The organism is Pseudonocardia adelaidensis (genome assembly GCF_039543345.1).
In the GTDB taxonomy this organism is placed as follows: Bacteria; Actinomycetota; Actinomycetes; order Mycobacteriales; family Pseudonocardiaceae; genus Pseudonocardia; species Pseudonocardia adelaidensis.
Window position 1 is genome coordinate 56769 of the sequence record NZ_BAABJO010000023.1, and the last position, 55335, is coordinate 112103.

A 55335-nucleotide genomic window follows, 5' to 3' on the forward strand; every position below is an offset into this window, starting at 1 on the left:
CAGCCCCGCGTCCGCACGCCCATGCCGGTGTGGAACCCGGACGTGCCCACCGACCAGGACTTCCGGGCGCAGTGGGAGCAGATCCCGGACAACCGGGAGTTCGGCAACGGCTTCCGCGCCCAGTGGGAGCAGTACCTGCTCGACGTCGACGCCGGCCGGCAGCACCCGTACGACTTCGCCAGCGGCGTGCGCGGCCTGCGGCTGGTGGACGCGGCGCTGAGGTCGTCCAGGGAAGGCACCCGAGTGGAGCTGGAGGCGACCAGATGACCCGCCGCCCCGGGGCCCCGTATGCCAGCATGGTGGCTTTGCTGCCGTGTTGTGCCAGTAAGGCCACCATGCTGTCACTCGGGGCCGGGGGTGTGGCATGACCGTCGTCGACTCCCGCATCGAGCTTCCCGTCGCCGGCGGGGGGTGGCGCACCGTCTCGCTGGCCGCGCCGCGGGAGTGGGTGCCGCACCCGCAGCCGTACCGGAGCCGGGTCGCCTTCGCGGCCGCGCACGTCGTGGGCGACCCGTGGGGCGAGAACGTGCCGGGCGCGCCCGCCGTCGTCGACTGGGACTCGACGCTGGCGTTCCGCCGCCACCTCTTCTCGTACGGCCTCGGCGTCGCGGAGGCCATGGACACGGCGCAGCGCAACATGGGTCTGGACTGGCCGGCCGTGCAGGAGCTGGTGCGCCGCAGCGCCGAGCAGGCCCGCGAGCACGGTGCCCGCATCGCGGCGGGCGCGGGCACCGACCACCGCACCGACCTGCGCACCGTCGACGACGTGCTGGCCGCCTACACCGAGCAGGTCGAGTACGTCGAGGGCACCGGCGCCCAGGTGATCCTCATGGCGTCGCGGCAGCTCGCCGCGGTGGCCGTCGGGCCGGACGACTACCTGCGCGTCTACGAGGCGCTGCTGCGCCAGGTGCGGGAGCCGGTGATCCTGCACTGGCTCGGCGAGGCGTTCGACCCGCAGCTGGCCGGCTACTGGGGTTCGGCCGACGTCGCGTCCGCGACGGCCACGTTCGTGCAGCTCGTCGAGGCCCACGCGAACAAGGTCGACGGCGTCAAGGTCTCGCTGCTCTCGGCCGAGCACGAGGTGGGGCTGCGCGCCGAGCTGCCCGACGGGGTGCGCCTCTACACCGGCGACGACTTCCACTACCCGGAGCTGATCCGCGGCGCCGGCACCCACCACTCCGACGCGCTGCTCGGCGCGTTCGCCGCGATCGCGCCTGCCGCAGCGGCCGCGCTCGCCGCGCTCGACGAGGGCGACCTGGACCGCTACAACGCGGAGTTCGCGCCGACGCTCCCGCTGTCGCGGAAGGTGTTCGAGGCGCCGACCTTCTACTACAAGACCGGCATCGCGTTCCTGTCATGGCTCTCCGGGCACCAGCCGGGCTTCACGATGGTCGGCGGGCTGCAGTCGGCGCGATCGGTGGTGCACCTGTCCGAGGTGTTCGCGCTGGCCAACGAGGCGCGGCTGTTCCCGGACCCGGAGGCGGCGGCGACGAAGCTGCGTGGCCTGCTCGGCGTGGCCGGGGCGGTGCGGTGACCGTTCTCGACGTCCCCAGCGGGAGCCCGGCGCACGTGGACACCCCGGCGCCCGGCGACCCCCGGCTGGCCCGGCTCTCGCTCAACCAGCGCACCACCGCGAACTGGAACCTCCGGGAGGCGGTCGAGGGCGCCGTCGCCGCGGGGCTGCCGGCGATCGGCCTGTGGCGCGAGCCGGTGGCCGAGGTCGGCGCCGGGACGGCCCGCCGGATCGTCGACGACGCCGGGCTGCGGGTCTCCTCGCTGTGCCGCGGCGGGTTCTTCACCGCGTCCGACCCGGCCGGGCGCGCCGCGGCGCACGAGGACAACCTCCGCGCGCTCGACGAGGCCGCCGCGCTCGGCACGACCGCGCTCGTGCTCGTCCCCGGCGGGCTGCCGCCGGGCGACAAGGACCTCACCGGAGCCCGCAGCCGGGCGGCCGAGGCGATCGCCGCGCTCGTCCCGGCCGCCGTGGAGCGGGGGGTGACGCTCGGCATCGAGCCGATGAACCCGATCTACGCCGCGGACCGCGGCGTGATCTCCACGCTGGCGCAGGCCCTCGACATCGCCGAGGCGTTCGCACCGCGCGAGGTCGGCGTTGTGGTCGACACCTTCCACCTGTGGTGGGAGCCGGGCGTGCACGCCCAGATCGCGCGGGCGGGGGAGCGGATCGTGTCGTACCAGGTGTGCGACTGGATCACCCCGCTCCCGGCCGACTCCCTGCTCGCCCGGGGGATGATGGGCGACGGCCACATCGACTTCCCCGCCTTCACCCGCGCCGTCGCCGCGGCCGGGTACACCGGCGACGTCGAGGTGGAGATCTTCCACGCCGACGTCTGGGCGGCCCCCGGTGCCGAGGTGGTCGCCACGATGGCCCGCCGCTACGTCGAGCTGGTGCAGCCCCACCTCTGATGGGACCGACTTCAGCAGTGGAAGCCGCTGTAGGTCGAACTCGACCCGAACGTCGCCGTGTTCGAGCGGGACCGTTCGCGGGGCTCGTAGTCCTCTGCGAACAGGTCCCACCAGAGCCGCCACAACCCGGTGTAGCGGGCGAGACCCGGCAGGTCCGCGAAGCGGGCCCTGATGTGCTCGTCGATGGACTCGTCGAACCTCACCGGGCCGGTGGCCCGGTGCTCCATGATCGACTCCCGCAGCGTGCGCACGTCGACGTCCTCCACCAGCGGGGCAGCGTCGTGCGGGACCGCGTGCGGCGCAACACCCACGCACACCACGTGCAGCGTGCGGCTCGGGGAATCCGATACCCGGATGCTCCAGCGGAGCTCGCCGGCGAGATCACCGAGCCGCTGCTTCGCGATCGCCTCGCTGCGCTGCTCCGCCAGCTCCGCCGCCTTCCGCTCGGCGAGGAAGCGCTGCCGATCCAGCTCCTCCTGTCGCCGCATCGCATCCGAGATCTCGAGGCCCACCGGTGAATAGCGGTCGACCGCCGCCTGGAAGCGGGACCGGTAGCGGCGCTGCGCGTCGTCCCAGTCGCGTCGCATCCGCTCCGCGCGTGCGCGCCGTCGCGGGAGCGGCTGCGCCGCGCGCAGGTGGGCCTCGTGCAGATCCCGTGCCGCGCTGTCGATCTCGGCGACGCACGCCACCGCCGCCTCGGTCCAGCGCGCGTTCTCCTCGGGCGTACACGGAACCACCGAGCCGACGACCCGTTGGGTCACCGTGCTCGGATCGACGGTCCGGTAGATCACGGGCCGGGTTCGGAACTCCAGCGCGTGGTCGAGCGTGAAGAAGCGGATCGCGACGCGCCCATCGACCCGCCGCCCCGGTGCCAGCTCGATCTCGCGGCCCATCATCGGCCTGGGTTCGGCCGGCATCGACACGAGAAACCGCCTGCGCCGCCACATCACGGACCACCCCCCGCACCCATGATGCGCGGCACGTCCGATCTCGTCCATCGAGCCCCGCGGGACGTTGCGCTACGTCAGGCCCGCGTGAGCGGGAGGACGACCGTGTCCACGACCTCGACGAGGAACGAGTCCCGGAGCGATCTGTCGCCCAGGAGGAACTGCTCCCGCAGGACGGCGATGGCGGCGCCCGCCACGACCGGGGTGAGCGCCGCAGGGCGGACCTCGCCGCGCACGACGCCGCGCCGAAGCGCCTCGAGCATGCACCGGGTGGCCGGCTCGACGAACCGGGCCCGGACGACGGCCCGGAGCTCCGGATCGCCCATCGCCTCGATCATCAGCCCGCGCACCGCCTCGCCGGCGGGGCCGTTCAGGACCTCGGCGACCCGCCGCATGAAGCCGAGCACATCGCCCCGGACGGTGCCGGTGTCGGGAACCTCCAGCACCACCGGGGCCCGGGTCCGCATCGCGTCGACCACGAGCTCGGCCCGGCTGGACCAACGGCGGTACAGGGACGCCGTGCTCGCCCGGGCCCGGCGCGCGACGCTCTTCATGCTCAGCTCGGCGTAGCCGGCGTCGGCGAGCTCGGCGAGGGTCGCCTCGTAGATGGCGGCGTGCAACGTGTCGCCCCGCCGCCGGGGTCCCTTGCGGTGATCGCCCCCCGCCTGCTTCGCGTCCGCCACCGTCATCGGCAGGACTCTACCGCCGACCCGTGCGGCCCGATTTCAAGAGAATCTGAATTTCCTACTAGAGAACCAATGGTTCTCTATGTCACGATGACGCCCATGACGCGGACGACCTCCACGGCCCGCACGAGCGAGCCGCAGGCGGCGGCCCCTCCCCCCGTTCCCGGTCCGGGCGGGGAGCAGGCCCCGGCCGCGTCGTGGGTGGTGTCCCTGCTGGTCCTGATCGTCGGGATGTTCATGTCCGTGCTGGACGTGACGATCGTGAACGTGGCCATCCCGGCCATCCAGGACGATCTCGGCACCACCACGGAGGACGTGCTCTGGATCGCCACCGCCTACACGCTCACGCTGGGCGTGGTGGTTCCCCTGAGCAGCTGGCTCGGTGACCGCTTCGGGCTGACCCGGACCTACCTGGCCACCCTGCTCGGTTTCTCGGCCGGCTCCGCGCTGTGCGGTCTGGCCTGGAGCCTGGGCAGCCTCATCGCGTTCCGGGTGCTGCAGGCGGTGCCGGGCGGCATCCTGCCGGTGGTCACGTTGACGATGGTGTACCAGATCGTGCCGCGCGAGAAGATCGGCATCGCGATGGGCATGTACGGGCTGGGCATCGTGTTCGCCCCGGCGATCGGCCCGGTGCTCGGCGGCTACCTGGTCGAGCACACCGAGTGGCGGCTGATCTTCTACATCAACGTGCCGGTCGGCATCCTCGGCGCGGTCGCCGCGTACCTGGTGCTGCCGGACTCCGGTCGGGGGCCGCGGCGCCCGTTCGACCTGCTCGGGTTCCTCACGATCGGGTTCGGCCTCTTCGCCGTCCTGCTCGCCTTCCAGCAGGGCGAGGACTGGGGTTGGACGTCCTACCCGGTGCTGATGCTGATGATCTTCGGGCTGCTCAGCCTGGCGACGTTCGTGGTGATCGAGCTGGAGGTGGCGCACCCGCTGCTGGACGTGCGGGTGTTCCGGCACCGGGCGTTCACGAACTCGCTGCTGTTGCTGTCCATCCTGACCACCGGGCTCTTCTCGGTGCTGTTCTACGTACCGGTGTTCCTGCAGCAGGGGCAGGGGCTCACGGCGTTCGAGGCGGGGCTGCGGATCCTGCCGCAGGCGCTCGTCGTGGCCGTGCTGATGCCGATCGCGGGCCGGCTCTACGACCGGATCGGCCCGCGTCCGCTCGCGGTGGCCGGGTTCGCGATCTCCGCCTACGGCACCTACCTGCTCTGCGGCATCAACCCCGACATGACGCACGGCGACGTGGTGCTGTGGACCTGTGTGCGGGCGGCGGGCATGGGTCTGGCGATGATGCCGGTGATGACCGCGGGGATCGCGAGCCTCCCGACGGAGAAGGTGAACGAGGGCAGCGCGCTCAACAACGTCGCCCGCCAGGTGGCGGGCGCGATGGGCCTGGCCGTCCTGACCGCGCTGGCCTCGGCGCAACAGACGCAGGCCATCGCGGACCGCGCCGCGCTGCTGCCGGCCGGCACCACCACCCTGCCCGTGCTCGGGCCCCCGGGTGCCGACGGCGTCGACATCCTCGGCATGTACGCCGTCGTGCAACGCACCCAGCTGGACGCGCTGGCCTCGTCCTACAGCGACGTCTTCCTGGTCACAGCGCTGATCACGGTGCTGGGCGCGCTGCTCGCGATACCGCTGCGGAGCGGCCCCGCCCACGGCTCCGCACCCGCGGCACCCGAGCTGTGATCAGAGATCGAGGGCGACGGGTGGCGGGGCTGGTAGATCGGTAACGGGGTGCCGCTCGGCAGCCGGATCGACGCGAGGAGGCCCCAACCCTGGTCGCTCACCGGCGTCACGACCTCGCCGCCTTCGGCCGGGCAACCGGCCAGCACCTGCTCGATGTCGTCGCACTTCAGGTACAGCTCGTGCGCGGGTTCCGCCTCGGCCGGGTGCACGGCGACCTCGGCAGGCGGGAAGCAAGAACTACGACGATTTCGGCCCGCCCGCTCCCGGCGCGCGGCGACCGGACCGTTCGGGACGGCCGGCCAACGGTGTGCGGCGCGGCGCGGCAGAGGCAGGCGCGTCAGGCGGAGCCGCATCCGGACGCGGCCGAGCCGGGCCCCGCGGTCGCCGGCCCTCCGGCCGCTGCGAAGGGGCGGGTCGAGTCCCGGGTTCGCGGCGGTCACCCCGGTCCTCGCCGGCGTCCTCGACCTCCTGCTGCTCGACACCGCGGTACCTGGCGGCGAGTTCCTGCAGGCGGCGTGCCAGATGCTCGAGCGCGTCGAGCAGCCGGAGTGCCAGTTGGCGCAGGAACCGGAGGAACAGCATGATCTTGCGGACGACGAGAGCGAACCCGACTCCGACCCCATTCAGCAGCGGCTTCGCCACCTTGTCCGTGACCGTTGTGACGGCGCCCTTCGCAATGCCGGCGGTTGCCGTGACGGCGCCCTTCGCGGTGCCCGTTGCCGTGCCCGCGGTCGTCGTGCCGGCGTCCTTCGCGGCGGCCGCTGCGGTGCCCGCCGTCGTGGCCAGGCCGCCCGCGGCGCTCCCACCGGACGCGGTGGTGCTGCTCGCGACCCGGCCGAGCCTGTTCGCGCCGCCGCGAACACCCGAGCGGGTCTTGCCGACCGCCCCACCAGCAACAGCACCCCCTGAGCGCTGAATCGCGGCCCGCGCGGGATGGGCTGGTCCGGTGCGGCCGGTGGACCCCGTGGTCTCTTCCGGCTCTCGGCTCTGTTCGTCGGACATGCCCAGCCCTCCACGTCGTGAGGTACGGATGCGGGCGCAGCGTCGCTGTGCGGACGGCGTACCACCAGCGAAGATCGGGTAATCCCGCTAGCCCGTATCCGCGTTCCACGCATTTCTCCCGCTCGTGGAGGCGTCACTTCGGAGTAGCGGTATTGGACTGTCCGGTCGAGCTCACCCGCGTTCCGCCGGTCTTCCGTGGCGGGGCCGTCGGCGTTCTCGCTCAGCCAGGGCGAACGGGGCGGCGGGCCTCGTGGACGATCGCGGGCGGGACGTTGCGCCACACCGTGCGGCTGGTCGTCACCTCGGCGAAGTGGGCGCGCAGGTCGGCGAGCTGGCGGCGGGCCGGCGGGGCCCAGCGCGTCCAGGTGTAGCCGAACTGCGTGAACACACCCGTCGGGGCGAGCACCTCGGTGATCACCGCATGCAGGCCGCGGCCGTCCGGGCCGGGGGAGTAGGCCACCCACGGCAGGCCGCTGACGACGGCGTCGACGGCCGTGATGCCGCGTTCGCCGAGCACGCGGGGCAGCTCGCGGGCGTCGGCCCGTACCACGTCGACCTCGGGGTGGCGGTCCGCGAGCAGCCGCGCCCACCCCGGGTTCAGCTCCACGGCGACGTGCCGGGCCCGCCCGCCGGTGTGCTCCTGGATCGCCCGCGTGAACGCCCCGGTGCCGGGGCCGAGCTCGACGACGACCGGTAGGCCGGTCGTCGGGATCGCCCGCACCACCGCCGCCGCGAGGGCCCGTGAGCTCGGCGTCACCGATGCCGTGTGCAGGGGGTCGCGCACGAACTCGCGAACGAAGCGGCCGGTGTCCACCCACGCCGTCACGACCCGAACCGTAGCGGTGGGGCCTTCCCCACCGGAGTGTCCGCATCTACCGTCTCCGGTGATGCCCGTCACGTGAGGGGGGACCGCCATGCATCCACACCGGCTGCAGCAGCTCGTGGCGTCCGTGCCGGACACCGTCGGTGCCGACCAGCGGGCCAGACTGCTCGCCCACGTCCAGGCGTCGGACCGGTGCCGCGTGCGGATCGAGCGGGTCGGCTCCGAGCTCGCCACGGCGCTCGACGGCGTCGGCAACTCGGACCGGGCCGTGGACCTCGCCTGCGAGCTGGACGGCCTCGAACGCGTCCAGCAGCGCATGGACCGCAAGCTCACCGCCCTGGTCGAGGAGCTCACCACCACGCCGCGCGCCGTGACCTACGACGACGGCGTGCCCGCCTGATCGCACCCGCGTGGTTCGGGCGACCGGAAGGTCCGATCACGGCCGCGGCCCGTCGAGCAGGGCGAGCAGCGGACGGAGACCGTCGGGGCGGCGCTCCACGGGCAGGTGGTCCACGAAGTGGACCGCACAGCCGATCGCGGCGGCGCCGCCGTCGGCGCCCCGGTCGTCCCCGACCATCAGGACGTCGGGCGGGTCGGCGCCGAGCGCCTCGCAGGCGAGCCGGAACAGCGCCGGGTCCGGCTTCTGGATGCCGTGCTCGTACGACAGGACGAACGCGTCGACGGCGGTGTCCAGCCCGTGTGCCCGGAACACCGGCCGGAGGTCCCAGCCGATGTTGCTGACCACGCCGATGCGGACGGCCTGCCTCCGCAGCGCCTCCAGCACCTCCGTGGCGTCGGGATAGGGGCGCCAGGCCTCGGGGGACCTGTGGCGGTCGTAGAGGGCGTCGTACAGGGACGGGTCCGGAAGGTCGACCTGCCGGGCGAGCCCGGTGTACAGGGCGCGGTGCCGCTCCGGGGTCTCGTCGCGGGTGGCCCAGAGCTCTGCCAGGTGTGCGGGCACGGCGTGCGGGGGCGCACCACCCGGGAGGGCGCCGGCCCGCTCGAGCCGTCGGGCGAGCTCCGCGACCTCCGCGGGCGCCGGCGCGGTGCCGGTCTCCTCGAGCACGGCGGTGAGCCAGCGCTGCGTGCTCTCGATGCGGAAGAGGGTCCCGGAGAAGTCGAACAGCACGCCCTTGATCGCCACGCGCCCATGGTCCCCGACCGGCGTCAGCCGGCCGTCCGGTGGGCCCGCGCCGCCCACACGCAGTAGAGGGCGACGACCGCGGCCACCAGGCCGAGCACCGGCTGCACGACGAGCAGCACCGCGCTGAGGAGACAGGACGAGACCGTGAGCAGGCGCCACGTCGACGCCTGCCGTGGCCCGGCCCCGCCGTGCCGTCGGTGCGGCGGCCGGAACCGGGAGCCGAGGAGGCCCTGTGCGAGTGCGGCGAGGGCGAACACGCCGGCCCACACCCAAGAGCCCTCGGCGGCGCGCATCCCGGCGAGGACGAGGAAGCAGCATCCCGCGAGCGCGTGTCCGGGGCTCACTGCAGGACCCCGACGTACTGGCCGAGCGCGACGAGCCCGGCGCCGAGCAGCACGACCGACGAGAGGGCGACGAGCACCCGCGCGGCCGGTCTCGTGCGCAGCGCCGCCGGGAGGACGCGCCGTTCCAGCACGAGCAGGCCGAGGCCGTAGATCCCGCAGGCCAGGGTGCCGCCCACGATGTTCGCCGGCGTGATCAGAGCGACCAGGTCGGCGCCGGTGAGGATCAGTGCGGCGCCGCCGAGCAGGATGTAGGCGTAGACGACGGTGCGGGTGGTGCCGATCCCGGCCGTCCGGACCTTCCCCGACACGGCCGACAGCGACTCGTACGTGGTGCGGGAGTAGACCTCCCAGATCGCGTACATGGTGCCGAAGAACACCATGATGATCGCGAGGACGTAGAAGTACCGGAACACGGGGTGGATCACCCCGAGCACGTCGCCCTGGTAGGTGAGGACGTTCTGGCCGTTCGGCACGTTGTGGGCCGCGCCGAGGATCTCCGTGCCGGTGATCACGAAGGCGATCGCGGTGAGCGCCATCGCCGTGAAGCTGAGCACGACGTCACCGAGCGGCGCCCGCGACCAGCCGCGCACCCGTTCCCGCTCCTGCGGCGTGTCGTCCAGCGCGAGCGGCTCCACGGCCCGCTCGCGCCCGGGCAGGCCGAGCGCGCCCCAGCGCTTCTCGCGCATGAGGCCGGCGTAGCCGATGTAGTCGTACATGCCGCCGCCGAGCCCACCCATGAACACGACCGCCTCGATCCACACCGATCGGTCGGCGATGTCCGGGTACTCGGTGAAGACGAAGGGCTCGTAGCCGAACCCCTGCGGCACGAAGCCCGCGACCACGTCGAGCCACTGCGGCTGCGCGGCGAACACGGCGACGACCACGAGGGCGACCTTGAGCGAGACGATCGCCACCTGGGCGCGTTCCAGGAGCGCGTACCAGCCGAACCAGGCCAGCGCCGCGGCGAGGACCAGCAGCACCAGCCCCCACGCGACGGCCGGCCCGCCGAACACGATCTCGAGGTAGCTGCCGATACCGGTGGCGAGGGCGCTCGCCACGAACGGGAACGACAGCACGGCGAGGGCGCCGATCAGGGCGGGGAACCAGCCGCGCGGCCCGGGGATCGCCTTGGCCAGGCCGCTCATGGGGTGCTCGCCCGTGAGGACGATGTAGCGGTTGGACGCGTAGATGATCGCGGCCTTCGTGACCGCACCCACCAGGACCAGCCAGAGGATCGCGTACCCGAACACCGCCCCGAGCCGCGACGCGAGGACGGTCTCGCCACTGCCGACGGTCAGGGAGGCGATGATCGCGCCCGGCCCGAAGAACAGCACGATCGTCCGCAGGCTCAGCCGCCGCCGGGCCAGCTCCCGCGGCACCTCGGGCAGGAACGCGCTCCCGGGCGGCATCCCGGTCTCCGGATTCTCTGGACGCGCCATTGCTGTCCTTCCACTCGCCGGTCCTCAGGGCTGCCCGAGCAGCCGCTCCGTCTCCCGCCTGAGCTCGAGCACCTGGCCGAGCCCCTCGCCGAGCTCCACGTCGTCCCAGGTGACGACCGAGCCCTTCGGGACGTCGTGCCTCAGCTCGACGTGGTGCGCGAGCGCGATCGGCAGCGCCCGCCGCTCGACTGAGGCCCGGGCGGAGATCAGCTTCCCCCACACCGTGTAGCCGCCCTCGCCGTCGAGCACGTCGCCCGCCACCAGGTCCTTCTTGGCCGTGGCGACGACGTCGCCGTAGAAGCCCTTCGCCGCCCCGGTGGCGATGCCGCGGAGGGCGGCGTTCGCGATGGAGATCCCGAGCTCGAGGCCGATGTAGTGGTACGGGCGGAACAGCGCCGCGTACCGCCTCGTGGGGTCGGCGTGCCACGCGTACTCGGAGAAGCAGCCGGAGACGTAGTCGTTGGTGGCCTTGACGACGACGAACACGCCCTCCTGCGTGTTGTGCGGGATCCAGTCGCCGTTGCGGGTGACGCTCGACATGACGTCCACCGAGCCCTCGTGGGCGAGCACCCCGCCGGCCTCGCGGGGCCGGCAGACCGTGGCGATCTGCTCGACGTCGCCGGGGGTGAAGGTCAGCCCGTCGTCCGAGGGCACGAGCTGGGCGGCGTTCGCGACCGCGGCCATCTCGATCGCGGCCTTGGTGCCGTCGCGGAACGCGGTGTGCATGTACGGGTTGAGCTGGCCGGAGTCGGTGAGCTCCTTCGAGAACTCCCAGTGCTCCCACACGTTGTCGGGGTTCATCCCGTGGTAGTGCTCGAGGTACTTGGTGCCCTTGCCCGCGCACACCACGTGGAACCCGGAGGTGCGCGCCCAGTCGACGAGCTCCATGATCAGCGCGGGCTGGTCGCCGTAGGCGAGGGAGTACACCACGCCCCGGTCCGCGGCCCGGCGGGCGAGTGCCGGCCCGACCACCGCGTCCGCCTCGACCGTCACCATGATCACGTGCTGGCCCGCGTCGAAGGCGGCGAGCACGTGCGACGTGGCGGCGATCGGGTTGCCGGTGGCCTCCACCACGACGTCCACACCGGAGCCGAACAGCGGCCCGGCCTCGGGCAGCACCGCCGTGGAGCCGTCGGCGAGCGCGGTGGCGAGGTCGGCGGTGACGGCGTCCTGCGGCCAGTCCACCAGCTTCAGCGCCTGGCGCGCGCGGTCGACGTCGATGTCCGCGATCGCCGCGACGTGGATCCCCGGGATCGTGCGAGCCTGCGCGAGGAACATCGTGCCGAACCGCCCGGCCCCGATGAGCCCGACCCGTACCGGGTTGCCGTCGCGCTGGCGGGCCTGCAACAGATCGTGCAAGTTCACCGGGGCCTCCGCCCTGATAACGTCGGTGGTAACGGTTCCATTTTGGTACCACAGCCTTTTCGGCAAGGTCAACGGTCCGCGGGAGGCGCGGCATGAAGAAGGCGGCAACGATCCGGGACGTCGCCGCCCGCGCGGGCGTGTCCGTCTCGGTGGTGTCGCGCGTGCTCAACGGCACGGGGCCGGTCGCACCGGTGAAGCGCGGCCAGGTCCTCGAGGCGATCGAGGCGCTCGCGTACCGGCCGCGCGCCGCCGCCCGGGAGCTCTCCCACGGCCGCAGCGAGACGGTCGGCCTGCTGCTGGCGGACCTCACCAACCCGTTCTTCGCCCGCCTCGCCGACCGCGTCGTCGCCGAGGCCCGCTCGCGCGACCTGCAGATCCTGCTGATGACCACCCAGGAGGACCCACACCTGGAGGGCCAGGCCCTCGACACGCTGCTCGACCGCTCGGTCGGCGGGATGATCGGCACCCCGACCGGCCACAACGTCGAGCGGTGGGAGAAGCTCGCCGCCCTCGACATCCCGGTGGTCTTCGTCGACCGCTCCATCACCGAGCTCGACCGGGTCGACGTCGTGAGCATCGAGAACGTCGGCTCCGCCGCCACGGCCACAGGACACCTGCTCGACCGCGGCCACACCCGGATCGGGATCGTCTCGGGCCCGCTCGACACGACCACCGGCGTCGAGCGCGTGCGGGGCTACGAACGGGCGCTGCGGGAGCACGGCATCGAGCGCGACGACCGGCTGGTGCGCCCCGCGCCGTTCCGCGGCGACCGCGGGGCGGATGTCGTGGCCGGGATGCTCGCGCTCGACGACCCGCCCACCGGCCTCGTCGTCGCCAACACCGCTCAGGTGCGGGTCGTGCTGAGGATGCTCTCCCAGGCCCGCATCGCGATCCCGGACGACCTGTCGGTCGTGGTCTTCGACGACAACCCGTGGACCGAGCTCATCCGGCCCCCGCTCACCGCCGTCAGCCAGCCGATCGACATGCTCGCCCTGCACTCGGTCGAGCTGGTGCACGCCCGGATGCGGCAGAAGCTCCCGCCTGCGCCCCGGCGGATCCGGGTTCCCGCCGAGTTCCTGGAACGATCGAGCACCGCACGGATCTGAAGGAGGACACATGTCGCATGCACCGGTCGTCACTCCGGTTGTCGTAACCGCCGTCTTCCGCCCGCTGCCCGGGCGCCGCGAGGACGCCCGGGCGGCCATCGAGGGCGCGCTCCCCGGCGTCCACGCGGAGGAGGGCTGCCTGCTCTACGCGCTGCACGACGCCGCGGACGGCACGCTGGTGCTCCTGGAGAAGTGGGAGTCGCAGGAGCTGCTCGACGCGCATTCCGCGGGCGAGGCGGTCGAGCGGCTCGGCCGGGCGATCGACGGACTCCTCGCAGAGCCCCCTGCCGTCGTGACGATGACCGCCCTGCCCGCGGGCGACCCGGACAAGGGACGCCTCTGACGTAGTGTCCCGGCAACGGACGGTCGAGAAAGGGGTCTCGCGGTGCGCGCGGTGCAGGTGGTGCGGTTGGACGGGCCGGCGGCGGTCGAGGTGCGCGACGTGCCGGAGCCGCGGCGGCAGGCCGACCAGGTGCTCGTCGACGTGAGGGCGATCGGGGTCAACTTCCCCGACGTCCTGCAGACGAAGGGCATGTACCAGTCCAAGCCGGAGCTGCCGTTCACGCTCGGGTCCGAGGTGGCGGGCGTCGTGCGGGAGGCGCCGGACGGCTCCACCCTGCGGGCGGGCGACCGCGTGGCCGCCTTCACGACCACGGGGGCGTTCGCCGAGGTGGTCGCCGTAGCCGCGGACGACGTGCTGCCGCTGCCGGACGGGATCGGCTTCCCGGCGGCCGCGGGCCTGCCGATGAACTACCTCACCGCCCACTTCGCCCTGCTCGTGCGCGGGCACCTGCGCGCGGGCCAGACGGTGCTCGTGCAGGGGGCTGCGGGCGGGGTGGGCACGGCGGTGATCCAGCTCGCCGTTGCGCTCGGCGCGCGGGTGATCGCGGTGGCGTCCACCGAGGACAAGGCGGAGGTCGCCCGGGCCGCCGGCGCGCACGATGCCGTGCTCGCCGACGGATTCAAGGACGCCGTGAAAGGGCTGACCGGCGGCGCGGGCGTCGACCTCGTGGTGGACCCGGTGGGCGGCGACCGCTTCACGGACTCGCTGCGCTGCCTCGCGCCGGAGGGGCGCCTGCTCGTGGTCGGCTTCACGGCGGGCGAGATCCCCACCGTGAAGGTGAACCGCCTCCTGCTCAACAACATCGACGTCGTGGGCGTCGGGTGGGGCGCGTACGCCTTCGCGCGCCGCGGCTACCTGCAGCAGCAGTGGGCCGAGCTGGAGCCCCACCTGCGCTCCGGCGCGCTCGACCCCCTGATCAGCACCACCTTCCCGCTCGAGCGCGCCGCCGAGGCACTCGCGACCATCGACGAGCGCCGCGTGACCGGGAAGGTGGTGCTGGAGACGGCCTCCTAGCCGGGCAATTCCGAACTCGGTGGGGATCACCGGGGGTGGCGACCCGTGTCGGAGCGCGCCTGGGCCCGGTCCCCGCAGCCGTCTCACCGGACAAATCGTGGATGCGCTGCGCGGGTCGATACGACGCGTGTGCGTGTGGTTGTCGACACCCTGCGTGATCATGTCGACGTGATGGGTCTGGGCCGCGGCTGCGAGACCCGTGGTGTCGACCTGACCATGAATGGCGACGGATCGCCGCTGACGCTGAGCGGTCACGCTGTGACCGGTTCGCTGCGGTGGGCGCGCCGTGCCCCGCCGGTCGCGGCCTGCCCGGCGCCTCGTCCTGGCCTGCCGCGGGTCCACCCCGGTTGGTCCCGGGCCTGCGGTTGGGCGGGTGGCTGGGTTGGTAGTGCACCCAAGCCGGCCACCGCGCCCACCAGCGAGGTCGATGCCGACCCAGGTGTCTGCACGCGGGGCAACGGGCGGGTGTCGATGGCGTCCGTCCCGGGGTGAGCGGGCGCGCCCACGCGAGCCGGGCTGCAGGACCCGGGCCCTCGGCCGACGCGCCGACGCGCTACCGCGGCCGGTGCGGCGGCCACGATCGCCGGGATGGGGGCCGAAGGGCGTATGGACGGTGTCGCCGCACTTGGCCGGCGGCGCCGCGGCGCGGGTGATCGGCGGAATCGGGACGTGAGCTGCACCGGTGCAGCTGACGTCCCGTTCCAGCCGATCACGGGCCGGATGTTCACGATCCGGGTGTCACGACCCCGGTCATCGCAGAACACGTAGAGCGCGGCCGGGAGAGTGTCGAGATCCCCGCGCAGACGAAGATCCAGTAGGAACCAACCGTCTAGGCCTCGTCGGCTCCGTCCTTGCCGGGCTTGGTCGCACCGGCCACCGAGTCCGGATGGGGCTTGACGGCCACGACGAACTCGTCGCCGTAGGTCTTCGTGCCGTGCTCGACGGCCTGCTCGACGGCCGCGACGGCGCGCCGGTCGCGCCGCATCAGCGGGTCGTGGTGCAGGTCCTTCGCCAGCGCGATGCACAGCGCGACCATGACGATGGCGAACGGGGCCGCCGAGATGATCGTGATGTTCTGGATCCCGGTGAGCGCCTCGTCCTGGCCGGCACCGATGGTGAGCATGATGGCGGCGATGGCCCCCATCACCACACCCCAGAAGATCACGACCCAGCGGTGGGGCTCGATCGAGCCGCGCTGGGACAGCGTGCCGGTGACCACGGACGCCGCGTCGGCGCCGGACACGAAGAAGATCGCGACCAGGATCATGGCGATCACGCTGAGCACGCCGCCGAGGGGCATCGCGTGCAGCAGCCCGAACAGCTGCCCCTCGAGGCTCGCCGACGCGAGGTCGGTGCCGTTCTGCTGGAGGTTGATCGCGGCGCCCCCGAAGATCGCGAACCAGACCAGGCTCACGACGCTGGGGATGAGCAGCACGCCGACGACGAACTGCTTGATGGTGCGGCCCCGGCTGATCCGGGCGATGAACATCCCGACGAACGGCGTCCAGGAGATCCACCAGGCCCAGTAGAAGACGGTCCAGCTGGCCAGCCACTGCGCGGTGGCGTCGCCGCCCGTGGCGGCCGTGCGGGCGGCCATCTGGGCCATGTCACCGAAGTAGTCGCCGATGGCCGTCGGGAGGAGGTTGAGGATGAAGATGGTCGGGCCGCCGACGAACACGACGAGCGCCAGGATCCCGGCCAGCACCATGTTGATGTTCGACAGCCACTGGATGCCCTTGGCGACCCCGGACACCGCTGAGGCGACGAAGGCGATCGTCAGCACCGCGATGATGCCGAGGAGCAGGGCGAGCGGCGCCTCCGGGAGCCCGTTGGCCTGCAGGCCGGCACCGATCTGCAGCGTGCCCAGCCCGAGTGAGGCGGCGGACCCGAACAGCGTGGCGAAGATCGCGAGGATGTCGACGACCTTGCCGAACAGGCCCTCCGTGTGACGCTCGCCCAGGAGCGGCGCGAACGCCGAGCTGATGAGCGACCGGCGGCCGCGGCGGAACGTGCTGTACGCGATCGCGAGGCCGACGACGGCGTAGATCGCCCACGGGTGCAGCGTCCAGTGGAACAGCGTGGTGGCCATCGCGACGTCGATGGCCTCGGGGGAGCCTGCCGGCACGGTGCCGGGTGGCGGGCTGGCGAAGTGCGAGAGCGGTTCACCGACCCCGTAGAACATCAGCCCGATGCCCATGCCGGCGCTGAACATCATCGCGACCCAGGAGACCGTGCGGAACTCCGGCCCCTCGTCGTCGCCACCGAGCGGGATCTTGCCGTAGCTGCTGAACGCGACCCACAGCGTGAACACGACGAACCCGCTGGCGACGAGCACGAACGCCCACCCGCCGACGTTCATCAGGCCGGACAGCACCGCCGAGGACACCGCGCTGAGCGAGTCGACCGACGCGAAGCCCCAGACGAGGAACGCGACGACGAGGCCCGCGGCGATCCCGAAGACCCAGCGGTCGACCGGTTGCTGCTCCTCGGCCGTGATCTGCGGTTCCGCCGGGTCCGGCAGGTGCGTGCCTGTTGGTGTCTTGCCTTCTTTGTGAACGGTCATGCCTGACTGGCCCGGGCCTGGACCCGGGCCTGCCCCCTTCCCACGAGTCACATTGCGGCCACCCTCGATCCACCAGGCCTCAGCCGCAACTCGTAGAGCCGAAATGACAATCGCGTTGTTACCCGCCCGATCTGCGGGGATCGTTCCGCGCGTGATCACGGACGCGGGCCCAGCACGGGCTGGCCGCCCCGCCGACCGCGGAAGCCGCGCTCCCACGGCCACCGGTCGCGGTCGTCGGCCCACACGACCTGCAGCCCGCGGACCGGGGGGCCGTACAGCGCGAGCGCGGTGAGCAGGTGCACGTCCGGGTTCTCGACGTCGACGAACTCCACCAGCGGCCCGTCGACGAGGCGCAGCCGCTCGCCCGCCGCCGGGGGCTCGTCGTGCAGCAGGTGCGGGGCCACCGCGTCGAGCAGCTCGCTGCAGCGGTGCAGCGGCATGCCGGTGACGAGCAGCTCGGGCCGGCCCCGTGGCGTGAGCCCGACCGTGTAGGCCCAAGGCGGGCGGAACCGCTCGCGCTCGACGCCCTGCACCGCCCAGCCGTACTCGTCGGCGAGCCGGGCCATCCGCGCCAGGTACTCGGGGTAGGTGAGCGCCGGGTCGTCGCAGAACACGCACATGGTGGTCTCCTCGGTCGTGGATCCGACCGGGACACCGTCACCGGGAGCACCGACACGGGCGCACCGGCGGGAGCGGGTTGTCCACAACCCGCCGGCACCGACTCAGGAGTCGCCGTCCTCCCCGCGCAGGAAGCGCTCCACCTCGGCGGCGAGCTCATCGGCGCTCGGCAGCTCGCCCGACAGCCCCGTGCTGGACCGCTCGGCCCGGCCGGACGCCACCATGTCGTACTGCCGTTCGAGCGCCTCGACCACCTGCCGCACCTCCTCCGATCCCGCCACCTGCTCGGCGATCTCCGCCTCGGTGCGCTCCGCGGCCTTCGTGACGGTCTCGGTGGGCAGGTACAGACCCGCCGCGAGGCCGACGTGGTCCAGCAGCACGCGTGCCGCCTGCGGGTACTCGGCGCGGGCGAGGTAGTGCGGCACGTGCACCGCGAAGCCCATCGCGTCCAGCCCGGCCTCGCCGAGCCGGTACTCCATCAGCCCGATCGCGCTCCCCGGCACCTGCGCCGTGGCGAACCATGCCTCGTGACCCTCGGTCAGGTCCGGACGGGTGCCGTGCACCGTGACGCCGATCGGCCGGGTGTGCGGCACCGCCATCGGGATCGCGGTGAGGTTGATCACCAGCCGCACGCCGAGCCGCCGCACGAGCTGCTCGACGGCCGCGCAGAACCGCTCCCACTGCGTGTCCGGCTCCGGCCCGGCGAGCAGCAGGTAGCCGGTGTCGCCGGTGTCGGTGAGCGCCACGACGTCCAGCTCCGGACGGCTGTAGGCGGCCCAGTGGTCGGTCTCGAAGCGCAGCGGTGGGCGCCGCGAGCGGTAGTCGAGGAGCTGGTCGACGTCGAAGCGCGCCACCACGCGCGGCTCCCGGCCCTCCACCAGGGCCTCCGTGGCCAGCCGGGCCGCGTTGCCTGCGTCCACGAACCCGTCGAGCGCCACCAGCAGCACGGGTTCGTCCAGCTGCGGCGCATCGGGCGCCACCTCGTACAGTCCGGCCGGATCCAGCACGCCACACCTCCGCCTCTCGACGGGGCCCACGGCCCCGCCCGTCGCACATCTGTCCTGGTGCAACGTGAGTCTGCCCGCACAGCATCCCGTTTCCGCGGTGTCGGGGGCACCATGGAGCCGAGATGAAACCCAGGACGAATCTGCATCATCGCCTCTGGGTCGTCTGGTCGATCGGTCTGGCCGCCTACCTGGTGGGGGTGATGCACCGCACCTCCTTCGGCGTCGCCGGCCTCGACGCAGCGGCGCGGTTCCAGGCCGCACCGGCGGCGCTCGCCGGGTTCGTGGTGCTGCAGCTGCTGGTCTACGCGAGCCTGCAGGTCCCCGTGGGCGTGCTGCTCGACCGGTTCGGCGCCAGGCTGCTCATCGTCGTCGGCTCCCTCACGATGGCCGCGGGCCAGCTCGTGCTCGCCGTCGCCGCGTCGCTGCCGCTCGCGATCCTGGCGCGCGTGCTGGTCGGGGCCGGGGACGCGCTGACGTTCATCAGCGTCCTCTCGGTGGTCACGAGCTGGTTCCCGGCCCGGCGGGTACCGCTGATGACGCAGCTCACCGGCCTGATCGGGCAGAGCGGCCAGGTGCTGTCGGCCGTGCCGCTCGCCGCGGTGCTGCACGGCCCGGGGTGGACGCCCGCGTTCGTCTCGGCGGCGGCGCTCGGCGTGGCGGTGGGGCTCGCCGCGTTGGCCGTCGTGCGCGACCGGCCGCCCGGGGCGCCGGCCCCGCCGCCCGCGCCGGCCCCGCGCGAGGTGCTGCACGGGCTCGTCTGCTCGTGGCGCGAGCCGGGCACCCGGCTCGGCTTCTTCACGCACATGGCCACCCAGTTCTCGGGGATGGTGTTCGCGCTGCTGTGGGGCGTGCCGTACCTCGTGGCGGGCCAGGGGTTCTCGACCGGTGAGGCGAGCGCGATGCTGACGCTGCTCGTGGTGGCCGGGATCGTCGCCGGACCGCTGTTCGGCGAGTTCACCGCCCGGCACCCGCTGCGCCGGTCGTGGCTCGTGCTCACCGTGCTCGGCACGACGGTCTCGGTCTGGACGGCCGTGCTCGCCGTGCCGCCGCCCGCCCCGCGCTGGTTGCTGGTGCTGCTCGTCGTCGTGCTGGCGTTGGGCGGCCCGACCTCGATGATCGGCTTCGACTACGCCCGGACGTTCAACCCCGGCCACCGGCAGGGCGCCGCGGTCGGGATCGTCAACATGGCGGGCTTCGTGGCGTCGCTCACCGTCTCGCTCGGGGTCGGGGTGGTGCTCGGGCTCGTCGGGCCCGGCGACTACACGCCGGAGGCGTTCCGGGTGGCCTGGACGGTGCAGTACGCGGTGTGGGCACTCGCGCTCGGCGGCGTGCTGGTCGCGCGCAGGCGGGCGCGCCGGAAGCTGGAGAGCGAGGGCGTCGTCGTGCCGTCGCTGCGGTCGGTGCTCGCGGCGCGGCGCACCAACCCGGCCCGGGCCCGCTGAGGGGCCGCCGCCGTCACCCGTACGTGGCAATGATTATCATCTGCCCGTCCAGGAGCGGCGACGGGAGGAGGCGGCGTGCGCATCGCGTTCGTCGGCAAGGGCGGCAGCGGGAAGACGACATCGGCGGCGGTGTTCAGCCGCTACCTCGCCGAGCTCGGCAAACCGGTTCTCGCCATCGACGCGGACATCAACCAGCACCTCGGCCAGGCGCTGGGACACGACGGCCCGCCGCCGCTCGCCCTCGGCTCCGACCTGCCGTGGCTCAAGGAGCACCTGCGCGGCACGAACCCGCGGATCGCGAGCGCCGACGCGATGATCAAGACCACGCCCCCGGGTCGCGGCTCGCGCCTGCTCGACCTCGATCCCGACGGTGAGCTGCTGGCCCGGTACTCGGCCGTGGCCGGCGGGGTGCGCCACCTCGTGACCGGCGAGTTCGACGAGGCCGACATCGGCGTCTCCTGCTACCACTCGAAGACCGGCGCGGTGGAGCTCTACCTCAACCACCTCGTCGACGGCCCCGGTGAGTACGTGGTGGTCGACATGACGGCCGGGGCCGACGCGTTCGCATCGGGCCTGTTCACCCGCTTCGATCTCACCGTGCTCGTCAGCGAGCCCACCCGCCGCGGGATCGGCGTGTACCACCAGTACGCCGAGCACGCCCGCGGCCACGGCGTGGAGCTGCGGGTGCTGGGCAACAAGGTGACCGACGACGAAGACGCCGCCTACCTGCGGGAGCAGGTGGGCGGCGCGTTGATCGGATGGTTCGGCCAGTCGGCATGGGTGCGGGCCGCGGAGCGGGGTGCCGTGGCGCCGGTGGGCGCCCTCGAACCCGAGAACCTCGCCGTGCTCGACGCGGTGCTCACCGCCCTCGACGCGCGCGAGCGCGACTGGGTCGCCTACCACCGCGGCACCGTGGAGTTCCACCTGCGCAACGCGGCAGCATGGGGCAACCGGGCAGTCGGGGCCGACCTGGCTGCCCAGATCGACCCCGACTTCTCCCCCGGGATGCCCGCGATGCGGGCATAGGAGCGCGGTGTGAAGAACCCCGACCTACTGCGCGACGCCCAGGCAGCCACCTCGCTGCGTTGTCGTCGTCGCAGACACGACCCGGTATCGGTCTCCTCCTCCGCCTTGCGATGCGGCCGCCTGGCTGCCGCTCGCTACGGCCGGGGTCCTTCAGCGCACTCCTATCCGGTTACTCGGCCAGCAGGCGGTAGATCGCCTTGCGGGCCTCGGTGATCGTGGCGGTCGCCGAGGCGATCTGCTCCGGCGTGCCGGCCGACATCACCTGCGCCGCGGCCGCGTGCAGCTGGCCCAGCTGCTCCCACAGCTCCGCGGCGCCCTCGTCGTCGGAGTCGCGCCCGACCGACGCCCAGACGGCGTCCAGCTCCTCGCGGTGCTCGTCGACGTACCGGGTGCCCTCCTCGGTGAGGTGGACGACCCGGCGGCCGTCGGCCTGCTCGACGCGGACCAGGCCCTCGTCCTCGAGCTGCGAGAGCGTGGGGTAGACCGAACCGGGGCTCGGCCGCCACGCGCCGCTGGTGCGCTCGGCGATCTCCTGGATGATCTCGTAGCCGTGCCGCGGCTGCTCCGCGACCAGTGCGAGCACCGCCGTGCGGATGTCGCCGCGCGACGTCCGGCGGCCGCGCCTGCCACGCGGACCGGGGAAGCCGCGCATCCCGGGGCCGAAGGGCGGCCCGAAGCCGGGGCCGAAGGGGTGCCTGCGGCGCCGGTGCCCTCGGAGGGCCTCCTCGCCCTCGTCGTGGCCCGCGAACGGCGGCACCACCGGCGGGCCGTCGGGGCGGAACGCGCCCCGGTGGGGGCCACGCCGGCCGCGGAACCCGAACTGGGGTCCGGGCCAGGGAGTGTTCTGCTCGTTCATGTCATCTCCTGTGGGTTGATCGAGCCATCGAAGTAGCTCGTGTGCCATCACGATATATCGCGATAGTCGGGTTGGCAAGCCCCGTCGCTGTCGGGAACTCCGCAGGCGCCCCGTTCGTCGGACGGTGGGGGCGAGGAGGCGGGGCCGATGGTGCTGAAGGTTCTCGGTGGCGTGCTGCTCGTGTGGCTCGCGTTCACCCTGCTCGGGGCGCTCTTCAAGTTCCTCACGTGGGCGCTGGTGATCGGCGCCGTCGTGTTCGTCGGTGCTGCCGTCTACACCGCCGTGAAGGGGCGCAACCGCCGCGCGCTGGGGCGTTAGCCCCAGCAGTCGTCAGCCCGCGCCGTCAGCGGCGGGTGCTCGTGCCGGGCGTGCCCGTCGTGCAGTTGCGCTCGACGTAGGCGCGGACGCGCTCGCCCGCACCCGCGAACTCCGGGGAGTTGAGCCGGTTCACGAGGTCGGTGTCGCGCGAGAGCGCCGTCTGGTCGCCACCGCTCTCCACGAGCACGTCCAGCTGCATCTCGAGCGCCTGCACCGTGCGCTCCACGTCGTTGCGGATGTCGTCGGGAGCCGCGAACACCATGTCCTGCCCGGCGCGGCGCACCGCCGCCACCGTGCTCGCCAGCTCGTCGCGTGGCACCTGGCCCTGCGCCACGAGCCCGTTGAGCGGGCGGATCGCCTCGAGGTTCGCCTGGGCGGCGGCGCAGAAGGGGCTGGGCGGTGCGGGGGCCCTCCGGGTCGGGTCGGGGGCGTCGGCGTCGGCCACCGAACCTCCGCACCCCAGCAGCACTCCACCGAAGGTGACGACGAGGGCGGCCGACGCGCCCGCGCGCGAGATGAGGCCCATCGGATGTTCCCCCGAGACGCAGTCGTGGTGCAGAAACGACAGTAGCCCTTGCCCGCGCAGGCGCCGGTGAGGTGGGTGGCCCATGCCCCGATCCGGGCATGCCGTACGGAACTACCCGGGCGCCGGATGCGTTGTGGTGGACGTGGCGACCATCAAGCCGCGGCGGATCGCGGCGTTCACCGCCCTGTGGCGTGCCGTGACGCGGTCGCGGCGCCCGGGGTCACCCACGATGGGGGAGCGGCTCAGCGCCATCCCGCGGATGCTGAGCGGCGCCCTCACGGGCCGGTACCCCGCGCTGTCCCGCGGGCGGCTCGGGTTGATCCTGCTCGGGCTGGCCTACCTGGTCTCGCCCCTCGACCTGCTGCCGGAGGCCTTCATCCCGCTGCTCGGCCTCGCCGACGACGGCGTGGTCGCGCTCTGGCTCGGCGGGGCCTTCATCGCGGAGACCGAACGCTTCCTCGCCTGGGAGAAGCAGCAGGCCGTCGTCGTGAACGCGCCGTCCGACTGATCCTCGACCGCGCGGATCTTGTTCGGCCCCCGGCCGCTCCCTACGGTGTGCGCATGCCGGTCCTGGAAGTCCACCTCGTCGAGGGGCTGCACACCTCCGCCCAGCACGCGGAGCTGCTCGTCGCGATGAGCACCCGCTACGCCGAGGTCGCCGACGTGCCACTGGACCGCGTGCGCGCCCACGTCACGCTGCACCGCCCCGAGCTGTGGGCCAACGGCGGCATCCCCGCAGACGGGCGGTCGGCCCCGTACTTCACCGCTGTGATGTTCGCCGACCGCCCTGCCGACCTGCGCCGCAGGCTGCTGGGCGCGCTCACCGACCTCCTGGTCGACGTGCTCGGCGTCGATCGCCGGTTGGTGCACGGGGAGGTCGTCCCCGTGCAGCCCGCGGACTGGGCCACGGGCGGGGTGTCCGCGGCCGGCGCCCGGCGCGCCTCCGCGTGACCCGGTCAGGTGCGGGCGAGGGTGCCGGTCGTACCCGGTGACCGGGTGAACCGCAGCCACACCCAGAGCGCGGCGGCGCCGACGAGGTAGACGCCGAGCAGGACGGCGAGCGCGCCCGCCCGGTCGGCGAGGACCTCGACCGCGGGCCGCACCGCCAGGTGCACGAACGCGAAGCCGCCAGTGCAGGCGAAGAGCGCCCACAGCGCCGGCGACCAGCGCAGCAGCGCCGCCCCTGGCAGGAACGACAGCGGCACGAGCGCGAAGAGCAGGTTGGCCGCTGCGCTCACCGAGGTGGCCGTGAGCGCGGTGGCGACGGTGTCGGCGAGGAACGTCCCCGGCGCACCCGCCGCGGCGACGAGCGGCTCACGCACGATCCACGCGATGCCGCCCAGCGCGGTCAGGGCGGTGGCCGCGAGCGCGACCGCGGGGCCCTCCTCGTCGGCGCGCAACGCACGGGCGGTCCGGAAGGTCACCAGGGTGCCCAGTACGAGCCCGGGTTCGAGCCCCACGGCGCGGGAGAGCACCACCCCGACCGCGCCGAGCAACAAGAACCCGGGCACCGGCCCCACGTGGCAGCGCACCCCCCACCAGCGCGCCACGTACAGCAGCTGCGTGCCCTGCTGCGCCGCCGTCACCAGCACGAACGCGGTGGCGAGCCCGACCAGCAGTGCCGGCGCCGACGTGTCGAACGGGAACTCCGGAGTCAGGAAGCCGAGCATCACGGCGCCGGCCGCCGCCGTGATCGCAACGGCCGTGAGGAACGCGCCCGGAGCGGGCCGCCCGGTGCCCGGCGGCACGCGCAGGCGCCCCAGCACGGCCTCGATCCGGTCGGGGTGCTCCGCCGCGGCACGGTTGAGCAGGCCGACGGGGAGGGCGAGCGCGGCGAGCACCAGCAGCGTCAGGACCAGGCTCGGCAGGACCGCGCCGAGACCCCACCGGGCCTCGATCGGCGAGGGGAACGACGTGGCGAACGCGACGGCGGCCAGATCGGCGGCGTGCTCGGGCGCGGCAGGCGGGCCCGCCGGTGGGGACGGCACGGGGGCAGCACGTGGGGCGGGCTCGGCATCGGATGCGGGTGCGGGCTCGGCGGACGGAGCGTCCCGGGTGAGGGCGCCGGTCCAGTCGAGGCCGGGGGAGCGCCCACCGTCGACCGCATCGCCGACGCCGGGGAGCACGGCCGCGCCGACGGCGGCGCCGGCCCCGGAGTCCGCTGCGGGAGCCTTCCTCGCGGGCCGCTCCTCGGAGGAGGCGACGGCGGGTGCGGCGTCCTCGTCGGCCGTGCCGCCGGAGTCGTCCGACCGGTCGTCGGCCGCGGCGGCGTCCTCGTCGGAGCCGGCGTCCTCCGACTCGTCCGAGTCGGCGTCCTCGTCGGGGGCCTCGTGCGCGTCGTCGTCGGACTCCTCGTCGTCGTCGGAGTCGTCCGCGTCGTCCGCGTCGTCCGCGTCGTCGTCGGGATCGTCGTCCTCGTCGTCGAGACCCGGGAAATCGGGGAAGTCGGGGTACTGCGGGTCGAGCAGGCTTCCCGGCGCGAGCACCCGGTCGGGTCGCTCGTCGGTGCAGGCCCGGCCGTGCAGGAGGGCCGCGACCGGGCCCGCGTCCGGGCAGGTGTCGTCGTCGCCATCGCCGGACCCGGCCAGTGCCGGCGCCGTGACCCCGACGGCGATCAGGAATACGACTGCACCGGCCAGAGCAGCACGGATCACCGTGGCACTGCGCACCGTCATCTCCACCCGATCGACGTTCCCTCGCCCGGTTGGCCGAGCCACCGGCTCCCGCACGGGGTGCAACGAGCGGGACCAGGAGGAGTCACGATTCACCCGAAAGAGATGTTCTCTCGTCGGCGCGTCGGGACGTTCCCGCTGGAGAACGGGTGTCGCCGAGGGCGTCCCGGAGGGGTGCGCGGGGTGGCCACCCACGCGCGTGGGCACGCGTATCCAGCTACGGGGCGCGGCGGGTGGGGCGGGAGACGCTCACCGGGTCGAAGCGTCGTTCGAGGCGCGCAGCAGGTCCTCCCGTCCGATACCGCGGCCGCACGCGCTTCGGGGAGCTCGAGGCCGAGCTCGAGCGGCGAGGAGAGCCGCTCGCGGAGCCCGACCTGAGGATCGCCGCGATCGTGGTCTCGCGTGGGCACACCCTCGTCACCCGAACGTCGAGCACTTCCGACGGGTGCCCGGGCTCGCGGTCGAGAACTGGATCGACGAGGTGACTACCCAGCCGCCCCCAGGTAGCGGGTCAGGGCTTCCCGGTGGTGGGCGAGCTTCTCCATGCGGGACTCGATGTTCTGCAGCACTTCACCCAGCAGGACGGACAGGCTGGGGCACGGCACGAACCGCGGGGGCTGGCCCTCCGCGCAGGGGAGCACCTCGCGGATGACCTCGGTGGGCAGCCCGGCGTCGAGCAGGGCCCGGATCTGGCCGACGATCAACGGCGCGTCGTCGGCGTAGTCGCGGTAGCCGTTGGGCAGCCGGGAGGACGTGAGCAGTCCCTGCTGCTCGTAGTACCGCAGCAACCGCGGGCTCACCGACGTCAGCCGCGCGAGTTCCCCGATGAGCACGTATCCCAGGTTACGGGGATCACCGCAGTCACATCACCGCAGTCACATCACCGCAGCGGTGGGTGCCGGTGCAGCGCGCTGCGCGCCACCGCCAGCTCGTGCGCGACCTCGGCCGCGATGAGCTCGGCGTGCAGCGCGGACTCCTGCGCGGAGTTCTCCGCGGCGTGCGACCCGAGGGCCCGGTGGCGGCGCACCAGGTCCTCGAGGGAGGTCAGCAGGCGGTCGGCGATGGAGTGGCGGATGGAATCACGGGCGGGGCTGGACACGGGTGCCTCCTGGGCGGGTGGGGACGGGCGGGGCGGAGCGGGCCGCGCGACAGCGGTCGCTCGCGTCCCGGCCGTGGTCCCGGTCCCGGCGCCGGGTGAGCACCGTTCCTCCTCAGTCCTTCGCGGTGACGGTGGCCCGCTCCGACTCGGCGGACTCGGCGGACTCGGCGGACTCGGCGGGCTCGGTGGCCGCGGCCTGCCTCAGCTTCGCGACGGCGATCGCCACAGCGGCGACCCAGACGCCGACGATCGCCAGGTAGATCGGGGTGCGGGCGCCGTCGGCGACGTCGAGCGCGCGCAGGATCGTGCGGGCGTTGGTCAGGACGATGAGGCCGCCGACCGCGGTGCCGAGCACGGGTGCGGGGATCTTCGTGACGAGCCACGCCGCCACCGGGGCGGCGAGCACGCCGCCGAGCAGGAGACCACCGACCGTCCACGGGTCGAGCACCTCCGACCCGAGCCCGATCAGGAACCCGATGCTCGCGGCGACCGCGACGAGGAACTCCGACGTGTCGACCGAGCCGACCACGGTGCGCGGGGCGGTCTTGCCCGCGGTGAGCAGCGCCGGGGTGGCCACCGGGCCCCAGCCGCCGCCCCCCGAGGCGTCGACGAACCCGGCGACCAGCCCGAGCGGGGAGAGGAACTTCGAGCGGTGCGGCGAGACCCGCACCGTCGACGTCCGCGGCGGTCGCACCGAGAACCGCACCAGGATGTAGACGCCGAGCGCGAGCAACACGCCCGACATGTACGGCGCGGCGTCCTCGGTGGACAGCGCCGAGAGCGCGGTGGCGCCGAGGAAGGCGCCGACCGCGCCGGGCACGCCGAGGCGCAGCACGAGCTTCCAGTCGACGTTGCCGAAGCGCCAGTGCGACGCTCCCGCGGCGAGGGTGGTGCCGACCTCGGCGAGGTGCACCGACGCGCTGGCCGTGGCGGGGTTCGTGCCGGCGAGCAGCAGCAGTGACGTGGACGTGACGCCGTACGCCATGCCGAGGGCGCCGTCGACGAGCTGGGCGCCGAAGCCCACGAGGGCGAAGACGATGAGGGTGCGCATGCGGAGGGGCTCCCGAAAGGGGTGGGGCGGTGAGCTCGGGGGAGGGCACGGACGCGCGCGGCCGCACGGCGGCCGCGCGCCGGGTGGGGCGGGGAGGAGCTCAGCCGCGACAGAACTCGTCGAACGCGTGGCAGCGTCGCGATGGCCAGAACCGTTCGAGGTCCGGCAGGAGGTTCGCGGTCATCGACCTTTCACCCGCGGAGCGGGCAAGAGGTGCATCCAGCACGGTCGACGACACCTCACCATCGTGCGTTGTCGTCTGATCGACTACAAGCAGGTGTCCGTGCTGCGGGATTGCCGGACAAATGTCCGGACTTCTGGGAAAGCCCAGGTCAGCACGATGCCGTGGGAATTGGGAACCCGGGGGTGAGGCAGCTCTCGCCTTTCGTCCTGCAGCAAGGTGGCTTTGCTCCGGTAATACCGCAGCAAAGCCACCTTACTGCGGTTCGGGAGCCGCGCTGTCAGGCCGTCAGGTCGTGGGCGAATGCCGGGACCGCCCGCGAGTCGTACCGCGCCAGGATCGCCCGCGCGACGTCCGGATCGGGCCCGAGGGGGCCGGCGACGGGAGCGGCCGCGGCGGTGGCGTCCCGCACGATCCGGTCGGGCAGCAGCCCCGGCGCGAGGATCCATTGCCCGACGACCACCCGCTCGGCGCCGCGGGCGCGGAGCGCGGCCACCGCCTCGGGCACGCTGGGCGTGGTCGTCGCGAAGGCGGCGCTGCCGCCGTGCCACCCGAAACGGCGGGTCCACCCCGCGACCACGTCGCCGACGGCGGCGTTCGCCGGTGGGTGCGAGGACCCGATCGCCGCGAGCACGACCCCGAGGCCGCGATCGTTCAGCGGTCCGGCGACGGCGGCGAGGCGGCGCAGCGCGGCCGTCGCCAGGCCGGTGTGCCCGCCGAGCACGGGGCTGATCGTGATGTCGAGGCCGGGCAGCCGGGCGGCGGCCTGCGTGACCGCGCCCGGGACGTCGACGCTCGCGTGGAAGGCGTGCCCGAGCAGCAGCGGCACGACCACCGCGGACCGGTGGCCGTCGGCCGCCACCGCGTCGAGGACTTCGGGTAGCCGCGGCGCGGACAGGTCGAGGAAGGACAGGCGCACGTCCAGCCCCGGCCGCTCCCGGCGGACCTCGTCCACGAGCGCGGCCACCGTGGCGGCCGAGCGCGGGTCGCGGCTGCCGTGTGCGACGGCGACGAGCGCCGGGTTGCCGAACATGCCCTACCGAGCCACCGCGAGCGGCGTGCCCACCAGCCCCGCCGCGAGTGTGTTGCCGGTGGGCGGGTCGATCAGCAGGAAGCTGCCGGTGGCGCGGATGTCGGCGTACTCGTCGACGGGCAGCGGGTCCGCCGTGCGCAGCGACGCGTGCGCGATGTCGTTGATCCCCAGCTCCTCGGGCGCGGGCTCCCAGGTGGGGATCTCGGAGTCGAGCGACAGCCGCTCGCCCACGGCGCCGACGATCACCGGTGTGGTGCGGGTGCCGTGCTTGAGCAGCAGCCGGGCTCCGGGGCGCAGCGGCTTCTCGGCGAGCCAGCAGAGGGTGGCCTCCAGCTCGTCGGTGAGGCGCGGCGGCGCGGCGGCCGACGCGAGCACGTCGCCGCGCGAGATGTCGATGTCGTCGGCGAGCAGCACGGTGACGCTGCGGCCCGCGGTGCCGGCCTCGAGGGGCCCGTCGGCGGTCTCGACGGCGGCCACCGTGGTGCGGGCGCCGCCGGGCAGCACGACGACCTCGTCGCCGCGCTCGACCGTGCCGGCCGCGATCTGGCCTGCGTAGCCGCGGTAGTCGTGCAGGTCGCCGCGCGCAGCGCCAGCGGAGCGCGCATCGGCACCGTTGCGGGGACGGATCACGTACTGCACCGGCATGCGGAACGGCGCGTTCACCTCGGGGCCGGTGACCGGCACCGACTCCAGGTGACCGAGCAGCGTGGGCCCGTCGTACCAGGGGGTGCGCTCGGAGCGCTCCACGACGTTGTCGCCGACGAGCGCCGAGACCGGGATCGTGACGACCGCGTCGTCGGCGAAACCGAGCGAGCGGGCCAGGCCGGCGAATTCCTTCGCGATCGCCGCGAGCACCGCCTCGTCGTAGTCGACGAGGTCGATCTTGTTGATGGCGAGCACGAGCCGCGGGACGCGCAGCAGCGCGAGCACGGCGGCGTGCCGGCGGGTCTGCTCCACCACCCCGTTGCGGGCGTCGACGAGCAGCACGGCGAGCTCTGCCGTGGACGCGCCGGTGACCGTGTTGCGGGTGTACTGCACGTGGCCGGGGGTGTCGGCGAGCACGAACTCGCGCTTCGGCGTGCCGAAGTAGCGGTACGCGACGTCGATCGTGATGCCCTGCTCGCGCTCGGCGCGCAGCCCGTCGACCAGCAGGGACAGGTCGGGCGTTGCCAGGCCCTTGTCGACCGACGCGCGCTGCACGGCCTCGATCTGGTCGGCCAGCACCGACTTGGTGTCGTAGAGCAATCGCCCGACCAGCGTGGACTTGCCGTCGTCCACGCTGCCCGCCGTGGCGAAGCGGAGGAGGTCCTTGCTCATCTCAGAAGTAGCCCTCGCGCTTCCGGTCTTCCATCGCGGCCTCCGACAGCCGGTCGTCGGCGCGAGTGGCGCCGCGCTCGGTGAGCCGGGAGGCCATGACCTCGGCGATGACCTCGTCGAGGGTGGTGGCGGTGGACTCGACCGCGCCGGTGCACGAGCCGTCGCCGACGGTGCGGTAGCGCACCGACTTCTTCTCGAGCGTCTCGGTGCCGCGGGGCCCGCCCCACGGGCCTTCGGCGAGCCACATCCCGTCGCGCCGGAACACCTCGCGCTGGTGCGCGAAGTAGATCGGGGGCAGCTCGATGCTCTCGCGCTGGATGTAGCGCCAGACGTCCAGCTCGGTCCAGTTGGAGATCGGGAACACGCGCACGTGCTCACCGGGGGCGTGCCGGCCGTTGTAGAGGTTCCACAGCTCGGGGCGCTGCTTGCGCGGGTCCCAGCGGCCGAACGCGTCGCGCAGCGACATGATCCGTTCCTTGGCCCGCGCCCGCTCCTCGTCGCGGCGCCCGCCGCCGAAGACGGCGTCGAAGCGGTGCTCGTTGATCGAGTCCAGCAGCGGGACGGTCTGCAGCGGGTTGCGGGTGCCGTCCGGGCGCTCGGTGAGGCGGCCGTCGTCGATCCAGTCCTGGACGTGCGCGACCTCGAGACGCAGCCCCAGCCGCTCGACGAGCCGGTCCCGGAAGTCGATGACCTCCGGGTAGTTGTGCCCGGTGTCGACGTGCAGCAGGGGGAACGGCACCGGCGCGGGCGCGAATGCCTTGACGGCGAGGTGCACCAGCAGCGTGGAGTCCTTGCCGCCGGAGAAGAGGATCACGGGGCGGTCGAACTCACCCGCGACCTCGCGGAAGATGTGGATGGCCTCGCTCTCGAGGGCGTCCAGCGCGTCCAGCGCCGGTGCCACAGCGGGCGTCATCGGAAGGGTCGCGGTCATTCTGCCTCCAATGGTGATCGCGCAAGCTCGATCACGTGTGCAGCCCGCACTCGATCTTGCCCGTGCCCGCCCATCGCCCGGAGCGCTTGTCGGCGCCCGGGGCCGGCTTCGCCGTGCACGGCGCGCAGCCGATCGACGGGTAGCCCTCGGCGACCAGCGGGTTCACCAGCACGTTGTGCTCGGCGATGTAGGCATCCATCTCCTCGTCGGTCCACGCGGCGATCGGGTTGATCTTCACGAGGCCGAACTTCTCGTCGTAGGTGACGAGGGGCGTGTTCGCCCTGGTCGGCGCCTCGACCCGGCGCACGCCCGTGACCCAGGCGTCGTAGCGCGCCAGGGTGTTCTGCAGTGGCGCGACCTTGCGCAGCGCGCAGCACTGGTTCGGGTCGCGGGCGAACAGGTCCTTGCCCAGCAGGGAGTCCTGCTCGGCGACCGTGTGCTCCGGCGTCGCGTTGACGATCCGCACGTCGTACACGGTCTCGACGGCGTCGCGGGTGCCGATCGTCTCGGCGAAGTGGTAGCCGGTGTCGAGGAACAGCACGTCGACGCCGGGGCGGGCCTTGGCCGCCAGCTCGACGAGCACCGCGTCCTGCATGTTCGACGCGACGATCATCCGGTTGCCGAACGTCTCGGCCGCCCAGGCGAGCACCTGCTGCGCCGTGGCGTCCGGGCCGAGCTCTTCCGAGCCGCGCTCGGCGAGCGCGCGCAAATCGACTTCCGTGGCCACGCTCATCGAGAGACCTCCGGGACTCCGATACCGATCATCTTCAGCGAGAAGGTGCGCAGGCAGGCCGCGCAGTACCAGGCGCCGTGCGAGGCCTCCGACGGGCGCAGGTCCTCGTCGCCGCAGTACGGGCAGTAGAAGGGGACGGCGCGCTCACTCATTTGAGATCCGCCTCCTCGGCCCGCAGCACCCACTGGGCGAACCGCTCGCCGTCGGTGCGCTGCTCCACGAACCGGCGCACCACGCGCTCGACGTACTCGCCCAGCTCGGCGCTGGTGACCTTCAGGCCGCGCAGCTTGCGGCCGAACCCGGCGTCGAGGCCGAGGCCGCCGCCCAGGTGCACCTGGAAACCCTCGACCTGGTTGCCGTCGGCGTCGGTGACGATCTGGCCCTTGAGCCCGATGTCGGCCACCTGGGTGCGGGCGCAGGCGTTGGGGCAGCCGTTGAGGTGGATCGAGATCGGCACGTCCGGGCTGACGTCGGCGAGGCGCTGCTCGAGGTCCTCCACCAGCCGGATCGCCCGCTCCTTCGTCTCGACGATCGCGAGCTTGCAGAACTCGATCCCGGTGCACGCCATCGTCGACCGGCGCCACGGCGACGGGTCGACCTGCAGCCCCAGCCCCGCGAGCTCGGCGGACAGCGACTCGACGTTCTCGTCGGGGACGTCCAGGACGAGCACCTTCTGGTACGGCGTGAGCCGCACCCGCTGCGACCCCGCCGTTTCGGCGGCTTTGGCGAGCGCCACGAGCGTGGAGCCGGAGACGCGGCCGGACGCGGGCGCCGCGCCCACGTAGTTGAGGCCGTCCTTCTGCTTGTGCACGCCGACGTGGTCGATCGTGAGCTCGGGGATCGCGGGCGCGGGACCGTCGGCCAGTTTCCGGCCGAGGTACTCCTCCTCCAGCACCCGGCGGAACTCCTCGGCGCCCCAGTCCGCGACCAGGAACTTCAAGCGGGCGCGGTGGCGCAGGCGCCGGTAGCCGTAGTCCCGGAAGATCGAGACGACGCCGGCCCACACCTCGGGCACGTCCGCGAGCGGCACCCAGGCGCCCAGCCGCTGCGCGAGCTTCGGGTTGGTGGACAGGCCGCCACCGACCCACAGGTCGAAGCCGGGGCCGTGCTCGGGGTGCTCGACGCCGACGAACGAGACGTCGTTCACCTCGTGGGCGATGTCCTGCAGGCCGGAGATCGCGGTCTTGAACTTGCGCGGCAGGTTGGAGAACTCCGGGCTGCCGATGTAGCGGTCGAGGATCTCCCGGACCGCCGGGTCGCCGTCGAGGACCTCGTCGGCCGCGATGCCCGCCACCGGCGAGCCGAGGATGACGCGCGGCGTGTCCCCGCAGGCCTCGGTGGTGCGCAGCCCGACGGCCTCCAGCTTCTGCCAGATCGCCGGGACGTCCTCGATCTCGACCCAGTGGTACTGGATGTTCTGCCGGTCGGTGATGTCCGCGGTGTCGCGGGCGTGGTCCTGGCTGATCTCGCCGACCACCCGGAGCTGGTCGGTGGACAGGGCCCCGCCGTCGATCCGGACGCGGAGCATGAAGTAGCGGTCCTCGAGCTCCTCGGGCTCGAGCGCCGCGGTGCGGCCGCCGTCGATGCCCGCCTTGCGCTGGGTGTAGAGGCCCCACCAGCGGAAGCGGCCGCGCAGGTCGGCCGGGTCGATTGAGTCGAAGCCGCGCTTCGCGTAGATGTTCTCGATCCGCGCGCGGACGTTGAGGCCGTCGTCGTCGCGCTTGCTGCGTTCGTTGGGGTTGAGCGGCTCGCGGTAGCCCAGCTTCCACTGGCCTTCGCCGCGCTTGCGCTTCACGGGCTGCTTCACGGGCAGGGTGGGGGGCAAGGCTGTGCCTCCGGATCGCAGCACGGCCGCGCCGCGCAGCAGTGGCGGCATGGCTCGGAGCTGAGGTGGTGGGGTCGGGGGGCGCGAGATCAGCGAGACCGACAGAGCGCGCTGCTCACCCGGCGCAGATCCACGTGGCGACGAGCCACGAGTCGCAGGGCCAGCGCATGCATACCGGTAAGGGTGCCACTTGTCCGGTCCACGATCCATCGGCGTCCGCATGCTGGGAGCGGGCTCACAGCGGAGGGGAAACGCGCGATGCCTCCCGCACGACCTCCAACCCCGACACGGGCAGGGGGCGCGATGGGTCGGATCGCGGTGCGGGCTGCGGCGCTCTTCGACGGCGCGGCATCTCTCGGGGAACCGGTCGTACTCATCTCGGACGGGTGCGTCGTCGACGTCGCGTGCGGCCCGCGGGCGAGCGTCCCGGCCGACGCCGAGCTCGTGGAGCTACCCGGCGCCACGCTGCTGCCCGGGCTGGTCGACACCCACGTCCACCTCGCGTTCGACGCCGGCCGGGACCCGGTGGGCGCGCTCGTCGCCCGCGCCGACGACGCGTTGCTCGCCACGATGGCCGACGCCGCCCGGGCCCAGCTGCGGGCCGGCGTGACCACCGTGCGCGACCTCGGCGACCGTGGCTACCTCGCGCTCGGGCTGCGTGACGGCGCGGTACCCGGCCCGTTGCCGACGATCGTCGCCGCCGGCCCGCCGATCACCACCCCCGGTGGGCACTGCCACTTCCTCGGCGGCGAGGCCACGGGCGTCGACGGCGTGCGGGCCGCGGTGCGGGAGCGGGCGGAGCGAGGCGTCGACGTCGTCAAGGTGATGGCCAGCGGCGGGGAGCTGACGCCCGGCTCGGTGGCGTGCGAGCCGCAGTTCACGCCCGACGAGCTGCGGGCGCTCGTGGACGAGGCGCACCGGTGCGGCCTGCCCGTCACGGCCCACTCCCACGCGCTGGACGGCATCCGGAACGCGGTGGCCGCGGGGTTCGACGGGATCGAGCACTGCGGCTTCCGCACCGCCGACGGCGTGGAGGTGGATCCGGACCTCGTGGCCGCACTGGCTCGGCAGCGCGTCGCAGTGGGTTTCACCGGCGGGATCGCGCCGTCGGATGTCCCGCCGCCACCGCAGATCCGGCGGCTGTTGCCCGCCTTCGGCGCGCTGTACTCGCGGATGTGGCAGGAAGGGGTGCTGATCGTCCTCGGCACGGACGCCGGGATCGGACCGAGCAAGCCGCACCCGACCCTCCCGTACGCGGCCGCGCACCTCGCGTCGCTCGGGGTCCCGGCGCTCGACGTGCTGCGCACCTGCACCGCGACCGCGGCGCAGGTCTGCGGGCTCGGCGAGCGGAAGGGCCGGATCGCGCCGGGCTACGACGCCGACCTGGTGGCCGTCCCCGGCGACCCGCTCGCCGACCTCGCCGTGCTGCACGAACCCCTGGCCGTCTTCGTCCGCGGCGAGCGCATCCGCTGAGGTGGCAGACTGGTCGTCCGTGCCGCCCTTCGGGATCTACGTCCACGTGCCGTTCTGCGCGGCCCGCTGCGGCTACTGCGACTTCAACACCTACACGGCCTCCGAGCTGGCCGGGTCGGGCGCGTCCCCGGACGGGTGGCTCGCGGCCGTGCGGCAGGAGCTCGACCTCGCCGTCCGCACGGTCGGACGGCGGCCGGTCGACACCGTGTTCGTCGGCGGTGGCACGCCCTCCTTGATCGGGGCGGGCCGGCTCGGCGAGGTGCTCGCCGCCGTCCGGGACGCGTTCGGGCTCGCGCCGGGTGCGGAGGTCACCACCGAGTCCAACCCCGAGTCGACGTCGCCCGAGTTCTTCGCGGAGCTGGCGGCGGCCGGGTTCACCCGGGTGTCGCTGGGCATGCAGTCGGCCGCGCCGCACGTGCTGCGCGTGCTGGAGCGGCGCCACACCCCGGGGCGGGCGGTGGCGGCGGCCCGGGAGGCGCGCGCGGCCGGTATCGGGCACGTGAACCTGGACCTGATCTACGCGACGCCCGGCGAGACCGACGACGACCTGCGGGCGTCCCTCGACGCGGTGCTCGACGCCGGGGTCGACCACGTCTCCGCGTACTCCCTCATCGTCGAGGACGGCACCGCGCTCGCCCGCCGCGTGGCCCGCGGCGAGCTCCCCGCGCCCGACGACGACGTCGCCGCCGCCCGCTACGAGCTGATCGACGACCGGCTCACGGCGGCCGGCTTCGACTGGTACGAGGTGTCCAACTGGGCGTCGTCGCCCGGCGCGGTGTGCCGGCACAACATCGGCTACTGGCGCGACGGCGACTGGTGGGGCCTCGGCCCGGGCGCCCACTCCCACCTCGCCGGCGTGCGGTGGTGGAACGTCAAGCACCCGGCCCGGTACGCGGCGCTCCTGGGCGAGGGGGAGTCCCCGGAGGCCGACCGCGAGCTCCTGACCGGCGCCGAGCGGCACACCGAGCGGGTGATGCTGCAGCTGCGGCTCGCGAGCGGCCTCCCGCTCGCCCTCCTCGACGGCCCGGGCGCCGCGGCCGCCACCCGAGCCGCGGACGACGGCCTGCTCGACCCGCCGGCGCTGGCCGCGGGCCGTGCGGTGCTCACGCGGCGGGGCCGCCTGCTCGCCGACCGGGTCGTGCAGCAGCTGGTGGCCGCGGCGTCGGTCTGACGCGGCCCGCCGGTCGCACACCCACTTCGGTGGCCGCACATGAACTGCAGTTCGTGTGTGAGCACCGGTGTTGGTGCGTCAGCACCGGGGCCGCGCCATTCACCGGAATGGCCCAACGAAAATGTCCGCGCTTCACGTCCACATCAACGGAATGTCGAGAGACTCCGGCGCCGTGGCAGGTACCCCCACGACGAACCGGCGCACGATCGCGATCGTGGCGATTGCGCTCGGAGCGATCGTCCTCCTCGTCGCCCTCGTGATCGTCGCGACGACGGGGGGACCGACGAGCCCGTCCGACGAGCCCGGCGCCGGAGCGCGGCAGATGTACGTGAGCCCGACCGGCAGCGACGGCGGTGACGGGTCGCAGGCCGCGCCGCTGCGGACGATCCAGGCCGCGCTGGACGACGCGGAGGCGGGCACCGTGATCAACCTTGCGCCCGGCGAGTACCGCGAGCAGCCGACGACCCAGCGCGACGGGGACCCGGGCGCGCCGATCGTCATCCGCGGCCCGGAGAACGGCAAGGACCCGTCGGGGCGCCACCAGGCCGTGCTGTACGGCACGGGCCGCATCTTCAACATCGACCACAGCTACTACACGCTCGAGGGGTTCACGATCGACGGGCAGGAGGGCCTGGCCGCCGATCAGCTGCCGACCGATCTCGCCGCCGTGGACGCGTTCAAGAGCGGCGCGCAGACGCAGATCAAGGACAGCAAGCTCATCTACATCGGGTCGGCGGACACGGCCCAGGACATCACCGGCATCACGATCCGGAACATGTTCCTCACGGAGGCGGGCACGGAATGTGTGCGCTTGCGCAACAATGCGACCGGCAACACGATCGCCGACTCGGTGATCCAGTACTGCGGCCTGTTCGGCAAGAAGAGCGACGACGATGACGACGGCGGCCGGTTCGAGTTCCACAACGGCGAGGGCGTCTACATCGGCACCAGCCCGAAGTCCGACAACCAGCCGATGGCCGAGAACGACACGAGCTCCGGCAACCAGGTCACCGGCAACACCATCCGCACGTTCGGCTCCGAGTGCTTCAACGTCAAGGAGAACGCGCACGACAACGTGTTCGAGAACAACGAGTGCTCGGGCAACACGGAGCCCCGCGAGTTCAACGGCAGCAACGTCGAGCTGCGCGGCCATGGCAACGTCGTGCGCGGCAACGTGATCGCCGACAGCGCCGGCTGGAACGTGAAGATCCAGAGTGACGACGAGGACGACTACGACAACGGCGGGAACATCGTCGAGAACAACACCCTCTCCGGTGCCGCGGCCGAAGCGGTGCGCATCGGCTCGGCCGCCCCGCAGGGGCCGTTCTGCGGGAACCGGGTCACGGTGGCGGCGGCCACGCCGGTGGACGGGCCGTCGCCCGGCGACATCACGGCGCCGTGCCCGTGAGGCCCCCCGGCTGCTGATCCGCCGGGTCGCTGCGGGTGGCCGCGATCACGGCGCTGAGCTCGGTGTGCAGTCGTTCCAGGTCGGCCAGCGGTAGGCCGAGCCGCTCCACCACGGCCGGCGGGATCCGCTCCGCCTCGGCGCGCAGGGCCCTGCCCCGCTCGGTGAGGGTCACCGCCAGCGTTCGCTCGTTGCCCCGCACCCGTTGCCGGGACACCATGCCGGCCACCTCCAGCCGCTTGAGCAGCGGCGACAGCGTGCCGGGGTCCAGGGACAGCACGGTGGCCAGATCGCTGAGCGAGCGCGGCGAGCGCTCCCAGAGAGCGAGCATCACCAGGTACTGCGGGTGGGTGAGTCCCATCGGCTCGAGCAGCGCCCGGTAGAGCGCGATGACGTTGCGCGCCGCCACGGCGAGCGCGAAGCAGACCTGGCGGTCCAGGCGCAGGAGGTCGGCCGCGTGGGGGTCCTCACGGTTCGGTTCGGCAGCCACGGGCCCAGGGTACGATACTTGGGACACCAAGAGTTGGGGTGATAAACGTGGCCCTGCGCCGCCCCGGCCCGCTGCGCTGGCTGGCCTACGCCTACGGAGCGGGTCTGCCGCCCGAGTACCGCGAGTGGGTGCTGCACGACGTCACCGCCCGCACTCGGCACCTGCGGCACTTCGCGCGCGCGGTCGCCCAGCTGGCGCCGCTGCTCGTGGTGGTCTACCTGCTCCTGCCCGGCCCGGCGTGGGTGCGGGGCTGTGCGGTACTGGGCGGCGCCCTGATCGGACTCTTCTACTCGATGGTCTACGTGGACGAGTCGGCCGAGCACCGCACGCTCAAGGCCGGCTACCCGCGGGGCACCAGCAAGCGCGTGCGTGACGAGGCCGACGCGGAGGGGAAGGCCGAGCGCGATCGGCGCTACGCCGAGCAGTGGCGCCGGGACGAGTGAGGCCGTCAGGCCGGTGACACGCGGGTCCAGAAGTCGCTGAACTCGACCGTGTCGAAGAAGGCGATCACCTCGACGATCTCGGCACCGGCCATCCGCATGTACCAGGTGTAGGTGTTCTCGTACGGCTCGCCGTCGCGTGCGGTGGCCGACGCGTCGAAGAGCGCGATCACCCAGTCCCCGTCGGCGTAGAGCGAGCGGACGGCCGGCCGGAGCGGGACCTGCAGGCGGGCGTTGAAGGGGTCGATGACGACGTCAAGGAACTCCTGGCGACTGCCGTAGGTCCGGGACACCGGGCTGTTGCCGACGATCGTCCAGGTGGCGTCGTCGGCGAGGAGCGCGAACGGCCCGCCGGTGCCCGCGGCCCACTCGTCGAAGGCCGCCCGGACGCGGTCCTTGTTCGCCTGCTCGGCAGCGAGGTCACGGTCGCCCACTGGGTCCTCCGGAGTCACGAGACGGGCGCGGTCTGCGCCAACCGTTCCCCGTGACAGTAGATGTTCATCCGCCCGTCGCGGACGAACCCGGCCACGGTGAGTCCCGTCTCGGCGGCGAGCTCGACCGCCAGCGAGGAGGGGGCGGAGACGGCGGCGAGCACCGGAACGCCGGCCATGACGGCCTTCTGCGCCAGCTCGAACGACGCCCGCCCGGACACGACGAGCACGCACCCCCGGGCCGGCACCCGGCCCTGCATGAGGGCCCAGCCCAGCACCTTGTCGACGGCGTTGTGCCGCCCGACGTCCTCGCGCACTACCAGCGGCTCGCCCGCCGCGGTGAACAGGCCCGCCGCGTGCAGCCCGCCGGTGCTGTCGAACACGCGCTGCTGCTCCCGGAGGACGTCCGGCAGGGTGGCGAGCACCTCCGGCGCCACCCGCACCGGGTCGTCCGCGGGGGAGTACCGCGTGCGCAGGCGCACCGCGTCGAGCGACGCCTTGCCGCACACCCCGCACGAGGACGTCGTGTAGAAGTTGCGCTCCACTCCCGTGGCGGGCGGTGGTACGCCCTCGGCGAGCCGGATGTCGAGCACGTTGTAGGTGTTGCGGCCGTCCTCGTCGAGCGAGCCGCAGTACCGGGCGTCGCGGATGTCGGTGGCGGCGCCGATGACGCCCTCGGTCAGCAGGAAGCCGTGCGCCAGCTCCACGTCGTGGCCGGGCGTCCGCATCGTGACGGCGAGGGCGCGGCCGTCGATGCGCAGCTCGAGGGGCTCCTCGACGGCGAGGGCATCCGCACGCCGGGTGCTGCCCTCGGGGCCGAGCCGCAGTACCGGACGGCGGGCGATCAGACGGCCCATGGGCGTGCTCCGGGATCGAGGGGGAGGAGGCGGGCGGCGATCGCGTCCGCCGGTCCCGGGTCTACCACCGCGAAGGCGTCGGCGGCGGCCGCGCCGCGGAGCATCGCCGAGCCGCTGTGGCCCACCGGCACGGCGCCGGACGGCTCGACGACCACCGGCACCAGGCGCGTGTGCAGGGGGTGCCGCCCGATCCCGCCCGGCACCGGCAGCGCCATGAGGGCGGGGAGCGGCTCCCCGCGCAGCCCGGCCAGCGCGGGGACGGCGACGGTCAGGAACGCGGCCAGCGCGGCGAGCGGGTTGCCCGGCAGGCCCACCACGAGGGTGTGGCCCACCCGGGCCAGTGCCTGCGGGTGTCCCGGCCGGCACCGCACGCCGTCGACGAGCAGGTCGGCGTGGAGCTCCGCGAGCACGGCGCGCAGGTGGTCGGCGGGGCCGGACGCGGAGGATCCCGACACCAGTACGACGTCGGTCGACTCCCCGGCCGCCGTGGCCAGCGCGGTGCGCAGGAGCTCGCGGCCGTCCCGGAGCGCGACCGGTGCGGGGTCCTGCCGGGCTCCGGCACGCGCGAGCAACCCGGGGAGCATCGGGCCGATCGCGTCCCGGACCTCGCCGGGGCCGGGCCGCCCCGAGCGGACCAGCTCGTTGCCGGTGACGAGCGTGACGACGCGGGGAAGCGGCCGCACGAGCAGCCGGTCGTGGCCGAGCGCGGCGGCGAGGCCGAGCACCGCGGGGGTCACCCGGGCGCCGGCCGGCAGCACGGCCTCGCCGGCCGCGCACTCCTCGGCCGCGGGCCGGACGTGGCGCCCGGGTGGTGCCGCGCCGCGCAGCAGCGTGCCGTCCCGGACCGCGTCCTCGTCGGCGAGCACGGAGGTGGCGCCGGCCGGCAACGGTGCCCCGGTGACGACGGCGCAGGCCTCCCCATCGGCCAGGGTGCCGGGGCCGCTCCGGATCGTCCACGGAGGAGCCCCGCGCACCGCGTAGCCGTCCATCGCCGAGCGCGGCACCGGCGGGTGGTCGGTCACCGCGACGAGGGGGGCGGCGAGCACCGTGCCGTCGGCGTCCGCGATGCCGACCTCGCGGGGCGGGAGCGCGGTGGCCGCCGCGTGCGCGACCTCCCGGGCCGCGTCCCACGCGAGGCTGCCCGCGTCGACGGCCGGGTGGCGGACGTGCGCGCTGGTCACGGCACGGCCGCCGGGTCGAGCAGCTCCGCGGCCCGCAGGGCGACGGGGTCGAGCCCGTCGCCCCCCGCAGCGAGGTGCGCGAGCAGCGCGGCGCGCATCCGGGGATCCCAGAACGCGCGCAGGTGGTCGGCGACGGCGCGGGCGGCCGCGTCGGGCCCCAGGTGCGCGAGGTGCACGGCGACGTCGTTGGCCAGCCGGACGTGCGGGGATGAGCCGTCCATCTACTCGCCCGCCACAACGGGGTGTGCGTGCAGCGCCTCGCGCACCGCCGCCTGCTCCGGCGCGACCGCCACCTGCACCGCCGTGACCTTGTACTCCGGGCAGTTGGTGGCCCAGTCGGAGTTCTCGGTGGTCACCACGTTCGCGCCGGTGACCGGGTGGTGGAACGTCGTGTAGCAGACCCCCACCGGCATGCGCTCCGAGAGGACCGCGCGCAGCGTGGTGCGGCCGACCCGGCTGGACAGCACCACCATGTCGCCGTCGTTCACACCGCGCACCTCGGCGTCGTGGGGGTGGAGCTCGAGCAGGTCCTCGGGGTGCCACGCGACGTTGGCCGTGCGGCGCGTCTGCGCGCCGACGTTGTACTGCGTGAGGATCCGGCCCGTGGTGAGGATCAGCGGGTACTTCCGCGTGGATCGCTCCGTGGTGGGCACGTACACCGTCTCCATGAACCTGCCCTTACCCCGCACGAAGCCGTTCATGTGCATGATCGGCGTTCCGTCCGGTGCGGCGTCGTTGCACGGCCACTGCACGCTGCCCACCCGGTCGAGCTGGGCGAACGACACGCCGGCGAACGTCGGCGTGGTGAGCGCGATCTCGTCCATGATCTGGGCGGCCGAGTCGTAGTGCATCGGGTAGCCCATCGCCTGCGCGATCTCGCAGACGATCTCCCACTCCTGCTTGCCGGTCTGCGGCGCCATCACCGGGCGCACCCGGTTGATCCGCCGCTCGGCGTTGATGAACGTGCCGTCCTTCTCCAGGAACGAGGTGCCCGGCAGCAGGACGTGCGCGAACTTCGCCGTCTCGTTGACGAACAGGTCCTGCACGACGAGGAGGTCGAGCGCGGCGAGCGCGGCGTGGACGTGCTGGGTGTTGGGGTCGGACTGGGCGATGTCCTCGCCCTGCACGAACAGCGCCCGGAAGCTGCCGTCGATGGCGGAGTCGAACATGTTCGGGATGCGCAGGCCGGGTTCGGCGAGGATCGGCGTGCCCCACAGCTGCTCGTAGATGCCGCGGACGTCGTCGTCGCCCACGTGCCGGTAGCCGGGCAGCTCGTGCGGGAACGAGCCCATGTCGCAGGACCCCTGCACGTTGTTCTGCCCGCGCAGCGGGTTGACCCCGACGCCCTCGCGGCCGATGTTGCCGGTGGCCATGGCGAGGTTGGCCATCGCCATGACGGTGGTGGAGCCCTGGCTGTGCTCGGTGACGCCGAGTCCGTAGTAGATGGCCCCGTTGCCGGCCCCCGCGTAGAGGCGGGCGGCCGCGCGCAGCTCCTCGGCGGGGACGCCGGTGATCTCGGCGACGGCGTCCGGGCTGTGCTCCGGGCGGGCGACGAACGCCTCCCACTCGGCCACCTCCTCGCAGCGCTCCTCCACGAACCCGCGGTCGACGAGGCCCTCCGTGACGATCACGTGCGCCATCGCGTTCAGGACGGCGACGTTCGTGCCGGGCCGCAGCGAGAGGTGGTGGGCGGCCTCGATGTGCGGGGTGCGGACGAGGTCGATCCGCCGCGGGTCGACGACGATCAGCTTCGCGCCCTGCCGCAGCCGCCGCTTCATGCGCGACGCGAAGACCGGGTGCGCGTCGGTCGGGTTCGCCCCGATCAGCAGGATGACGTCGGCCTTCCCGACGGACTTGAAGTCCTGGGTCCCGGCGGACGTGCCGAAGGTCTGCTTGAGCCCGTAGCCGGTGGGGGAGTGGCACACCCGGGCGCAGGTGTCGACGTTGTTGTTGCCGAAGACGGCCCGCACCATCTTCTGGACGGCGTAGACCTCCTCGTTCGTGGTGCGGGACGAGGTGATGGCGCCGATCGATCCGGCACCGTGCTCGGCCTGGATCTCGCGCAGCCTGCGCGCGGTGAACCCGATGGCCTCCTCCCACGAGACCTCGCGCCACTCGTCGGCGATCGACTCGCGCAGCATCGGCTTCATGACCCGGTCCGGGTGGTTCGCGTAGCCGAACGCGAACCGGCCCTTGACGCAGGAGTGGCCCTCGTTGGCGCCGCCGTCCTTGTACGGCACCATCCGCACGAGCTCGTCGCCGCGCAGCTCCGCCTTGAACGAACAGCCGACGCCGCAGTACGCGCAGGTGGTGATCACGCTGCGGGTCGGCATCCCGAGCTCGACGACCGACTTCTCCTGCAGCGTGGCGGTGGGGCAGGCCTGGACGCACGCGCCGCAGGAGACGCAGTCGGACTCCATGAACGGCACGCCCGCGCCCGCGGCGACCTTGGAGTCGAACCCGCGGCCCTCGATCGTCAGCGCGATCGTGCCCTGCACCTCGTCACAGGCCCGGACGCAGCGCGAGCAGGCGATGCACTTGGACGCGTCGAAGTCGAAGTAGGGGTTCGAGGTGTCCTTGAGCAGGTCCATGTGGTTCGCGCCGGCGTCCACGCCCGAGCCGTAGCGCACCTCGCGCAGCCCGGTGACGCCGGCCATGTCCTGCAGCTCGCAGTCGCCGTTGGCCGAGCAGGTGAGGCAGTCGAGCGGGTGGTCGGAGATGTAGAGCTCCATGACCCCGCGGCGCAGCTTGCCGAGCTTCTCGGTCTGGGTGCGGACCACCATCCCCGGGGCGACCGGGGTGGTGCACGAGGCGGGCGTGCCGCGCGCCCCGTCGATCTCGACGACGCAGAGGCGGCACGAACCGAACGCCTCGAGCGAGTCGGTGGCGCACAGCTTCGGGATGTCGAGGCCGGCCTGCTTGGCCGCGCGCATGACGGACGTGCCGGGCGGCACGGTGACCGCGACCCCGTCGATCGTGACCTCGACCGTGGCCGCGCCCTCGCGGGCCGGCGTCCCGTAGTCGGGTTCCTTGAGCAGGCTCATTTTTCGAAGTCCTCCCCGAAGTGGCGCACCGCGCTGCGCACGGGCATTGGGGTCAGCCCGCCCATGGCGCAGAGCGACCCGTCGGTCATCAGCTCGCACAGGTCCTCGAGCAGCACGAGGTTCTTCTCCCGGTCCTGGCCGGTGCGGATGCGGTCGATCGTCTCGACGCCCCGGACCGCGCCCACCCGGCACGGGGTGCACTTCCCACACGACTCCTCCGCGCAGAAGGAGAAGGCGAAGCGGGCCATCGCGGCCATGTCGACCGTGTCGTCGAAGACGACGATCCCGCCGTGCCCGAGCATCGCCCCGGCCTCGGCGAACGCCTCGTAGTCCATCGGCAGGTCGAACCTCTCCACCGGCAGGTACGCCCCGAGCGGGCCACCCACCTGCACGGCGCGGGCCGGCCGGCCGGACGCGGTGCCGCCGCCGAGGTCGTTCACCAGCTCGCCGAGGGTGATCCCGAACGCGGTCTCGACGATCCCGCCGCGCGCGATGTTGCCGCCGAGCTGGAAGACGCTGGTGCCGCGCGAGCGCCCGACGCCCAGCGCGGCGTAGGACGCCGCGCCGTCGGCGAGGATCGCCGGCACCGAGGCGAGCGAGAGCACGTTGTTGACGACGGTCGGGCGGCCGAAGAGCCCTTCGAGGGCCGGGATGGGCGGTTTGGCCCGGACCTGGCCGCGCTTGCCCTCGAGGCTCTCCAGCATCGAGGTCTCCTCGCCGCAGATGTAGGCGCCCGCCCCGACCCGGACGTGCAGGTCGAAGGTCAGGTCCGAGCCGAGGATCCGCTCGCCGAGCCAGCCGAGTTCCCGGGCGGCCTCGATGGCCGCGGTGAGGGTCTCGATCGCGTCGGGGTACTCGGAGCGCAGGTAGACGTAGCCCTCGGTCGCGCCGACGGCGTGCGCCGCGATCGTCATGCCCTCGATGAGGGTGAACGGGTCGCCCTCGATGAGCATCCGGTCGGCGAACGTTCCGGAGTCGCCCTCGTCGGCGTTGCAGCAGACGAACTTCAGGTCCGACTCGGCACCGAGCACGGTGCGCCACTTGATCCCGGTGGGGAAGCCGGCGCCTCCGCGGCCGCGCAGCCCCGACTCGACGACGGCCTCGACCACGGCCGTCGGGCTGGTCCGCAGCGCCGCCCGGAGCCCGGCGAGGCCGCCGTGGGCCTCGTAGTCGCCGGGCGAGAGCGGGTCGACGACCCCGACGCGCGCGAACGTCACGCGCTGCTGCCGGCGCATCCACGGGAGGTCCTCGACCAGACCCAGGCTCTCGCCCCGCCCGTCGAGGAGCCCCGCGGCGACCAGCCCGTCGACGTCCTCGGGGGCCACCGGCCCGTAGCCCACCCGGCCCGCCGGGGTCTCGACCTCGACGAGGGGTTCCAGCCAGAGCATGCCGCGCGAGCCGGTGCGGACGACCTCGACGTCCCGGCCGGTGGCGGCGATCCGCTCGGCGACGGCGTCGGCCCCCACGGAGCGGGCCGCGGAGTCGCGCGGCACGAACACCGTCGTCATGCGCCCGCCACCTCCCCCAGCAGCGCGTCGAGGCGGGCGGGGCTCACCCGGCCGTGCAGCCTGCCGTCGACCTGCACCGCGGGGCCGAGGGCGCAGTTGCCGAGGCAGAACACCTCGTCGAGGGAGACCGCGCCGTCCGAGGTGGTTTCGCCGAAGCCGACACCGAGCCGGCGGCGGGCGTGCGCGCCGAGCGCCTCCGCCCCGACCGCCTGGCAGGCCTCCGCCTGGCAGATCCGCACGGCGGCGTGCCCGCCGGGTTCGCGCCGGAAGTCGCGGTAGAACGTGACGACGCCGTGCACCTCGGCCACGGCGATGTTGAGCACGTCGGCGATCACCGGTACGTCCGCCGCGTCGACGTGGCCCAGTTCGTGCTGCACGGCGTGCAGGACCGGCAGCAGGGGGCCGCGCAGCTCCCGCAGGCGCGTGGCGATCGCCCGCACCCGGTCGATCCGCAACGCCGCGGGGCCGGGGACATCGGTCTTCATACTGTAGACAGTCACGCTCTGACCTAGGACAGGTCAAAACAAACTTCGTGATCCCGTGATAGAAGGCGGTTATCGAGTCCGCCGGTAGGCCCGCCCGCGCGGGGAGAGCCGGTAGCCGACCTCCAGGCTCTCCGTCAGCCCCAGCTCCTTGAGCTTGCGGACGTCGCGCTTGAACGGCAGCGTCTCGCGCCCCATCCGGACGGCCAGGTCGGGGGCTCGGACGCCCGGGTTCTCCGCGATCAGCTCGAGCACCGCCGCGGTCCACGGCCCGTGGGGCGATCCGCGGTCCATCCGCGCCAGCCGCGCGTCGATCTCGGCGCGGTCGGCCCGCGACAGCCGCCGCTTCGCCCGGAGCGCCACCCGCGGGTCCGGCCCGGCCAGCCGCACCCCGACCCGGTACAGCTGCCCGTCGCCGCGCTGCGCCCGCTGCAGCGCCGCGAGGTCGGCGAACCCGGCGGCGCGGGCGTCCCCGGGCGTCAGGCCGGCCTCCTCGACCGGCTCGACCGAGGTGAACTCCAGGACGCCGACCGCCGTGCGCTGCGTGCCGCCGACGCGGACGCGCGGCCGGTCCCAGCGCCGGAACACGCACGTGACGCTCCCGGCGGCGATGGCGTCGAGGACGGGGCGGCGGATCAGCACACGTCACATCGTGCCTGCGGTCCCGTCTGTGCAGAACACATAGACTGGGGAGAAGCCCCATGAACCATCGCCGGGAGGAGCGCTGCCGTGAACGCCGACGAGCGCCGCTTCGCCGTACTGCGAGCGATCGTTGCGGACTACGTCGCCACCCACGAGCCCGTGGGTTCCAAGATGATCGTCGAGCGCCACAACCTGGGCGTCTCCAGCGCCACCGTGCGCAACGACATGGCCGTTCTCGAGGAGGACGGGTTGATCGCCCAGCCGCACACCAGCGCGGGACGCGTGCCCACCGACAAGGGCTACCGCCTGTTCGTCGACCGGCTGGCGCAGGTCAAGCCGCTGTCGGCGGCGGAGCGGCGCGCCGTGCAGGCGTTCCTGGACGGCGCCGTCGACCTCGACGACGTGCTGCGGCGCAGCGTGCGGCTGCTCGCCCAGCTCACCCGGCAGGTCGCGGTGGTGCAGTACCCCACGCTCACCCGCTCCACGGTGCGGCACTGCGAGATCGTCATGCTCACGCCTGCCCGGCTGATGCTGGTGCTCATCACCGACAGCGGCCGCGTCGACCAGCGGGTCGTCGACCTCGGCGACGTGGTCACCGACGACGCCGTGGCGCAGCTGCGCACCCTCGTCAACGGGGCGCTGGTCGGCCGCCCGCTCGCGGTGGCATCCGCCGCTGTCGCCGAGCTGCCCCACAGCGCGCCCGCCGAGCTGCGTGACGTCGTCATCGCGGTGTCCACGGTGCTGATCGAGACGCTCGTCGAGCACCCCGAGGAGCGACTGCTGCTGGGCGGCACGGCCAACCTCACCCGCAGCGTCGCCGACTTCCCGCACTCGCTCCGCCAGGTGCTCGAGGCCCTCGAGGAGCAGGTGGTGGTGCTCAGGCTGCTGGCGACGGCGCGGGAGCCGAACACGGTCACGGTGAGCATCGGCGAGGAGAACGAGGCCGAGGAGATGCGCGACACGTCCGTGGTGTCCATCGGCTACGGGCCGGGGACCGTGCTCGGTGGTATGGGTGTCCTCGGGCCCACGAGGATGGATTACCCCGGATCGATCGCGGCGGTGCACGCGGTGGCCCGGTACGTAGGTGAGATCCTGGCTGGACGCTGACGCGCGGCGACGAGCCGCATCCGGAGCAGTACTGATCGAGAAGGACCATGGGGAACGCGCACGTGGTACGGGACTACTACGGGACACTGGGCGTCACGCCAGACGCCGGCCCCGACGAGATCAAGCGGGCCTACCGCAAATTGGCGCGTGAACTGCACCCCGATGTGAACCCGGATCCGGCGGCGCAGGAGCGCTTCCGCGAGGTCAGCGCCGCGTACGAGGTGCTGTCCGATCCGGAGAAGCGCCGGATCGTCGACCTCGGCGGCGACCCGCTGGGCAACGGCGGGGGCGGGGCCGGCGCGGCCGACCCGTTCAGCGCGTTCGGCTTCGGCGACATCATGGACGCGTTCTTCGGCGGCCAGGGCGGCGGCCGGGGGCGGGGTCCGCGCAGCCGGGTGCAGCCGGGTGGTGACGCCCTGATCCGCATGCGGCTCACCCTCGAGGAGTGCGCGAGTGGCGTCACCCGCGACCTGACCGTCGACACCGCCGTGCTCTGCAGCGAGTGCACGGGGTCGGGCTGCGCACCGGGCAGCGCGCCCACGATGTGCGACATCTGCAACGGGCGGGGCGAGGTGCAGAGCGTGCAGCGCTCGTTCCTCGGCCAGGTCGTCACGTCGCGGCCCTGCCCCAACTGCCGCGGCTTCGGCGAGGTCATCCCCGAGCCGTGCCGGCAGTGCGGCGGCGACGGACGCGTCCGCTCGCGGCGCACCGTCGGCGTGCGCATCCCCCCGGGGGTGGCCGACGGCATGCGGGTCCGGCTGGCCGGGCAGGGCGAGGTCGGCCCCGGCGGCGGCCCCGCGGGCGACCTCTACGTGGAGGTCGAGGAGGAGCCGCACGACCTGTTCACGCGTGACGGCGCCGACCTGCACTGCACCGTGCAGCTGCCGATGACGGCCGCGGCGCTCGGCACCACGCTGCCGCTGCCCACCCTCGACGGCACCGAGGAGCTGCACCTGGAGCCGGGCACCCAGTCCGGCACCGTGCGCACGCTGCGCGGCAAGGGCATGCCGCGGCTGCGTTCCACCGGCCGCGTCGACGGCCACGGCGACCTGATGGTGCACGTCGACGTCGCCGTGCCCACCAAGCTCGACGCCAAGCAGACCGAGCTGCTGCGCCAGCTCGCTGCGCTGCGCGGCGAGGAGCAGCCGGACCTCGCGGGCGGCAACCGCAACGGGCACGGGATCTTCTCGCGGCTGCGCGACTCGTTCGGTCGATGACCGTCACCGTCGGCGGGCTGCCCACCTGGTACGCCGAGTACGGCGCCGGGGATCCGCTGGTCTACCTGCACGGCGGGTTCTCGAGCTCGCGCGAGTTCGCGCCCGTGTGCGACGCGTACGCGGCGCGGTTCCACGTCTTCACACCCGACCGGCGCGGGCACGGGCACACCCCCGACGTCCCGGGCCCGTTCACCTACGAGATCTACGCCGCCGACACGGTCGCGTTCCTCGACGAGGTGGTCGGTGGGCCGGCCCATCTCGTCGGCTTCAGCGACGGCGCGATCACCGCCCTGCTCGCGGCGCTGTCCCGCCCCGACCTCGTGCGGCGGATGGTGCTGATCAGCGGCCAGTTCCACCGGAGCGGCCTGCTGCCCGCCTTCTTCCACGGGCCGGACGCGGTGGCCGAGCTGCAGGCCACCCCGCTGGCCGCGATGTACGCCGAGCAGTCCCCGGACGGCGCGGACCACTTCGCGGTGGTCGCGGCGAAGGGCATCGAGAACGCGCTCACCGGGCCGACGCTCACGGCCGAGCAGCTCGCCGGGGTGGCCGCGCGCACCCTCGTCATGTCCGGCGACGACGACGCCGTGACCCTGGAGCACACGATCGAGATGTACCGGTCGCTACCGCGCGCCGAGCTGGCCGTCGTGCCCGGCACCTCCCACCTGCTGCCCATGGAGAAGCCGGCGCTGGTCACGCGGCTCGCGCTGGACTTCCTCACCACGGACCCGGCGCCGACTCTGGCGCCCATCCGACGCGCGTGACCACCGCGCCCCTGTTCCTGCTCGAGCCCCTGCCGGCGGCGGGCCCGGCCCGGCTGGACGGGCCGGAAGGCCGGCACGCGGCCACCGTAAAGCGGCTGCGGGCCGGCGAGGCCGTGCTCCTGTCCGACGGCCGGGGCGGGCTCGCGCACGCCGTGGTCGACGCCACCGGGCGCGACACCGTCGATCTCACGATCACCGGGCGGACCGACGCCGAGCCGCCCGCTCCCCGGGTGCTGCTGGCCCAGGCCCTCGTGAAGGGCGACCGCGGCGAGCTGGCCGTCGAGCTCGCCACCGAGGCGGGCGTGGACGGGATCCTGCCGTGGCGCGCCGCCCGCTGCATCGCCCGCTGGGAGGAGGGGCCGCGCGGGGAGAAGGCGCTCGCGCGCTGGCGCAGCACGGTGCGCGAGGCGGCGAAGCAGGCCCGCAGGCCGTGGCTACCGGTCGTCGAGGAGCCGCTCGGCACGGCGGCACTCGCCCGCCGGGTCGCCGCAGTGGACCTGGCGATCGTGCTGCACGAGGAGGCCTCCGAACGGCTCGCCGACGTGTCGTTGCCCGCCGGGGGCGAGCTGCTGCTCGTGGTCGGGCCGGAGGGCGGCGTCACCGACGCCGAGATCGACGCGCTGGTCGCCGCCGGTGCGCACCCGGTGCGGCTGGGCCCGGAGGTGCTGCGCGCATCCACCGCGGCGGCCGTGGCGCTGGGCGCTTTGGGGGTGCTCACCACGCGCTGGGGGTGACATCCCTCGTCATAAGGGTGAGACCGGGTTCTCCCAGGTAGTGGCGGATGTACGGTTCCGGTTCCGTGCCGCGGGTGTTCGCACCCACGGGGCCGTCGGCGAGGTTCCCCCAGCCGGCGGAGCCACGCCGCGGTGGGCGTACCCCCCACGTCCGCCGCGGCGTGGCAACCAACGTGTCATGCTCGCCCCGTGCCGGCCGACTCGATCCGGATCGCCTACGGCGACCACCCCAGCCAGTTCGGCGAGCTCGCCCTCCCGGCGGGCGAACCGCGCGCCGTCGTCGTGGTGGTGCACGGCGGGTTCTGGCGGCAGCGCTTCGGCCTCGAGCTCGGCAGGCCGCTCGCCGCCGACCTCGTCGCGGCCGGGTACGCGGCCTGGAACATCGAGTACCGGCGCGTGGGCGGGGAGGGCGGATGGCCTGCGACGTTCGAGGACGTCGCCGCGGCGCTCGACCTGCTCGCCGGCCGGGACCTGCCGCTGGACCGGGTCGTCGCCGTCGGGCACTCGGCGGGCGGGCACCTCGCCACCTGGCTCGCGGCGCGCCCCGGCCTGCCGCCGGACGCCCCGGGCGCGGCCCCCGCCGTCCGCCTCTCCGGGGTGGTCAGCCAGGCCGGCGTGCTCGACCTGGCCGACGCCGAGCGGCGCGGGGTGGGCAACGGCGCGGCGACCGACCTGCTCGGTGGAGGCCCGGACGACGTGCCCGAGCGGTACGCCCTCGCCTCGCCGGTGGAGCGGCTGCCGATCGGCGTCCGCGTGGTGTGCGTGCACGGCACGTCGGACGTGAACGTGCCGATCCGGCAGAGCGAGCGGTTCGTGGCAGCGGCAGGCGACGAGGCCGAGCTGGTGACCCTCCCCGGCGCCGACCACTTCGCGGTGATCGACCCGGCCACCGAGGCGTGGAAGGCCTGCCGGGACGGGGTGGAGCGGCTGCTCGGGTGACGGAGCCCGAGCCAGGTTGGTCGATCGTGCGCGACGATGTGCGTCTCACCGGTAGCATTCGCGCATGACCAGCAAGGACAAGCTCATCGAGCTCGTCGAACAGCTGCCGGACGACGAGGCGGCCGAGCTGCTCGAACTGGCCACGCAGCTCTACCTGCTTCCTGCGCGGCGGCGCCCGCTGCCGGCATTCGTCGGGATCGGTGACAGCGGTCGGACCGATGTGTCCGAGCGCGTCGATGATCTGCTCGGGGATGGCTTCGGGCGCAGCTGACCGGTGGTCATCGTTGATACTGGCGTGCTTTACGCACTCGCGGACCGGCGCGATGCGCATCATGCGGCATGCCTGCGCTGGTTGATCTCGGCCCGGCCGCCACTGCTCGTACCGCCGCTCGTCGTTGCCGAGGCGTGCTACCTGATCGGTGGGCATCTGGGCCATGAGGCAGAGGCCGCGTTCCTCGACGGGCTGAAGCCAGGTGGATCCTTCGCACCGGCAGAGCTCCTGCCCGCCGATCTCGCCCGGATGGCGGTGCTCGTTCGCCGCTACGCCGAGCTACGTCTCGGCGGCACGGATGCGTCGGTCGTCGCCCTGGCCGAGCGCCTCGGCGTGGACCAAGTGGCGACGGTCGACCGGCGCCACTTCTCCGTGGTGCGGCCGGCGCACGTCGATGCGCTCACGCTCTTGCCCGTCGAACTCTGACAGGAGCCAGACATGCGCCGCATCCCATAGGTTTGGGCCGAAGCCAACCGCCCGCCTGAGTCTTGGGAGGCCCCCGTGTCCGTGCTCTCCGACCTGCTCGCGGCGCTGCGCGACCGCACCGTCGAGGTCGTCGACCTGACCGCGCAGCTGCAGGCCGACACCCCGGTGCTGCAGCTCCCCCCGCCGTTCGCCAACGCGTCGCCGTTCGGGCTCTCCGAGATCAGCCGCTACGACGACCGCGGCCCCGCCTGGTACTGGAACGACATCCATACCTCCGAGCACACCGGCACCCACTTCGACGCGCCGGTCCACTGGGTCACCGCGAAGGACGGGGAGAACATCGCGCAGGTCGCGCCGCAGAAGCTGCTCGCGCCTGCCGTGGTGCTCGACTTCGCCGACCAGGCCGCCGCGAACCCCGACCTCCTGCTCGAGATCGAGCACGTGCGGACCTGGGAGAAGGAACACGGGCCGCTGCCCGAGGGCGGGTGGCTGCTCTACCGCACCGGGTGGGACGCGCGCAGCGCGGACGCCGACGCGTTCCTGAACGCGGGCGCGACGCCGGGGATCTCGGTCGAGTGCGCGAAGTGGCTCGCCGAGGAGACGCCGATCATGGGGCTCGGCGTGGAGACGGTCGGCACCGACGCGGGCGCGGCGCACGGCTTCGACCCGCCGTTCCCCTGCCACAGCTTCCTGCTGGGCGCGGGCAAGTACGGGCTCACCCAGCTGCAGAACCTGGCCCAGCTCCCGCCCACCGGGGCCGTGGTGGTGGCCGGTCCGCTGCCGATCGTCGGCGGCTCGGGCAGCCCGGCTCGAGTCCTCGCACTGGTGGAGCGGCCCTGATGACGGTCGCCGAGCTCGTCGGGCGGGCGCTCGCAGAGCTGGGCGTCGGGCACGCGTTCGGGGTGGTGGGCAGCGGCAACTTCCACGTGACGAATGCGCTGCGCGACGGTGGTGTGCCCTACGTCGCGGCGCGGCACGAGGGCGGCGCCGCCACGATGGCCGATGCCTACGCCCGCACGAGCGGGCGCGTCGGCGTGCTCTCGGTGCACCAGGGCTGCGGGCTCACCAACGCGCTGACGGGGATCACCGAGGCCGCCAAGAGCCGCACCCCGATGCTGGTGCTCGCCGCCGACACCGGCGCGGCGGCGGTCCGCTCGAACTTCCGGATCGACCAGGACGCGCTCGCCCGCTCGGTGGGCGCGGTGCCCGAGCGCGTGCACTCGCCCGGTTCGGCGCTCGCCGACGTCGTCCGCGCCTACCGCACGGTCGTGGAGCAACGCCGGACCGTGGTGCTCAACCTGCCGCTCGACGTGCAGGAACAGCCCGCGGACGCCGGGCCGGTGCCCGCCGTGCGGCCGCTCGCGCCGGTCCGCCCCGGCGCGGAGGCGGTCGAGGCGCTCGCCCGGCTGATCGCGGCGGCGGAACGGCCCGTCTTCGTCGCGGGCCGCGGAGCCCGCGGTGCCGGTGACCCGCTGCGGGAGCTCGCGGCCGCGTCCGGCGCGTTGCTGGCCACGTCCGCCGTGGCGGCCGGGCTCTTCGCCGACGACCCGTGGTCGCTCGGGATCTCCGGCGGCTTCGCCACCCCCCTCGCGGCAGAGTTGATCTCCGGCGCCGACCTCGTCGTCGGGTGGGGCTGCGCGCTCAACATGTGGACGATGCGCCACGGGGCGCTCATCGGTCCCGACGCCACGGTCGTGCAGGTCGACCTCGACGCCGACGCGATCGGTGCGAACCGGCCGGTTCACCTGGGCGTGCTCGGCGACGCGGCGGCCACCGCCGTGGACGTGCTGGCCGCACTCGACGGCCCCCGCACCGGCTACCGCACGCCGCGCGTCGAAGCCGCGATCGCGGAGCGGGGCCGCTGGCGCAGCGAGCCGTACAAGGACCTGGGCGGGCCCGACGGCATCGACCCCCGCACGCTGTCCACCGCCCTCGACGACCTGTTGCCCGCCGAGCGGACCGTGGCCGTCGACTCGGGGAACTTCATGGGCTACCCCAGCGCCTACCTCCGGGTGCCCGACGAGCACGGCTACTGCCTCACCCAGGGCTTCCAGTCGATCGGGTTGGGCCTCGCCACCGCGATCGGTGCGGCGTGCGCCAGGCCGGACCGGCTCGCGGTCGCGGCGCTGGGCGACGGCGGTGCGCTGATGGCGGCGGCCGAGCTGGAGACGGTGGTGCGGCTGGGCCTCCCGATGGTGGTCGTGGTGTACGACGACCGTGGCTACGGCGCCGAGGTGCACCACTTCACCGGCGAGGACCACACCACCGTCGCCTTCCCGGACACCGACATCGCCGCCATCGGCCGGGGCTACGGCTTCGAGGCCATCACCGTGAACGGGCAGGCCGACCTCGACGCGGTCGCGCGCTGGGTGGCCGGGCCGCGGGACGCGCCGCTGCTGGTACACGCCCGGATCGCCTCCGACGGCGGCTCCTGGTGGCTCGCGGAGGCGTTCCGGGGCCATTGACGAACGACTTCACACACCGAGCCCGGGCTTCGCACAAGGCCCGCCCTGTGTGGAGTCCGGGCCGGGTCTGTGGAGTCGTGCGGAGCTGCGGTGTGGCAACCACGACCCCCGGCCGAGCGTCTTCCCTGCACGGTGGAGTCGTCGGCAGGGGAAGAGATCATGGACGGATCGCGGATCGCGGCGACAGCGGGTGTTCTGCTGGCGGGGGTGGGGCTGCTCGTGGGGTGCGCCGGGCCGTCCCAACCCACGGGCGTGGGGGAGACGACCGCGGTACCGGCCACCGCGGCGTCCACCGCGGCACCCGCGCCCGCATCGCCCGCGGCCCCGGCACCCGCCGGGGGCGGGGAGGAGAGGCCGCCGGACGTCGTCACCAGCGACCCGCGGTGCGCGCCCGCCCAGCTCGAGGGCCGGATGGAGCCGGGTGACCCGGGGGCCGGGCACCGCGCGGCGACGCTCGTGGTGACGAACACGTCGACCAACACCTGCACGCTCTACGGCTACGGCGGCGCCGAGCTCTACACCGCGAGCGGCGTGCCGATCCCGACCAGGTTGACCCGGCTGCCCGACCCCGCGCCGGCCCTCGTGCGGCTGCTGCCCGGGTCGAGCGCCCGGAAGGACCTGAGGTGGACCGTGGTGCCCACCGGCGACGAGCCGGTGGACGAGCCGTGCCAGGTGCCGGCCAGTCAGCTCCGCGTGATCCCTCCGGACGAGACCTCGCCGTTCTCCGTGATCTGGGACCTCGGGCCGGTCTGCGACGGCGGCCG

Annotated in this window: 60 protein-coding genes (2 of these 60 running past the window's edge); 27 read left to right on the forward strand and 33 right to left on the reverse strand. The window is 73.4% G+C overall.

Annotated features, from left to right (window positions below; translation table 11 throughout):
* From ABEA81_RS26920 to ABEA81_RS26930, 3 genes are all read left to right on the forward strand, one after another.
* Positions 1 to 267, forward strand: the final stretch of a protein-coding gene (locus ABEA81_RS26920; RefSeq protein ID WP_345608362.1) for a Gfo/Idh/MocA family protein. It extends 867 nt beyond the left edge of the window; 267 of the gene's 1134 nt are visible here — the last part of the coding sequence; its start codon lies off the left edge, out of view; the stop codon is at positions 265 to 267.
* 97 nt (positions 268 to 364) lie between these two features.
* On the forward strand, positions 365 to 1534 hold the full coding sequence (locus ABEA81_RS26925) for a dihydrodipicolinate synthase family protein (RefSeq protein ID WP_345608364.1): 1170 nt from the start codon (positions 365 to 367) through the stop codon (positions 1532 to 1534).
* Positions 1531 to 2424, forward strand: coding sequence for a sugar phosphate isomerase/epimerase family protein (locus ABEA81_RS26930; RefSeq protein WP_345608366.1), 894 nt, complete (start codon positions 1531 to 1533; stop codon positions 2422 to 2424). The genes ABEA81_RS26925 and ABEA81_RS26930 overlap by 4 nt, the downstream gene beginning before the upstream one ends.
* Before the next feature lie 11 nt (positions 2425 to 2435).
* Here ABEA81_RS26930 and ABEA81_RS26935 read toward each other — a convergent pair whose 3' ends face one another.
* Together ABEA81_RS26935 and ABEA81_RS26940 are read right to left on the reverse strand one after the other, a co-directional pair.
* On the reverse strand, positions 2436 to 3341 hold the full coding sequence (locus ABEA81_RS26935; protein WP_345608368.1) for a hypothetical protein: 906 nt from the start codon (positions 3339 to 3341) through the stop codon (positions 2436 to 2438).
* A 107-nt stretch (positions 3342 to 3448) separates the two neighbouring features.
* A complete protein-coding gene (locus ABEA81_RS26940) occupies positions 3449 to 4060 on the reverse strand; it encodes a TetR/AcrR family transcriptional regulator (protein WP_345608370.1) in 612 nt (203 codons plus the stop codon).
* A gap of 96 nt (positions 4061 to 4156) precedes the next feature.
* On the opposite strand from ABEA81_RS26940, the gene ABEA81_RS26945 reads away from it, so the two are divergent.
* A complete protein-coding gene (locus ABEA81_RS26945) occupies positions 4157 to 5749 on the forward strand; it encodes a DHA2 family efflux MFS transporter permease subunit (protein WP_345608372.1) in 1593 nt (530 codons plus the stop codon).
* 237 nt (positions 5750 to 5986) lie between these two features.
* Here ABEA81_RS26945 and ABEA81_RS26950 read toward each other — a convergent pair whose 3' ends face one another.
* Both ABEA81_RS26950 and ABEA81_RS26955 read right to left on the reverse strand, forming a co-directional pair.
* Positions 5987 to 6751 carry a hypothetical protein gene (locus ABEA81_RS26950; RefSeq protein ID WP_345608374.1) on the reverse strand — a complete coding sequence of 255 codons (765 nt, stop codon included), beginning with the start codon at positions 6749 to 6751 and terminating at the stop codon, positions 5987 to 5989.
* Between the two features lie 220 nt (positions 6752 to 6971).
* Positions 6972 to 7577, reverse strand: coding sequence for a class I SAM-dependent methyltransferase (locus tag ABEA81_RS26955; RefSeq protein WP_345608376.1), 606 nt, complete (start codon positions 7575 to 7577; stop codon positions 6972 to 6974).
* 88 nt (positions 7578 to 7665) lie between these two features.
* On the opposite strand from ABEA81_RS26955, the gene ABEA81_RS26960 reads away from it, so the two are divergent.
* Positions 7666 to 7974: a hypothetical protein gene (locus ABEA81_RS26960; RefSeq protein WP_345608378.1), complete on the forward strand. Its 309-nt coding sequence runs from the start codon at positions 7666 to 7668 to the stop codon at positions 7972 to 7974.
* A gap of 36 nt (positions 7975 to 8010) precedes the next feature.
* On the opposite strand, the gene ABEA81_RS26965 is transcribed toward ABEA81_RS26960, so the two are convergent.
* Genes ABEA81_RS26965 through ABEA81_RS26980 form a run of 4 tightly spaced genes read right to left on the reverse strand, consistent with a single transcriptional unit; the run spans position 8011 to position 11866 of the window.
* Complete coding sequence (locus ABEA81_RS26965; RefSeq protein ID WP_345608380.1) at positions 8011 to 8718, reverse strand: HAD family hydrolase; 708 nt, start codon at positions 8716 to 8718, stop codon at positions 8011 to 8013.
* Positions 8719 to 8741: 23 nt separating this feature from the next.
* Positions 8742 to 9062 carry a hypothetical protein gene (locus ABEA81_RS26970; protein ID WP_345608382.1) on the reverse strand — a complete coding sequence of 107 codons (321 nt, stop codon included), beginning with the start codon at positions 9060 to 9062 and terminating at the stop codon, positions 8742 to 8744.
* Positions 9059 to 10501, reverse strand: coding sequence for an Nramp family divalent metal transporter (locus ABEA81_RS26975; protein WP_345608384.1), 1443 nt, complete (start codon positions 10499 to 10501; stop codon positions 9059 to 9061). The genes ABEA81_RS26970 and ABEA81_RS26975 overlap by 4 nt, the downstream gene beginning before the upstream one ends.
* A 24-nt stretch (positions 10502 to 10525) precedes the next feature.
* Positions 10526 to 11866, reverse strand: coding sequence for an NAD(P)H-dependent oxidoreductase (locus tag ABEA81_RS26980; protein ID WP_345608386.1), 1341 nt, complete (start codon positions 11864 to 11866; stop codon positions 10526 to 10528).
* Positions 11867 to 11958: 92 nt separating this feature from the next.
* On the opposite strand from ABEA81_RS26980, the gene ABEA81_RS26985 reads away from it, so the two are divergent.
* Genes ABEA81_RS26985 through ABEA81_RS26995 form a run of 3 tightly spaced genes read left to right on the forward strand, consistent with a single transcriptional unit; the run spans position 11959 to position 14329 of the window.
* A complete protein-coding gene (locus ABEA81_RS26985; RefSeq protein WP_345608388.1) occupies positions 11959 to 12972 on the forward strand; it encodes a LacI family DNA-binding transcriptional regulator in 1014 nt (337 codons plus the stop codon).
* 10 nt (positions 12973 to 12982) lie between these two features.
* Positions 12983 to 13315, forward strand: a complete 333-nt coding sequence (locus ABEA81_RS26990; protein WP_345608390.1) for a putative quinol monooxygenase — start codon at positions 12983 to 12985, stop codon at positions 13313 to 13315.
* Between the two features lie 42 nt (positions 13316 to 13357).
* Positions 13358 to 14329, forward strand: a complete 972-nt coding sequence (locus ABEA81_RS26995) for an NADPH:quinone oxidoreductase family protein (protein WP_345608392.1) — start codon at positions 13358 to 13360, stop codon at positions 14327 to 14329.
* Between the two features lie 829 nt (positions 14330 to 15158).
* Here the strand turns inward: ABEA81_RS26995 and ABEA81_RS27000 are convergent.
* From ABEA81_RS27000 to ABEA81_RS27010, 3 genes are all read right to left on the reverse strand, one after another.
* A complete protein-coding gene (locus ABEA81_RS27000; RefSeq protein WP_345608394.1) occupies positions 15159 to 16892 on the reverse strand; it encodes a BCCT family transporter in 1734 nt (577 codons plus the stop codon).
* A 155-nt stretch (positions 16893 to 17047) separates the two neighbouring features.
* A complete protein-coding gene (locus ABEA81_RS27005) occupies positions 17048 to 17512 on the reverse strand; it encodes a DUF4262 domain-containing protein (protein WP_345608396.1) in 465 nt (154 codons plus the stop codon).
* Positions 17513 to 17614: 102 nt separating this feature from the next.
* Entirely contained in the window at positions 17615 to 18517 is a 903-nt protein-coding gene (locus ABEA81_RS27010) for a proteasome assembly chaperone family protein (RefSeq protein WP_345608398.1), read from the reverse strand.
* Between the two features lie 122 nt (positions 18518 to 18639).
* Here ABEA81_RS27010 and ABEA81_RS27015 point away from each other — a divergent pair, with 122 nt between their 5' ends.
* Together ABEA81_RS27015 and ABEA81_RS27020 are read left to right on the forward strand one after the other, a co-directional pair.
* A complete protein-coding gene (locus ABEA81_RS27015) occupies positions 18640 to 19959 on the forward strand; it encodes an MFS transporter (RefSeq protein WP_345608400.1) in 1320 nt (439 codons plus the stop codon).
* Between the two features lie 75 nt (positions 19960 to 20034).
* Positions 20035 to 20985, forward strand: a complete 951-nt coding sequence (locus ABEA81_RS27020) for an ATP-binding protein (RefSeq protein ID WP_345608402.1) — start codon at positions 20035 to 20037, stop codon at positions 20983 to 20985.
* A gap of 169 nt (positions 20986 to 21154) precedes the next feature.
* Here the strand turns inward: ABEA81_RS27020 and ABEA81_RS27025 are convergent, their stop codons facing one another.
* Positions 21155 to 21841, reverse strand: a complete 687-nt coding sequence (locus tag ABEA81_RS27025) for a PadR family transcriptional regulator (protein ID WP_345608404.1) — start codon at positions 21839 to 21841, stop codon at positions 21155 to 21157.
* A gap of 147 nt (positions 21842 to 21988) precedes the next feature.
* Here ABEA81_RS27025 and ABEA81_RS27030 point away from each other — a divergent pair, with 147 nt between their 5' ends.
* Positions 21989 to 22159, forward strand: coding sequence for a hypothetical protein (locus ABEA81_RS27030; protein WP_345608406.1), 171 nt, complete (start codon positions 21989 to 21991; stop codon positions 22157 to 22159).
* Between the two features lie 25 nt (positions 22160 to 22184).
* Here ABEA81_RS27030 and ABEA81_RS27035 read toward each other — a convergent pair whose 3' ends face one another.
* Positions 22185 to 22685: a hypothetical protein gene (locus ABEA81_RS27035; RefSeq protein WP_345608408.1), complete on the reverse strand. Its 501-nt coding sequence runs from the start codon at positions 22683 to 22685 to the stop codon at positions 22185 to 22187.
* Positions 22686 to 22821: 136 nt separating this feature from the next.
* On the opposite strand from ABEA81_RS27035, the gene ABEA81_RS27040 reads away from it, so the two are divergent.
* Both ABEA81_RS27040 and ABEA81_RS27045 read left to right on the forward strand, forming a co-directional pair.
* Positions 22822 to 23193 (forward strand): YkvA family protein, encoded by a 372-nt coding sequence (locus ABEA81_RS27040; RefSeq protein WP_345608410.1) that lies wholly within the window; start codon positions 22822 to 22824, stop codon positions 23191 to 23193.
* 53 nt (positions 23194 to 23246) lie between these two features.
* The gene (locus tag ABEA81_RS27045) at positions 23247 to 23636 is read left to right on the forward strand and encodes a tautomerase family protein (protein WP_345608412.1); all 390 of its coding nucleotides are present in this window, start codon (positions 23247 to 23249) and stop codon (positions 23634 to 23636) included.
* Positions 23637 to 23641: 5 nt separating this feature from the next.
* Here the strand turns inward: ABEA81_RS27045 and ABEA81_RS27050 are convergent, their stop codons facing one another.
* The 11 genes from ABEA81_RS27050 to ABEA81_RS42760 all read right to left on the reverse strand — a co-directional run bounded on the left by ABEA81_RS27050 (position 23642) and on the right by ABEA81_RS42760 (position 33904).
* Positions 23642 to 25354 (reverse strand): hypothetical protein, encoded by a 1713-nt coding sequence (locus ABEA81_RS27050; protein WP_345608414.1) that lies wholly within the window; start codon positions 25352 to 25354, stop codon positions 23642 to 23644.
* A 488-nt stretch (positions 25355 to 25842) separates the two neighbouring features.
* Positions 25843 to 26190, reverse strand: a complete 348-nt coding sequence (locus ABEA81_RS27055) for a MerR family transcriptional regulator (protein ID WP_345608416.1) — start codon at positions 26188 to 26190, stop codon at positions 25843 to 25845.
* A 47-nt stretch (positions 26191 to 26237) separates the two neighbouring features.
* Positions 26238 to 26456: a hypothetical protein gene (locus ABEA81_RS27060; RefSeq protein WP_345608418.1), complete on the reverse strand. Its 219-nt coding sequence runs from the start codon at positions 26454 to 26456 to the stop codon at positions 26238 to 26240.
* A gap of 112 nt (positions 26457 to 26568) precedes the next feature.
* Positions 26569 to 27507, reverse strand: coding sequence for a sulfite exporter TauE/SafE family protein (locus ABEA81_RS27065; RefSeq protein WP_345608420.1), 939 nt, complete (start codon positions 27505 to 27507; stop codon positions 26569 to 26571).
* Between the two features lie 461 nt (positions 27508 to 27968).
* The gene (locus ABEA81_RS27070; protein WP_345608422.1) at positions 27969 to 28721 is read right to left on the reverse strand and encodes a sirohydrochlorin chelatase; all 753 of its coding nucleotides are present in this window, start codon (positions 28719 to 28721) and stop codon (positions 27969 to 27971) included.
* 3 nt (positions 28722 to 28724) lie between these two features.
* Entirely contained in the window at positions 28725 to 30038 is a 1314-nt protein-coding gene (locus ABEA81_RS27075) for a sulfate adenylyltransferase subunit 1 (RefSeq protein ID WP_345608424.1), read from the reverse strand.
* A gap of 1 nt (position 30039) precedes the next feature.
* Positions 30040 to 30951: a sulfate adenylyltransferase subunit CysD gene (gene cysD / locus ABEA81_RS27080; RefSeq protein WP_345608541.1), complete on the reverse strand. Its 912-nt coding sequence runs from the start codon at positions 30949 to 30951 to the stop codon at positions 30040 to 30042.
* A 49-nt stretch (positions 30952 to 31000) separates the two neighbouring features.
* On the reverse strand, positions 31001 to 31702 hold the full coding sequence (locus ABEA81_RS27085; protein WP_345608426.1) for a phosphoadenylyl-sulfate reductase: 702 nt from the start codon (positions 31700 to 31702) through the stop codon (positions 31001 to 31003).
* On the reverse strand, positions 31699 to 31854 hold the full coding sequence (locus ABEA81_RS27090; RefSeq protein WP_075952119.1) for a PDDEXK family nuclease: 156 nt from the start codon (positions 31852 to 31854) through the stop codon (positions 31699 to 31701). The genes ABEA81_RS27085 and ABEA81_RS27090 overlap by 4 nt, the downstream gene beginning before the upstream one ends.
* Positions 31851 to 33578 carry a nitrite/sulfite reductase gene (locus tag ABEA81_RS27095; protein WP_425570670.1) on the reverse strand — a complete coding sequence of 576 codons (1728 nt, stop codon included), beginning with the start codon at positions 33576 to 33578 and terminating at the stop codon, positions 31851 to 31853. Before ABEA81_RS27095 ends, ABEA81_RS27090 begins: the two co-directional genes overlap by 4 nt.
* A 38-nt stretch (positions 33579 to 33616) precedes the next feature.
* Positions 33617 to 33904 carry a putative leader peptide gene (locus ABEA81_RS42760; protein WP_425570672.1) on the reverse strand — a complete coding sequence of 96 codons (288 nt, stop codon included), beginning with the start codon at positions 33902 to 33904 and terminating at the stop codon, positions 33617 to 33619.
* Here ABEA81_RS42760 and ABEA81_RS27100 point away from each other — a divergent pair.
* The 3 genes from ABEA81_RS27100 (at position 33831) to ABEA81_RS27110 (ending at position 37579) form a co-directional block, all read left to right on the forward strand.
* Positions 33831 to 35000 (forward strand): amidohydrolase family protein, encoded by a 1170-nt coding sequence (locus ABEA81_RS27100; RefSeq protein ID WP_345608433.1) that lies wholly within the window; start codon positions 33831 to 33833, stop codon positions 34998 to 35000. The genes ABEA81_RS42760 and ABEA81_RS27100 overlap by 74 nt on opposite strands.
* 19 nt (positions 35001 to 35019) lie before the next feature.
* Positions 35020 to 36171, forward strand: coding sequence for a radical SAM family heme chaperone HemW (gene hemW, locus ABEA81_RS27105; protein ID WP_345608435.1), 1152 nt, complete (start codon positions 35020 to 35022; stop codon positions 36169 to 36171).
* 172 nt (positions 36172 to 36343) lie between these two features.
* Entirely contained in the window at positions 36344 to 37579 is a 1236-nt protein-coding gene (locus ABEA81_RS27110; RefSeq protein WP_345608437.1) for a DUF1565 domain-containing protein, read from the forward strand.
* Here ABEA81_RS27110 and ABEA81_RS27115 read toward each other — a convergent pair.
* A complete protein-coding gene (locus ABEA81_RS27115) occupies positions 37560 to 38066 on the reverse strand; it encodes a MarR family winged helix-turn-helix transcriptional regulator (protein WP_345608439.1) in 507 nt (168 codons plus the stop codon). The two genes, ABEA81_RS27110 and ABEA81_RS27115, sit on opposite strands and share 20 nt — an antisense overlap.
* Positions 38067 to 38113: 47 nt before the next feature.
* On the opposite strand from ABEA81_RS27115, the gene ABEA81_RS27120 reads away from it, so the two are divergent.
* Entirely contained in the window at positions 38114 to 38509 is a 396-nt protein-coding gene (locus ABEA81_RS27120; RefSeq protein ID WP_345608441.1) for a DUF5313 family protein, read from the forward strand.
* 5 nt (positions 38510 to 38514) lie between these two features.
* On the opposite strand, the gene ABEA81_RS27125 is transcribed toward ABEA81_RS27120, so the two are convergent.
* Genes ABEA81_RS27125 through ABEA81_RS27160 form a run of 8 tightly spaced genes read right to left on the reverse strand, consistent with a single transcriptional unit; the run spans position 38515 to position 46651 of the window.
* Positions 38515 to 38940 carry a nuclear transport factor 2 family protein gene (locus tag ABEA81_RS27125; protein ID WP_345608443.1) on the reverse strand — a complete coding sequence of 142 codons (426 nt, stop codon included), beginning with the start codon at positions 38938 to 38940 and terminating at the stop codon, positions 38515 to 38517.
* A 14-nt stretch (positions 38941 to 38954) separates the two neighbouring features.
* Positions 38955 to 39794 (reverse strand): formate dehydrogenase accessory sulfurtransferase FdhD, encoded by an 840-nt coding sequence (gene fdhD, locus ABEA81_RS27130; protein ID WP_345608445.1) that lies wholly within the window; start codon positions 39792 to 39794, stop codon positions 38955 to 38957.
* Positions 39782 to 40975, reverse strand: coding sequence for a molybdopterin molybdotransferase MoeA (locus tag ABEA81_RS27135; RefSeq protein WP_345608447.1), 1194 nt, complete (start codon positions 40973 to 40975; stop codon positions 39782 to 39784). The genes fdhD and ABEA81_RS27135 overlap by 13 nt, the downstream gene beginning before the upstream one ends.
* Positions 40972 to 41196 (reverse strand): formate dehydrogenase subunit delta, encoded by a 225-nt coding sequence (locus ABEA81_RS27140; protein WP_345608449.1) that lies wholly within the window; start codon positions 41194 to 41196, stop codon positions 40972 to 40974. Before ABEA81_RS27140 ends, ABEA81_RS27135 begins: the two co-directional genes overlap by 4 nt.
* On the reverse strand, positions 41197 to 44019 hold the full coding sequence (gene fdhF / locus ABEA81_RS27145; RefSeq protein WP_345608451.1) for a formate dehydrogenase subunit alpha: 2823 nt from the start codon (positions 44017 to 44019) through the stop codon (positions 41197 to 41199).
* On the reverse strand, positions 44016 to 45527 hold the full coding sequence (locus ABEA81_RS27150) for a formate dehydrogenase beta subunit (RefSeq protein WP_345608453.1): 1512 nt from the start codon (positions 45525 to 45527) through the stop codon (positions 44016 to 44018). Before ABEA81_RS27150 ends, fdhF begins: the two co-directional genes overlap by 4 nt.
* On the reverse strand, positions 45524 to 46027 hold the full coding sequence (locus ABEA81_RS27155; RefSeq protein ID WP_345608455.1) for an NAD(P)H-dependent oxidoreductase subunit E: 504 nt from the start codon (positions 46025 to 46027) through the stop codon (positions 45524 to 45526). The genes ABEA81_RS27150 and ABEA81_RS27155 overlap by 4 nt, the downstream gene beginning before the upstream one ends.
* Positions 46028 to 46081: 54 nt before the next feature.
* Complete coding sequence (locus ABEA81_RS27160) at positions 46082 to 46651, reverse strand: ASCH domain-containing protein (RefSeq protein ID WP_345608457.1); 570 nt, start codon at positions 46649 to 46651, stop codon at positions 46082 to 46084.
* Positions 46652 to 46738: 87 nt separating this feature from the next.
* Between ABEA81_RS27160 and hrcA the strand changes: the two genes are divergently transcribed.
* The 10 genes from hrcA to ABEA81_RS27210 all read left to right on the forward strand — a co-directional run.
* On the forward strand, positions 46739 to 47758 hold the full coding sequence (gene hrcA / locus ABEA81_RS27165; protein ID WP_345608459.1) for a heat-inducible transcriptional repressor HrcA: 1020 nt from the start codon (positions 46739 to 46741) through the stop codon (positions 47756 to 47758).
* Positions 47759 to 47820: 62 nt separating this feature from the next.
* A complete protein-coding gene (dnaJ, locus tag ABEA81_RS27170; protein ID WP_345608543.1) occupies positions 47821 to 48975 on the forward strand; it encodes a molecular chaperone DnaJ in 1155 nt (384 codons plus the stop codon).
* A complete protein-coding gene (locus ABEA81_RS27175) occupies positions 48972 to 49736 on the forward strand; it encodes an alpha/beta fold hydrolase (RefSeq protein ID WP_345608461.1) in 765 nt (254 codons plus the stop codon). Before dnaJ ends, ABEA81_RS27175 begins: the two co-directional genes overlap by 4 nt.
* A complete protein-coding gene (locus ABEA81_RS27180) occupies positions 49733 to 50470 on the forward strand; it encodes a 16S rRNA (uracil(1498)-N(3))-methyltransferase (protein WP_345608463.1) in 738 nt (245 codons plus the stop codon). The genes ABEA81_RS27175 and ABEA81_RS27180 overlap by 4 nt, the downstream gene beginning before the upstream one ends.
* 189 nt (positions 50471 to 50659) lie before the next feature.
* Positions 50660 to 51409 carry an alpha/beta hydrolase family protein gene (locus ABEA81_RS27185; RefSeq protein WP_345608465.1) on the forward strand — a complete coding sequence of 250 codons (750 nt, stop codon included), beginning with the start codon at positions 50660 to 50662 and terminating at the stop codon, positions 51407 to 51409.
* A 64-nt stretch (positions 51410 to 51473) separates the two neighbouring features.
* On the forward strand, positions 51474 to 51680 hold the full coding sequence (locus ABEA81_RS27190; RefSeq protein WP_345608467.1) for a hypothetical protein: 207 nt from the start codon (positions 51474 to 51476) through the stop codon (positions 51678 to 51680).
* Positions 51681 to 51683: 3 nt separating this feature from the next.
* Entirely contained in the window at positions 51684 to 52106 is a 423-nt protein-coding gene (locus tag ABEA81_RS27195) for a type II toxin-antitoxin system VapC family toxin (RefSeq protein ID WP_345608469.1), read from the forward strand.
* Positions 52107 to 52181: 75 nt separating this feature from the next.
* Positions 52182 to 52946 (forward strand): cyclase family protein, encoded by a 765-nt coding sequence (locus tag ABEA81_RS27200; RefSeq protein WP_345608472.1) that lies wholly within the window; start codon positions 52182 to 52184, stop codon positions 52944 to 52946.
* Positions 52946 to 54571, forward strand: coding sequence for a thiamine pyrophosphate-binding protein (locus tag ABEA81_RS27205; protein WP_345608474.1), 1626 nt, complete (start codon positions 52946 to 52948; stop codon positions 54569 to 54571). Before ABEA81_RS27200 ends, ABEA81_RS27205 begins: the two co-directional genes overlap by 1 nt.
* 159 nt (positions 54572 to 54730) lie before the next feature.
* Positions 54731 to 55335 carry the 5' portion of a DUF4232 domain-containing protein gene (locus ABEA81_RS27210; protein ID WP_345608476.1) on the forward strand. Its footprint extends 31 nt past the window's final position, so the window shows 605 of its 636 coding nt (coding positions 1-605); it begins with the start codon at positions 54731 to 54733; its stop codon lies off the right edge, out of view.

Coding starts and splice junctions, on each gene's coding strand:
- ABEA81_RS26925 (WP_345608364.1), top strand. CDS start 365: ATGACCGTCGTCGACTCCCGCATCGAGCTTCCCGTCGCCGGCGGGGGG.
- ABEA81_RS26935 (WP_345608368.1), bottom strand. CDS start 3,341: ATGCCGGCCGAACCCAGGCCGATGATGGGCCGCGAGATCGAGCTGGCA.
- ABEA81_RS26940 (WP_345608370.1), bottom strand. CDS start 4,060: ATGACGGTGGCGGACGCGAAGCAGGCGGGGGGCGATCACCGCAAGGGA.
- ABEA81_RS26945 (WP_345608372.1), top strand. CDS start 4,157: ATGACGCGGACGACCTCCACGGCCCGCACGAGCGAGCCGCAGGCGGCG.
- ABEA81_RS26950 (WP_345608374.1), bottom strand. CDS start 6,751: ATGTCCGACGAACAGAGCCGAGAGCCGGAAGAGACCACGGGGTCCACC.
- ABEA81_RS26960 (WP_345608378.1), top strand. CDS start 7,666: ATGCATCCACACCGGCTGCAGCAGCTCGTGGCGTCCGTGCCGGACACC.
- ABEA81_RS26975 (WP_345608384.1), bottom strand. CDS start 10,501: ATGGCGCGTCCAGAGAATCCGGAGACCGGGATGCCGCCCGGGAGCGCG.
- ABEA81_RS26985 (WP_345608388.1), top strand. CDS start 11,959: ATGAAGAAGGCGGCAACGATCCGGGACGTCGCCGCCCGCGCGGGCGTG.
- ABEA81_RS26990 (WP_345608390.1), top strand. CDS start 12,983: ATGTCGCATGCACCGGTCGTCACTCCGGTTGTCGTAACCGCCGTCTTC.
- ABEA81_RS27000 (WP_345608394.1), bottom strand. CDS start 16,892: ATGACCGTTCACAAAGAAGGCAAGACACCAACAGGCACGCACCTGCCG.
- ABEA81_RS27005 (WP_345608396.1), bottom strand. CDS start 17,512: ATGTGCGTGTTCTGCGACGACCCGGCGCTCACCTACCCCGAGTACCTG.
- ABEA81_RS27015 (WP_345608400.1), top strand. CDS start 18,640: ATGAAACCCAGGACGAATCTGCATCATCGCCTCTGGGTCGTCTGGTCG.
- ABEA81_RS27025 (WP_345608404.1), bottom strand. CDS start 21,841: ATGAACGAGCAGAACACTCCCTGGCCCGGACCCCAGTTCGGGTTCCGC.
- ABEA81_RS27030 (WP_345608406.1), top strand. CDS start 21,989: ATGGTGCTGAAGGTTCTCGGTGGCGTGCTGCTCGTGTGGCTCGCGTTC.
- ABEA81_RS27035 (WP_345608408.1), bottom strand. CDS start 22,685: ATGGGCCTCATCTCGCGCGCGGGCGCGTCGGCCGCCCTCGTCGTCACC.
- ABEA81_RS27045 (WP_345608412.1), top strand. CDS start 23,247: ATGCCGGTCCTGGAAGTCCACCTCGTCGAGGGGCTGCACACCTCCGCC.
- ABEA81_RS27065 (WP_345608420.1), bottom strand. CDS start 27,507: ATGCGCACCCTCATCGTCTTCGCCCTCGTGGGCTTCGGCGCCCAGCTC.
- ABEA81_RS27070 (WP_345608422.1), bottom strand. CDS start 28,721: ATGTTCGGCAACCCGGCGCTCGTCGCCGTCGCACACGGCAGCCGCGAC.
- ABEA81_RS27075 (WP_345608424.1), bottom strand. CDS start 30,038: ATGAGCAAGGACCTCCTCCGCTTCGCCACGGCGGGCAGCGTGGACGAC.
- cysD (WP_345608541.1), bottom strand. CDS start 30,951: ATGACGCCCGCTGTGGCACCGGCGCTGGACGCGCTGGACGCCCTCGAG.
- ABEA81_RS27085 (WP_345608426.1), bottom strand. CDS start 31,702: ATGAGCGTGGCCACGGAAGTCGATTTGCGCGCGCTCGCCGAGCGCGGC.
- ABEA81_RS27090 (WP_075952119.1), bottom strand. CDS start 31,854: ATGAGTGAGCGCGCCGTCCCCTTCTACTGCCCGTACTGCGGCGACGAG.
- ABEA81_RS27095 (WP_425570670.1), bottom strand. CDS start 33,578: ATGCCGCCACTGCTGCGCGGCGCGGCCGTGCTGCGATCCGGAGGCACA.
- ABEA81_RS27100 (WP_345608433.1), top strand. CDS start 33,831: ATGGGTCGGATCGCGGTGCGGGCTGCGGCGCTCTTCGACGGCGCGGCA.
- ABEA81_RS42760 (WP_425570672.1), bottom strand. CDS start 33,904: ATGAGTACGACCGGTTCCCCGAGAGATGCCGCGCCGTCGAAGAGCGCC.
- fdhD (WP_345608445.1), bottom strand. CDS start 39,794: ATGGGCCGTCTGATCGCCCGCCGTCCGGTACTGCGGCTCGGCCCCGAG.
- ABEA81_RS27140 (WP_345608449.1), bottom strand. CDS start 41,196: ATGGACGGCTCATCCCCGCACGTCCGGCTGGCCAACGACGTCGCCGTG.
- fdhF (WP_345608451.1), bottom strand. CDS start 44,019: ATGAGCCTGCTCAAGGAACCCGACTACGGGACGCCGGCCCGCGAGGGC.
- ABEA81_RS27150 (WP_345608453.1), bottom strand. CDS start 45,527: ATGACGACGGTGTTCGTGCCGCGCGACTCCGCGGCCCGCTCCGTGGGG.
- ABEA81_RS27175 (WP_345608461.1), top strand. CDS start 48,972: ATGACCGTCACCGTCGGCGGGCTGCCCACCTGGTACGCCGAGTACGGC.
- ABEA81_RS27190 (WP_345608467.1), top strand. CDS start 51,474: ATGACCAGCAAGGACAAGCTCATCGAGCTCGTCGAACAGCTGCCGGAC.
- ABEA81_RS27205 (WP_345608474.1), top strand. CDS start 52,946: ATGACGGTCGCCGAGCTCGTCGGGCGGGCGCTCGCAGAGCTGGGCGTC.